This window comes from Sphingomonas sp. BRN-1R (assembly GCF_057748035.1).
Genome location: NZ_CM173236.1, coordinates 116,850 through 173,294, shown reverse-complemented (window position 1 = coordinate 173,294; position 56,445 = coordinate 116,850). Strand labels below are relative to the sequence as shown.

Below are 56,445 nucleotides of genomic sequence, written 5' to 3'. Positions count from 1 at the left end.
AGCCGTCAGCTGCGCCAAGCTCGCGCGGTGGGTCGGTCCAGAGCGAGGTAGCTCGGCCGAGTACGGAAGAAGCGGGAAGCGGCCCGAAATAGCGCCCATCTAGGCTGTCGGGCGCGGCCATGTTCATGAGGAAAAGCTCGCCTGCGGCGATCGTCCGGCATCCCGTCCAGACCGGCAGCGGACGGCCGCGTCGGTCGTGCTGGCGGGCCTGTCCGACCAGTTTGCCGTCGATCAAAATCGCGCCGCCGGCTCGGCAGATGCGCTGTCCCGGCATCGCCGCGACGTGCTTCAGAAGCGGCACGCCTCTTGGCAGATAGCCGCCTGCCGCGAGATAGCTGGCAAGCGGTTCGGGCGGCGTGACAGCGACCAGTTCACCCGGCCGTCGCGAACCGCCCGGATGCAGGGCATAGAGGCCGGTGGGCACGCTGGCCGTGGCATTCCACATGAACCTCGGCAGCGGGTCGATCATCGATGAGATCGCGATGAGCCCGACTCCGGCGACGCCCCACTGGAAGAGTCTGCGGCGGGTCATGCCGTCACCACGGCGCGGCGGAGCATCCAGGCACGGTGACGCGCGAGCCCATAGGCGCGCGGCGGTTCGCCGACGAGCAGGCGGGCGTGGACGTGACGCCAATAGTCTGGCGCGGCGTCGGCAGGATCGATCCCGGCCGCCTCGATGGCGTCTATCGCCAGCAGCACGCGCTGGACCTTCGGCCAGCCGTGAAGATGCAGCAGGACGTCGGCGCCAGGGTTCACGAAGGGCACCGTCGCGTAGGCTTCGCCTGGTGCGACGGCCTGCAGAATGTCGATGCGCGACAGCGCCGTTCCGTAGTCGTTGGCAGCCCAGCGCACGAAGCCGAATATCGCGCCAGGCCTGAAAGCGACGTGGCGGCGGCGGCGATCGACAATTCGCTCGCCTGCCCAGTGCCCGAAGCGTAGCCAGCGTTCGATCTGACCTTCCTGCCAGAGTAGTTCGACACGGGTCGTGCCGGCCGGGAGGCGGGTGGGTTCGCTCATAAGGCGTCCTCGTTGGACGTGGAGAACTCGCGCTCGAAGAGCGCTCTCAGCATGTCGGCGACCGTTTCACCGCGCTGGAGCGCCGCGAACTTGAGACGTCGGCGAAGCTCGGGTGTGACGTCGATGGTCAGGCGCGCGCTGAACTGGTCGGCCGACGGACGCCGCTCGCTCTCTGGCGCCTTCACCCAGCGGTCGGCGTTCCCGGGACGGGCGGCGAACCCGCGCCTGCCATCGGGCGGGCTCATCGCATCACCTCATCGATCTCCGCGGCCAGTGCGGCGATCTCGGCCGCCGCCGGGCCTTCGGGCGTGCATTCGAACGCAAGGCGTCCCGTGAGAGCAGCGCCGGCGAACACCACACGCTGTCCGACGCGCGTGGCGAGAAGCGGTGGATCATGCGCAACCAGCGCAGCGCCGGTGTCTCGCGCGATCACGGTCCGAGGCGTGCAGCGGTTGAGCACGAAGCGCGCCGCGAGGCCCGGTCGAAACAGGCGCGCCTCGCCCAACAGCGACAGCATCTCAGCCGATGCCCAGCCATCCAACGGAGAAGGTTGGACCGGAATCACCACTAGGTCGGCGGCAAGCAGGGCCGAGCGCATGAGGCCGGCGACGCGGGGCGGCCCGTCGATCACGACCATGCTGGCATCCTGCGCCAGCTCGGGCGCCTCGCGGTGGAGCGTGTCGCGCGCGAGGCCGACGACGCCGAACAGCCGTGGCAGGCCTTCCTGCGAGCGGACCTGCGACCAGTCGAGCGCCGAGCCTTGCGGGTCGGCGTCGATCAGCAGCGTCTTGCCGCCGTGTCGCGCCCATTCACCCGCCAGGTGGAGCGCGAGTGTCGTCTTGCCGACGCCGCCCTTCTGATTGAGGAGAGCGACGATCATGGTCGTCCGTCCACAATCGCGGCGGCCGTTAGCAAGAGTCCGAAGGACTCTTTGTTAGCACAGTTAGAGTCAGGCCGGATCCCGCTTTGATTCCAATGGCCTATGACCGATCCGGGTTTTCGATAGTCCGAATACCGGGTCAACGATCGTCCGAATCCGGCGGTCAACGATAGTCCGAGCGCGGGCATCAGTTATCCACAGGCAGGCCGAAGCGGCGCCAGGCGGCTTCGAGCGGGTCGAGGGGGATGGGGATGAAGCTGAGCCGTTCGCGGCCGTAGGCCGTTTCCAGCGCCAGCGTGTAACCGGGCAGCGGTTGCTTCGCGACGATGGCGCGAAGATCAAAAGCGAACTGCTTGAGCGGCGACAGCACGCCCGATTTCAGATGGAGGTGGGAGACGTCGAAGGACCAGCCGCCAGCCTGCTTGCCGCCATGCTTGCGGACGATGCGGTAGAGCCACCGCTCCAGTCCGCCGGTGAGCGAGAAATACTGCCGATCGATGGTCAACACGAGCGCCTGATCGAGGACACCGGCATAGAACCAGTCGGGCACGATCATCTCGATGCCGAGCGGCCGACCCTTGTCGTCGAGCCGCTCCTTCCACTCGTTGATCCAGGAGAATCGGTGGCGGCGGCGCTGGTTGGTCTGCCGGATCGATGTCGCGATCGTCGTCGACTGGAGACGATCGAGACCGGCCTTAAGCCGATCGTAGGAGGCTTTACCGGTGCCCCGCTCGGTGAACGCGAGGATTTCGTGCGGCGTCGCTGCGATCAGCCGGGAGGTCGGCCGGCCGGCGTCACGCGCCTCGACGATCTGGCTCGCCGCCCAGATCAGCACGTCGGCGTCCCAGATGGTCGCCATGCCATGCTCGATCGTTGCCTCGACCAGGATCCACGTCGCGCCCATCTTGAAGTCGATCGGCGCGATGCGCTTCGATTTGGCGAGGCTGAAGAACGGCCAGGCCATGAGATCCTGCGCGTCGCGGGGCGCGATATCGCCGGGGATCGACCGGAAAAGGTCGAGCTGGGCGCGAAGGTTCGGGCTCGCCGGCATGGCGCGGTCAGCGCCGGACGACGTCGGTGGCGCGGCGCCTGGCGGGGTGGACCACGCCATGCCCCGGATCGCTCGTCGAATTGCGGGTGCCGAGCGCCGCCCAGGCATCGAGATCCTCGATGGCGTAGACGATGCGCCCGCCGAGCTTGCGGAAGACCGGGCCCGTTCCGAAGCAGCGATGCTTCTCCAGGGTGCGGGCGGACAGGCCGAGATGCACCGCCGCATCGGGCGTCTTGAGGAAGCGCGGCGTAACCGCCGCGACGGCGTGCTGCATGATCGTTCTCCTGCGCGGGGCCGGACCGTCTGGCGGTGCGGCGGAAGTTCAGGGGTGATGCTGGCGGAGAACTGGCGGGCGGCCGGAGCGGCTGAATCAGGCCGGTGAGAAATGTCCCCCCTCATCGGGAGCGCCGCAGCTGGTGTTGGGCTCACTTGCCGGCGAGCAGCCGACGATAGCCGGCGGCCACCATCGCCTTCGCTTCGTCGCACAGACGCTGCGTGCGGCGACGTTCGGCCGATCCCTTCCATTCGGCGGCGGACGCGGCCTCGTGTCCTGGATAGATGATGTCGCGCGCGATCTCGCGCTTGCTGCCGCCGGCGAGCAGGCGGTCGAAGATCGCGAGAAGAAGCGCCAGACGGGCGCGCTGGAACGGGGTGACGTGCAGCCGCGAAGGCAATGCCGCGGGCGGTTCGCCGCGGAGGCTTTGGAAGAAGCGCAGAGCCGCGCCGAGCCTGAGGTCAAACGCGTCGTCGATGGGCAGGACAACGGCCAACGCCGTGCCCGGGCGGGTGCGCACCCAAAGCCGGTGGTCGCCTTCGGGCGCGGCGATGATCAGATGGCGACCGTCATCGGCATCCCCTGCGCGGCGGATCAGGCCGGATGCCTCTATGTCGACCGGGTGGAGGTCGTCATAAGCCGGCGGCACGGCGTCGAGCGCGAGCGTCGCGGGAGCAAGGTCGGGGCGCCAGATGGCGGGCGCCTGGATCGGCGAGAGATCAGGATCGCAAGCGAAAGACCAACCCCCATTTGCGAACGGCCTGCGAGGCGCCGCTTTCGCTCATCCGCCCGGCGGCGACCCAACGGGCGATACGGCGATAGTCGCGTCGGTAATCGGCATTTCGGCGCAGGAATTCCTGCGCGAAGTCGGGATAATCGTGTTGCGTGAAATCCTGCACGGCCGCAGGCGACCGCCAGCTACTACCTCTCGACATGGGTTTCTCCAGACACTTCGGATGCCCCAGCGGACCACCATCGCAAGTGAAGGGAGATGCGGAAGCCCTGCTGACAGTCTGAGGTTATTCGCGCGCAGGTAGAAGCTCCGGGAAGTAAGCTTCTGGTTTATGGCCTTTAACTCTGTTGCCGACCTCTTGCGGCAAGTTGGCGATAGCCGTGCTCGGTCATCCAGCGAGCGCGGGCCAAGTGGCTCTCGTAAACCTCGCGCGAATGAGCTTCCTGAGCTGCCGAGTTCAGGCCGAATACCACTGAGGCAACTTCGCGCCAGTCGGCACCCTCGGCGGCCGCATCCAGCAAGCGAAGATATGTAACGAGATGCTCCTCGTCGTAAGCGGTGATGGTGTCCGCGGTCGGCGGCGCCTCGAGAAAGGCAGGTTGCGTCACGAGACGAAGATCCTCCACGCGCACGAGGCCGGCTTCCGATCGCACGGCCTGGATGCCTTTCGCCCGGCGGTGATCCCCCTCAGCGGCATGCCTTGTCCCCCAACGGGGAGAGCCGTGAAGCGGGCCCGGCCGTGCTGACGGCTGCCGCGACCGGAGGTCGGCCAGTGAGCTGCACCAACACCGATCCAAATACATCCGAATCGGCGCGATCGCCGTTAACTATGTTGGCGGAAGAACTCCACTGGATCGACCTCCAACGCCCTCGCCAGTTTCTCGAGCACGTCGACGCTCGCGGCGTAGCGTTCGTTCTCGAGCAGGCTTGGATAGTTGCGGTTAAGGCCGGCACGGTCCGCCAACTCCTCCTGCGTCACCTTCTTTTCGGCGCGCAGTCGACGTAGGTTGTTCGCAACGATCCCCCGCAAGCTCATCCACGAGGAGTCGACGCGACCCCAGTATACGACCACCTAGGATACTAGGGAATCGTATTTACGCGTTCTCGTGGGTCCGAATGAGCGCCCCGCCCGGTCTCCGGGCGGGGCGTCGAAGCGATCAGTCGTCGCGGCGCTTGGCCGGGCGGCTCCAGACGAGGTCGAAGGCGCCATCGTCGCGCTCGACCAGGGTCGCGTAAATCGGGGCGGTGAAGCTCGGATCGTCGAGCTTGACCTTGTAGCTGGGGCGCTTGTCGCCGTTGCCGGGGTTCTTCCAGGCGGCGCCGATCTCGGCGTCGCCGGCGCTCAGGCGGTGGGACGGCGCCTTGTCGGAGGTGCTGGTCGTCTCCGGGATCATGCGCACGGACTTGGCCTGAACGCTGAGGGTGATGATGGAGCCCTTGAACTCGTCGCCGGTCTTGGTGAAGTGGCCGATGGTCGCCATGATGCAGTTCCTTGTCTGTCGGACCGCGCCCATCGCGGCCTCGATGGCGATCGCGAGGCCGGGGCGACCGACGCCGCAGCGTCAGCCCGCAGCGAAGCGGAGGACGGCGCGCGGGCGACTTTCTTGGCTCGCGAGGAATGATCGAAGATCAGGGGAAGAAAGTCGCCCGCGCGCCGTTGCGGCTAGTCGGTCGAGCCGCAGGCGACCCCGGCCAGATCAGCCATGGGAGAGGCCGTGCGGGGCGCGGTCGGAGCGGAACGGCCTGTCAGCGACCCTCACTTCATCGGATCGACCGGATCTCAGGCTTCGACGTCCGCAACCGTCCGGCCAGCCTCAGCCGATTGTCGGAGACGATTGCTCGATCCGGCGCACCACCGCGCCGCCGCTCGCGATGCGAAGCCAAGCCGCGCCCCCGATGAACAGCGCGCCCACGGTGCCGAGCGCCTGACGCCAGCCCTCGGACTCGACACCCATCCCGGTGATGCCGTGAACGGCGTGGTAGCCGGCGAATGCAGCGGGGATGGCAAAGACAAGACCGATCCCGAGCCGAGCGAGCGGCGATCGCGCCAGGGCAAACGACAACTGCCCGAGGATCAAGGTGAGCACGCCAACCGCAAGACCGACAACAAGGGAGCTGAGCGGCCCGGCGCCTGTGCTGTAGGCCCACATCCCGGCGGAGACGGCCGCCAACACCGGCAAGGCCAGGGTTGCGAGGGTATAGAGAAGCCAGCAGGCGAAACCCACGGCCAAGGCGGCGAAGATCAGGGCGAGCGTCACGGCATGCTCCGTCATCAACGGATTTCGGGCCGCGCTCTCCACCACCACCACAGCGCAAATGCAGGCAAATCATAGACGATCGGCGCGACGGGCGAAAGTCGACGATGCCGATCCGCAAATACGGAAGGCCGCAAAGACGTATCTCCACATGGGCGTGGGTCCACAAATGCGCCGCCGCCCGTGGGCGGCGGCGCCCAAAAATCCGGGGCGGTCGCAGACCGCCCCGCATCGCTCACGCGGCCAGTTGCTGATCGGTTTCCGGATGAGGGGCCGGAAGGGCGAGAATGACGGCACCCCGCTTATCCTCGTCCAACGCCGCCCGCGCCGCTTCGACCTTGCTCGCGGCGCGCACCGTTCCGACGCCGCCACGGTCGGTGTAGGCCGAAGGGGCGAACCGCATCCAGCGCGGCACCCACCGCTCCACCTTCTGCCGTCCATCCGCGCCATCGAGGTGCGCGCGGACGATCGCCTTGAGCGTCTTGGTCTTCTCGCCAGCGTTGGCGTCGGCGACCCGTTCGCCCGCGATCTCGCCGACCATGCGGGTCAGCACCTCGCGATCCCGGATCAGGTCGAAGAAGGCGGTATCCGTCTCCCACCAATCCGCCATGTCGATACCGAGCGTCGTGCCGACCGCCTCCACGGCGGCGGTGCCCGCCATCAAGGTTTCGCCCATGACGATCGGGACCAGATCGAGCACGGCCTCGTCGGACAGGCTGAGCAGGCGCAGGAAAAGCCCGGCGACTCCGTAATCATCGCCATTGCCACCGGTCACAGTCGGCTCCTCGGGCGAGAAGTCGAGCAAGGCGAGTGCCTCGCGCCGGGCGGCGTCGAACACCGCCTCGGCGCGGCCTCCCTCGGCACTTTCGGCCGTATCGGCGTGGCGCGTGCTGCGCGGATCGGGCCGCACCGTCCAGAGCGGAGAGCCGACGATGGCATGGGCGACCATCAGCCGCAGGGCGAGCATCGGGCGGCCCAGCATTTCGGTGCGGGCGGCCGAATGGCGGTGCAGGTCGATATAGGTCTGCATCCCGCTGGTGATCTCCGGCCGGACGATCTTGGTGCCGGTGTCCTCCTGCCGCTCGGCGCGACGCGCTTCCTTGCGGGAGAGATAGCCTTCGTGGAGGGTCATCTCGCCGGTCGAGCGGACGTCGATATAGACCCGGCCGCCCTTGCGCTTCGCGGCTTTCTCATACTCCCACGAGTGGAAATGCTCGCTCGGGGGCACGACGATCGCATCGGTCCACCCTGCTTCGAGATAGGCGGTGCGGCGTTCCTCGACCGCCGCCATCTGCGCCGCCCAGAATTGGTCGGGATCGGCGAAATAGGCTTCGTCACCGAATAGGGTGGCGACGGTCTGGCCCGGATACGAAGCCAGGTCGAACAGCGCGACATTGGTGGCGATCGATGCGCCGCCGAACAGCCATGCTTTCAATTGGTGCCCGCTCGGCGCGCGCTGGTCGGGATCGTCGAACAGGGCCAGCCAGTCGCGCTGCCGCTGCTTGGTCGCCATCGTGAGGTGCCGTACCGTGGCCGCGTCGATCTTCTCGCGGCGGTAGAGGTCACGGATGCGGGGCAGCAGATTGCCGAGCGCCAGCACTCGCCGCACCATCGGCTCGGGCAGGCCGAAGGTGGCAGCGATATCCTCGACCTTGCGGCCCTCGCGGACCAGCCGGACGAACGTCTCCCACTGCGTCACCTCGTCGGGATCGAGCCGGGCGATGTTTTCGAGCAGCGAGGCTTCCAGCGCGGCGGCATCGTCACCGGGATCGATGATCGCGGCGGGCAGCGGTTCGGCAACGCCGTTCTCCTCCGCAATCGCAGCGGCGGCGGCATGGCGGCGGCGGCCGGCGACGATCTCGTACCGGTCGCCCTCGGCTTCGGGGCGAACGATCAGCGGCACGAGCACGCCACGCGCGCGGATCGAAGGCAGGATGTCGGCGATGTCGGGCGCCTTGCGGCCCGCACGCATGTTGGTCTTGCTGATGGTGAGCTTGTCGAGCGGGACAAATTCGAGTTTCATGGCACTGCTCCTTCGGAGTGCCGGTCCCGTTGATCTTGCAGGATGGGCGGGACCGGCTTGGTTTGCGGCGAGAACGCGCCGCGCGTCAGCCGTCGTCGGACGGAAGCTCGGGCGATGAACCGGCGCGCAGCACGCGCTCGGCATCGAGAATGGAACCGTGAACGCGGGCAAGATCAGCCCAGCGTGACAACGGCGCGAGGCCGGCGAACCCCTCGTCGCGCTCGATGGAGAGGCCGAAGGGAAGCCGGACGCTGGCGATCTCGGACAGCGAGAAGGAGCCAAGCTCGGGACAGCCGAAGCCAAGGTCGGCAAGGCCGAACAGCACGTCGCCATCCTCGTCCAGTTCGATCGCGAGCCATGTCGCAGCGCCTAAGGGATTGAACAGCTTGAGCACCGGCACCGGATCGGGCTCGGCCATGCCCCGCGCCGCTGCGGCCCGACGGGACACGTCGTTGGCGCGCAGGGCAAAGCGAATCCTGGGAGGCAGGAGGATCATGCCGCGATTCTCCCTTCCGCCACCGGGTCATGATGGAAGGCCAGCAGATAGTCGGCGGCCTTGCTGGCGGCGCTCGCCGCGCGGAAAATCGCTCGATTGTCCTCGCGCAACACCTCCAGCCAGCTTGCCAGATAGTCGGCATGGCGGACGGTTGGCACGATGCCGAGAGCGGCGCAGAGGAAGGCCGAACCCATCTCGGCGACCAGTTCCTCGCGGGCATAGAGCTTGGTCCCGAACCCGCCTGAAAAGTCGCGTGCCAGCCGGGAGGCGTGGCCGGTCCAGTGGGTCAGTTCGTGGAGACAGGTCCGGTAATAATTGATCTGCTCGAAGAAGGCCGGCTGCGGCGGTACAGTTACGAAGTCGGCGGACGGCACATAGAAGGCCTTGTTTCCGCCGATACGGAAATCCGCCTTTGAGGATTTGATGAGCGCCTCGGCGACGGGCACGATCTCGCATTCGGGAAGCGGCTCGGGATCGGGAGCCAGCCCCGGCCTCAGTCCCTCGCACTGCGCCACGTTGAACACCGTGAAGCGCTTGAGGAACGGGACCGCCCGGGCGCTCTCGTCCTCGCGCGCGGCCCGCTCAGCCTCACCCTTGGGTATGAAGCGATCGGCATAGACCACGGTCACGCCACGCTCGCCCTTGCGAACGCAGCCGCCCGCCTCCTGCGCCTGCCGGAAGGTCAGCCAGCTTTGCGACGGATGCCCATGCTCGATGACGGCGCCCCACAAGAGGAGCACATTGACGCCGCTATAGGTGCGCCCGGTCAGCGCATTGCGCGGAAGTCCTGCCGCGGCGGCACCGGACGTGCCCCAAGGCTGGACCCACGGGATGCGCCCCGCCTCCAGCTCCGCCACGATCCTGGCGGTCACCTCGTCATAGAGATTGGCGCGCGGCGCCTCGGCCGGAACCTGCCGAACCTCTCCACGGGCACGGCGACGATGGGTTGAACGCATGTCCTCACCTCCTCACCACCCAAAATCCAACAGGCTCCCCCGGAAGCGGGGGTGGGCGGCGAGAGCGACCGGAAAGGCCCGCTTCGAGCGGCGGCCAGCACCCAAGCGGCACGCGCAGGGGCGGAACGGAGTGGAGCAGCCGGCAGGCTTGCGGGCCGCCGTGGCGGGCCTAGGAGGAAGCGACGCCCGCACCCGCTCTACGGGAGACCAACAGAGACGCCGTCGCGCGTGCGCGGCGTCCGCAGCATGGGGCGCTGCGGGGTGTCCCCGCAGAAGGGGTAGGGCGAGACTACAGGCTCGCCGTCAGGGGAAGGCTTTCCCCTCCTGGTTCATGAACTGAATTTCCGACCTTTGCCCAACTCATCCAGCCACGCCGGGCTCAAACGGTGCCACGCAGGATCGTCGACATCGGCCTACCTTTGGCGAGTTCGTCGATCAGTTTGTCGAGATAGCGGATCTCGCGCATCGTCGGCTCCTCGACGGCCTCGACCCGGACCCCGCAGACCACGCCCGTGATGAGAGTGCGATCAGGGTTCATGCGCGGCGCGGTCGCGAAGAAATCTTCGAAACTGGTCTTGTCCATCAACGCGGCATCAAGGCTTTCCTGGCTGTGCCCGGTCAGCCAGCAGATGATCTGGTCGACCTCGCTCTTGGAGCGGCCCTTTCTTTCCGCTTTGGCGACATAGGCAGGATACACGCTGGCGACGCTCGTCGCGTAGATGCGGTGGCCGGCCATTCGTCTCTCCCTCTCTGCACGCCGCTATCGCAGAATGCCGCGCGAGCGGGATCGTGAACAGCGCTAGCGTTCACCCTCCTCAAGGCCGGCATACCATTGGGCATAGGGACCGGTGCGCGCGAGATGGCGGTTGAGATCGGGCGCGCCGTCGTTCCACCAGACCGGGCCGCGCTCCCCCAGCGCGACCTTCGCCCGGTCGACCGCGTCATGCGCCGCGGCCTCTGCGGTGGGATCGCCGGATCGTCGCGCGGTGGCAACGCTGCGGCGCGCTGTCATCAATTCATGAACCAGGCGATCCCGGGCATCCGCGTCGAGGGCCGGATTGCTCGTTCGCCAGAGCCGTCCCCGCACCACGAAATAGCGCCCGTCCGGCGTGGTCGGATAAGAGCGCGCGCTCACGCGGGCAGATAGGGGATTGCGCCCGCCGCGACCGTTAGCGCTCCGCTGGCCGGGTCGGGCACGAGGATCGGGATCGCCGGATAGAGCGCCGGCCAGGCCGAGTAGCGCGCGATCCAGCCGGCGGCCGAGGGCGACAGCCATCCCGTCAGCGTCGTGATGTCGGCGTAGCGCTGCGCCAGCGGCAGCGCGATGATCGGCTCGTAATGGGCGATGCGATTGCGCAGCAGGCGGAGCTCGCGCAGGTTCTGCGCGACGGCGCCGCGCTGGATGCCGCGCGCCTGGAAGATCGGTCGCAAGGTCTGCCAGAGGTGGTGCGACTGGCGCCCGAACAGCGAGGACCAGAAGCCGAAATTGAGCTCGGCGATCACCTGTGATCGCGTCCCCGCCTTTCCGGCAAGCTGAAGAGACTGAACGGCCTTTGCGACATTGTCGCGTTGGTAGCGATCGATCAGCACCGCTGGATCAAGATGCCAAGCCGGCCCGTAGCGCTGTGCCAGCGCCTGATCCGCCATGTTGCGGAGCGAGACCTCCTGCATGTGGAGCGGCCCATAGAGGGCAGCGGACAGCTGCACGTTATAGGTGTAAAGGCGCTCCGCGAGCGCCTGATCACCCGAGGCCCATTGCAGGTAAGTCGCGAAGCGATCGGCCGATAGAGCAGTGGTCAGGGTCGGCACGGGCACTCGTCTCTTGATTTTCCGCGCCCAATGGGCCACATAAATCCGGTATCCCCCGGTGGTCCCTGCCAGCATACCACCGGGGCACAGATATCCCAGACAGATTACTCGCGAGCATGGCGCACGCATAGCGATGCGCTTCGGTGCGCGCGAATGCCCCGCAAAACGACGGGCCCCATGCCGTTGGTCTCGCTCCAGGCGGCTAAGCCTGCCCATCCCATTTGATTAAAGCGACTGGCGAACGGCGTGACGTATTCTTGGCCATTCACGTGGCCTGCCATCGTCGGTTCCCAAAACCAGTCAGTCGTTAACGTGAGCGGCCCGACCGTTTCAGTAGCTCCAGCAACGTGCTTGGGGCAGCCTATGGGACAAAACTGCCGGTCCAACGCGATAGGTTGACCGGCAGCTCATGTCAGGAGCCGACTTTCCGAGGTCCACGGTCACCGTCGTAAGCAGACGCACGTCTCGGCCAGTCGAAGTCGGAGACCGGACATCCGAACATTGAAGGTGGTTTCACCAGAGTGCGCGCAGCCGCTGCAACTCAGTATGTTCAATCCGTGTGCGGGCTAGGTTACCGATCGCCGTATCGAAGGCGGTCCGGTCCCGCCGCGCGAGCGCCAGCCTCACTAGGACAACCTGGACCGGCACGTTATGAACCAGCATTATCGAGATGGGGACCGCCGCCGCCTGCGCGATGAGCGCGTCGCGCTCGGCCAGCGTCTCGGCCCTTTCGGCTCCCCTCAGGAGCGCGTCGATGAGGAGTGCGCCGATTCCCTCGTCCTCCTCGAGATGATTGCGCAGAAGCTCCGCCGCCCCGAGCCAATCGTCCTTCGCCGACATCACTTCGGCGGTCGCCATGATCGCAAAAATCTTCAGTCCGCCCCTCGCTTTCCTGGACGCCGCCTTCGCAACCTTGGCTGCCTCGTTGGCCGCATCGGTCCTGAGAAGGATTCTGACCAGCGACAGTGCCGCGCGGGCGTTGCCGGCGTCGTCCGAGACCAAGCCGCGCAGCAGCGGGACTGCCTCGTCATCCCTTTTCGCACGTTCGAGATTGTTGCCGAGGGACGTCCTGATAGCGACGTTGTCCGGGAAGTCAGTGATGCCCTTCTCCAGCACCTCGATGGCAAGATCTAGGTCGCCGAATTGCTGCAACGCCCTCGCCATATAGGTCACGACGAACGGATCGTCCGGCGTCTTCTCCCGAAGCGCGCGGAATATATCAATAGCGCTGCCGTAGTTGTGCAGGCCGAGCTCCGTCCTGCCCCACTGCAGCGCGTGCCAGTTATTCTGTTCCGGCAGTAGCCCATGCTCCTGGAGCATGGTGCGGGCCAGCTTGAACTCCCGACGGTAGAGGAGCGCGTCGACGTGCGATCTTCGCATGCCCACGTTGTTGGGGAAGTCCGCGATCAGCCGGCGATACTCGGTGTTGCCACTTTTAACGTTGCCGGTGCGGACCAGACAGGAGGCGCGCCGCATGAGCGAACTCTCATCCAGCGTCCCCAAGGTCGCGGCCGCATCGTAGAGGCTCAGCGCGATCTCGTAATCGCTCCGCTTCTCGAAACAATAGTTGGCCGAAGCGACGAGCTCGGTGAGGTAGTAGCTCCCGGCGAACTCAGTGAGGCTCAGCCCCTCCGTTTGGCCCGACAGCATCCGGTGGTAGTAGCTCTCCCGTATCCACTTCGGATCGTCGTCCTCGCGATACAGCTGCTCAAGTGCATCGGCGATGCGAGCGTGGCTGACGCCGCCGCTCTCGGAGACGTCGTGCTCGGAGGCAGGCATCAGATCGTTGCCGGCGCGCTTGCGAAACAGGCCGAGAGAGGTCAGCAGCTCCGACCAGCGGCGGTCGGGCACGGCGTATATCACCTCATTGGTGCGGGCATGGTGGACACTCTCGCGACCAGCCAGAAACTCAAGCGTCTGCGCCGGCACGGGGGTGCGTAATTCGGCCGCCACCTCCATCGCTGCTTCCGATGGCTCATCGACCAGCCGAGCCACCAGGTCGTCGCGGAGGCGCTTGCGGAGCTGCTCGAAGAACCGTTGGTCAAGCAGCACGTCCTGCCCATCCTGCTCGAGGATGCGACCTGCGAGCTCCGCGACGAGCGGGTGCCGGTCGATCGCGTCGATGAGCGACGCAGGGTAGTCGGCCAGACCCGCGCGCCCACGATCGAAATAGTCGTCGAGCACGTTCGCCACGGTCGCCGACGTCGCGTAGCGACCCATCGCGATCGACGGTGCAAGCTGATTGCCCGCCGCACGCTGGATCGTTGCCGGTAGAAACTCTCGCTTCGAAGACAGGATGACCTTGATGCCCTCCTTGGCGATGAACTGCGTCAGGAAGGACTCGATCTGCGGGTCAATGAACCTCTGATTCGAGTCCAGCACCTCGTCGATATTCTCGAAGACCACGACCAGCCTAGAAGAGAAGCGGTTCAAAAGCCGTCCTACCGAAGGCGCGATCTGCCCATATGTCAGATGCTCCATCACGCTGATCACGTCCGCCGCCAGATTCACGCCCAGCTGGGACATGAGCTGCTCCAGCATCGGCCAGACGCCTCGCGCCGCGCGGGCGTCGATCACAACCAGCGTCTTGTCGTAAAGGCGGTTGGCGAGCAGCTGTTCTATAAAGGTAGTCTTGCCCGTTCCTTTGCCTCCGTGGACGACCGCGAGCCGCGATCCCGAACGCAGGAAATCCTCCGCGATGGTCAATTGAGCGCCCCTCTCGCGAAAGTGCGCGGGAGCGACGAGTGTGGATCCGACCAAACCGTCAAGATCGGCGAGCCCCTCGATCCGCTTAACGATCTCGTTCGCGCGGATGGTCCGCTCGACCTCGGGATCGAGCTTGAGGTCCAGTCCGCCGGCGCTTCGGAGCTCGCGTGTGAGCGAAGCGAGCTGCAGCGCCATGTCGATGGCCTCGATCAGCTCGCCCCGCGCTGGCAGAGTACTTCCCGCCGTCTCCACCGCCGACCAGATCAGCCATTGCGCCTTCCGCGCCTCGAACAAAGCGGCGTATATCCGCTCAACGGAAGGCGGGTTGCCCGTGAACCGCTTCGCGGTGAGGTTGAACCACGCATTTCCTGACTTGGTCCCTTGGCTCAGCTCGGTGACGCTAGAGAATCCTATCGATTCTAGCGCCTGCGCCAGCTGGTCGGCCGTCCAACAATGGTTATTACGCTCACCCTCGGGGAACCTGAGCAAATCCTGCACAAAGAAGAGATCATCTGGACCAAAAAGGCGGCAGACTGAATGGACAAGCTGGGCTGCCTCGCCGAGTTTCAACTCATGAAAGACATTGCGGCAGAAGAATATCTTTAGGTCCGCATCGGCCGCCTCCGACCCGAACTCCTCGATTGTCAGCGGCTCCATCCGTTTCAGCAGCTTCAGCTTGCGGGCGAGCTTGCCGACCTCGTCGATCTTGTCCTCGAAGTCGACGGGCGCATACCTCCAATCGGGATTGTTCACGAACGCGGGGACCGTCGCGAGGCGCGCGAGCAATGACCCGTGACCGCAACCCAGATCAAACAGGCGTCCACCCGGATGATCCGCCAGGCGCTCGTTGAGCATAATGACGGCGGTTGCGAGCTGGGGATCAACGTCGGCCCCTTCAACTCCTTGGATCAGCTCACGCTGGAGGTAGCCGTTGACGTATTTCAGCACTGCAGCATCGAGCCGTTCCTGGCCACCTGACATGATCACCCCCCATTTCGTTAGATATGGCCAATGCTGGAGGGCAAGGAGCGTCACCACCCCTCCCTGCAGACAATGCGCGCCATCACTGCGATGGAACTGCAATCGCTGACGATAGAAGCGCGCGACTCTGCACGTCCAGCATCGAAAGCACTTCATCCGCCAAGTTTATACCGGCCATTGTCCGAATGCCGGAGTTCGGGCGCGCTGCTGCCGGTCTGCTCAAGGAAGCGGGATGGCGGTTTACGGCAAGAGCTGCCGTTCTAGCGCGAGTCTTGGAACGGCGAGAGTTGGTCGAGTGTCGCCGGAAGCGGAACGCCGCGTCGTGGGACTTTGCTGCCGTTCGTAGGCGACATGTCGGACGGCAGCTCCTGCCGGGAACGGACATCCGGCATTTTTTCAACTGGGATCGCAGAACGACGCGAGCTGGGCCGCAACCGGAATTGCAGCTTCCGGATGCGTTACTAATAAATCAGCCGCCGCAACCACTCACGCCGCGAGCAGCTCATCCTCCCTTGCTAGGAGTTTCGGATCATAGACCGTGTCGGTGCGGAAGGAGAAGAGGGCGTTGATCGCCTGTCCGTTCCACATATACTTGAAGTGCTCGCCCTGGATAGGTCGTCCAAGGCACTCCGCCTTCAGGACGACGACGCAGCGCGCGCTCCTCCGCTCATCTGGTCGGTAGAGTATCCCGTCCAGCTTCTCATCAACCGCGAACTTGCCGAGTTCCAATCGGCGCGTCTTATCCTCCATTCCGTCCCAACCGGTCGCGTCGAGATAGGTGCCGCGGACGGGGCGGATGATCTGCCGCATCTCCAGGTAGGTGGATGGCTCGGAAGTCCGCCGCAGGAAGGCCGTCCGCCTACCGATTGAAATCGCGAGCGCCGTCTGTAGCTCGTCCGAGAGCTCCGCGACGTTGCGGTCTGCGGTGTAGAACCGGCTGCCCTCCGGGTTCGGGTAAACGAAGGGAGCATGATTCCAGTTCTTGAATCTCGGTTGGTCCTGGTCAACGGGCGCCAGCCCTCGGGTCAGCCGCTCCTTCTCGCGGACGCGCGGGTTCGTCATCTCCTCAATGGCGGTGAACAGCTCGTCCCGCCCCTCGGCGATGCGCTCGTAGACCGCCACGGGGGGGAACCGTGACGGGATGAGATTGTGGAAAGGCTGGTCGAGCTCGACCAGCGGAAGGTCACCCGCCTCGCTGTGCATCGAGATACTGCCTCACCCGCGCGATGTCGAAGAAGTTGCCGTCCGACAGCATCGTTTCGAGGGCTGAGACGCCCCCGAAGAAGTCATTGGGACGCCTAAGCCAACCTTCGGACCGGGCGGGGTCGGTGAACAGGATTTCCAGGGATTTCCATATGGCCAGCAGGTTCGACACCCGTTCGGCTGTGTCGCGCGGCAGGGCGCCGCCGTCCTTCTTCCACTTAAAGTAGGTCGATCGCGGCGGGGAGCCCAGCAGACGCATCTGCTCATCAGTCGTTAGGCCCCAGGCCTCCGCCATCGGCGTGAAGACGTCCAGTTTCACGGGAATCGCTGCCCTCCCACCGCCCTCAGGAGCGACGGCCGTCACAGACATAAATTTCTCCTCGTCCCGATATGGACTTGATAGGCGATATAGTCTCGATGTAGACAGTCCACAGCGAGACTCGGTTGTCACTTTAGTCCAACGCCGATTCGCCCGCAAGAGTCCCCGGGAGCGGACGCAGGAGATTGCTGATGTCCAAGATTGAATATGAGGTCGACGGCGCGGTCTTCGCGACGCACGACGACCAGCTCGACGGCCGCCAGCTGCGCGACAGCGCCGGCCTCAGCCCCGCCAGCGACTACGTGCTGGTCCGGATCGACGAAGGCTTCGCGAGCTCGATCGCGTTGGAGGAGGCCGTGGAGCTGCCGCGCGACCGCAAGGCAGTCTTCCGCTCCTTCGAGATTGACCACGTCAACACCCTCACCGTCAACGAGCGCGGGTGGGAGTGGGGCGCTGACGAGATCGCGGAGGCCGACGTCCGCCGCATCGGCCACGTCCCTGAGGACCACGAGCTCTTCATCGACTCCGACCACGACGTCGTCATCGAGCATGGCGCCACGATCCCGCTCGCCGGCCACGGCGTCGAGCGCATCCGCTCCCGTAAGAGGAAGCCGCCGCGCGTCACCATCCTGGTGAACGCCCGCCCGCGCGAGGTCGAGCCGGGTCTCATCAGCTTTGAGCGCCTGATCGCCCTCGCGTTCGCCGAGCCGCCGACCGGCCCGCAGGTCTCATTTACGGTGAGCTACCGCAAGGGGCCCGCCGACCGTCCTGAGGGCTCGCTGCTGCCGGGCCAGTCCGTCACCGTCGTGCAGGGGATGACCTTCAATGTCACAGCAACTGATAAGTCGTAATGCTGACCTCCTGCGGCTGCAGGAGGAAGGTTACGAGGTGGAGGTGGTCTCGAACCACCTCCACGTTCACAACGTGCCCTATGTTACCGCCGAGCGCACCGTGGCCCGCGGCACCTTGGTCTCGACGCTAAATCTCGCCGGAGACCTCACCCAGCAGCCTGACACGCACGTCGCCATGTTCATCGGTGCCCTTCCGCACGACGCGGCCGGCGTGCCGATGCACCGGATCATCAACTTTAGCAGCGAGCAGCCCATTGGCGGCGGCCTCACGGCGAACCACTCGTTCTCGAGCAAGCCAAGGGTCGGCTACTACGTCGACTATCACGAGAAGATGACCACCTATGCCGCGATCCTCTCCAACGAGGCGGCGGCGATCGATCCAGAGGCCACGGCCCGCACGCGCCGCGTCGTCGCCAACGACGACGAAGACTCGCCCTTCCACTATCTCGACACCGCCACTTCGCGCGCCGGCATCGGCGAGGTCTCGGAAAAGCTGATGGGCGAGCGCCTCGCGATCGTCGGCCTCGGTGGCACGGGCTCCTACGTACTCGACCAGGCCGCGAAGTGCCCTGTCGCGCGCATCGACACGTTCGATGACGACGACATGCTCCAGCACAACAGCTTCCGCTCGCCGGGGGCGGCGTCGCTGGAAGACCTGCGCGCCCGTCCCAAGAAGGTCGACTACCTCGCACGGATCTACTCGCGAATGCACCGCAACATCGTGCCGCACGCGGTTCGCCTCGGGCCGTCGAACTTGGAGCTCATCGCCGACGCCACCTTCGTTTTCCTCTGCATGGACGCGGGCGACGACAAGGCGGCGATCATCACAGAACTCGAACGCCTTGACATCCCGTTCGTCGATGTCGGTATGGGACTACACCTGGTCGATGGTTCGCTCGTCGGCCAGCTCCGCGTGACGACCAGCACACCCGGCATGCGCGAGCAGGTCCGCGCCAAGGGCCGCATCCCGCTCAAGGGCGCCGGGCTGGACGACGTCTACGCCCGCAACATCCAGGTGGCGGACCTCAACATGGTCAACGCTGGCCTCGCCGTCATGCGCTGGAAGCGATACCGCAGCTTCTACAAGGACCTCGAGCACGAGCACTTCTCGCTGCTGACGCTCGACGGCAACCATCTGCTCAACGAGGACCGTCCGGGAGAGGCCGCGTGAAGGTGAGCCACATCGCGCCGCGGTTCGTCGAGCACGTGCCGGACATCCTCGAGCCGGGCCTGCTCTACGTCTCCCTCGAGCACGGCGCGATGGTGCACCTGTGCGCCTGCGGCTGCGGACACGAGGTATCGCTGCCGCTCTCGCCGATCGACTGGAAGCTCTCCTACGACGGCCAGAACATCTCGCTCAGGCCGTCGGTCGGCAACTGGAGCTTCCCGTGCAGATCGCACTACGTGATCGAAGGCGGCCGCGTGAACTGGGCAGACGACTGGAGCGAGGAGGCGGTGGCGGCCGGCCGGCGGCGCGACAAGCGTCGGCGCGACGCGCGGCTCGGCATCTCGATGCCGGAGGATGCGCCGGCCGACCAGCCTACCGAGGTCGAGGTCTTGGCGCCCGTTCCGGCTCAGCCGTGCGAACCCGAGCACGCGCCGCCGCCGCGTCGCCGCGGGTTCGCCGGCTTCCTTGCCTGGATCACCGGCCGGTGATCGCGCTTCGAGGGCAGGCCTCTTCGCGTTAGGATGAACTGGATGCGCGTATCCGGGGGCCACGGGGCCGCGCATCCGAAAGGGAGGACATGATGCAGCAACGGGATGGCGCGACGCTCTTCTCAGCGAGCGATCTGGTGAACTTCATGGGATGCACGCACGCGACCATGCTCGACATCCGGCAACTTACCGATCCGGTTAAGCTACCTGGCGACGACGAGCACACGCGCCTTCTGCAGGAGAAAGGGCTGGAGCACGAGTACTTCTATCTCGAGCAGCTCCGTGCAGAAGGGCGCTCGATCAGCGAGATCGTCGGCAATGACGACATCCACACCAAGTCAGAGCGGACCAGGGCGGCGCTGCGCGAGGGGGCGGACGTCATCTATCAGGGCGCCTTCCTCGAAGGCCCGTGGCAGGGCTATTCCGACTTCCTGCTCAAGGTCGACCGCCCGTCGGCGCTCGGCGCGTTCTCGTACGAGGTCGCGGACACCAAGCTGTCGCGCTCGGCGAAGCCCAAACACCTCATCCAGATGTGCATCTACTCCGACATCCTCTCGCGTGAGCAGGGCGTGGCGCCTGAGAAGATGCACGTCGTGCTTGGTAACGGCACCATCGCCACCGTCCGCGTCGACGCCGTGATCCACTACTTCCAGTTCGCGCGGGAGCGGTTCCTAGCCTTCACCGGGCTGCCACCCGTGGCTTCGGCCGGATCCCCCTGTGGTCACTGCACCTTCTGCCGGTGGTCCAACGAGTGCGGCGAGGATTGGGAGGCGGCCGACCATCTCAGCCTCGTAGCCGGCCTGACGCGCGGCCAGGCCGAGGCGCTGCGCGCGGCCGGCGTGCCCGATCTCGTCGCGCTCGGGGCGCTGCCTGCGGACGCGCCTGTCGCCGGCATCCAGCCCGAAGCGCTCGAGCGGCTGCGAAATCAGGCGCGCCTGCAGGCGCAGCAGCGCCAGACGGGCGAGCGCTTCTTCGAGACGCTGCCGGCTGCGCCCGGCCGAGGGCTCGCGCGCCTCCCGCGGCCCGACGATGGCGACATGTTCTTCGACATGGAGGGCGACCCACTTTTCGAGGGGGGTCTCGAATACCTCTTCGGCATCGTCACCGTAGACGACGGGGAAGAGCACTTCCACGCCTTCTGGGCGCACAATCGCGACGAGGAGCGCGCAGCGTTTCAGGCGGCGATCGACTTCATGACCGACCGCATCGCGCGCCACCCCGACGCGCACATCTACCACTATGCCTCCTACGAGGAGCATGCGCTCAAGCGGCTGGCGATGCTGCACGGGACGCGCGAGCGCGAGGTGGACGACTTCCTGCGGCAGCACCGTCTGGTCGACCTGTACCGCGTGCTGCGCGAGGCGATCCGCACTTCGGAGCCCGCCTATTCGATCAAGAACATGGAGAAGTTCTACCTCGCGGAGAAGCGCGCGGGCGACGTTACCACCGCCGGCGACAGCATCGTGATGTACGAGCGGTGGCGCCGCATAGGCGAGCGCCATCTGCTCGAGGAAATCGCCGACTACAATCGGATGGACTGCAGCTCGACGCTGGCCTGCCGCGACTGGCTCGCTGACATGCGGGCGCCGGGGTCTGCCTGGGCGAAGCTGGTTGAGGAGGAGGAAAAGGCGGCACGCGGTGACGCCGACGAGCGCAACGAGGCCGAGCGTCGCGTCGCCGAGTTGGCGGCAGCGCTGCTGACCGGCGAAAATGGCAGCGAGCCGTGGCGCCAGCTGCTGGTGGATCTGCTGGAGTTCCACCGCCGGGAGAGCAAGCCCGCGTGGTGGGCGGTGTTCTCGCGACAGGACCTGCAGCACGTCGAGCTGCTGGAGGACGCGGATTGCCTCGCCGGCCTCACACCGCACCCCGACCACCCTCCACGGCCGGAGAAGCGGTCGATGGTGCATACCTTCAAGTTCCCCGCGCAAGACTTCAAGCTCAAGGTCGGCGACACGCCGCGACGGGCCGGCACCCTTGAACCAGCCGGCGACGTCTTCGCGATCGACGAGGACGCGCTCACGATCGAACTGAAACTCGGCCCGAAGCGCACGCCACTCGAGGCCGGAGATTCGCTCATCCCCTCGGGACCCGTCGGCGACCGCGAACTCCGGGCTGCGGTATACCGCTTCGCCGAGGCCGTTCGCGACGGCAACGAGGGCCGGTATTCCGCCGTCGCTTCCGTGCTGCGGCGCGAACTGCCGGAGATCGCGGGACGCGAGCTGGGCGAACCGGTCGTGCCGGAGGGCGCCGACCAGCTCACCGCTACCATCGAGGCCCTCCTCGCGCTGGAGGACAGCCACCTGCTGGTGCAGGGGCCGCCCGGCGCCGGCAAGACGTACACGGCATCGCAGTCCATCGTTGCGCTCCTGGCAGCCGGCAAGCGCGTCGGCATCGCTTCCAACGGCCACAAGGCAATTAACCAGCTGCTCCGCGAGGTCGAGGCCCTAGCCGAGGCGCAGGGCCTCCGCTGCCGCGGCGTCAAGAAGAGCAGCCGCGAGGACCAGATGCTCGGCACCGGGCGCTGGATTGAGGAGACGCTCGACAACAAGATGGTTTCGCGGGATCACCAGCTCGTCGCCGGCACGGCGTGGCTGTTCGCGCGGGAGGAGCACGACCAAGGGTTCGACTACTTATTCATAGACGAGGCCGGCCAAGTCGGCCTCGCCAACGTCGTCGCGATGGGCGTCGCGGCCAGGAACATCGTGCTCGTTGGCGACCAGATGCAGCTCGCCCAGCCGATCCAGGGAACGCATCCGCGCGGCAGCGGCACCTCGGCGCTCCTTCACCTGCTGGGCGACGCCGCGACGGTGCCGCCGGAGCGTGGTGTCTTCCTTGCCGAGACGCGACGCATGCATTCCGACCTGTGCGGGTTCATCTCCGCCGCAGTCTACGACCGGCGACTGGTGTCCGCCGACGGCACCGACGTGCAACAGGTGCTGGCCGACCCAGCGCTCGACCCAGAGGCGATCGCGCCCGCAGGCCTGCGTTTCGTGTTCGTCGAAAGCCTGGGGTGCACGCAGCGGTCGCGGCCTGAGGCCGTGCGCCTCGACCGGACCTACCGGGCGCTGATCGGCCAGCGCTGGCGCGACAGGCACGGCGAAGAGCGGGTTATCAGCCTCGACGACATCCTCGTGGTCAGCCCGTACAACATGCAGGTCGAGCTGCTGAAAAGCATCCTTCCAGACGGCGCGCGGGTCGGCACCGTCGACAAGTTCCAGGGCCAGGAGGCCGCGATCGTGCTGGTCTCGATGGCGACGTCCAGCGGCGACGACCTGCCGCGCAACATCGAGTTCCTCTATAGCCGCAACAGACTCAACGTGGCGATCAGCCGCGCCCGCTGCCTTGCCGTAATCTTCGCCAACCCCCGGCTGCTTGAGATCCCATGCTCCACGATCGCGCAGATGGAGCTGGTCAACGGCCTGTGCTGGGCCAGGAGGTACGCCGTGCAGCAGGCGGCGGGGGCGCCCGACCCAACGGCGTAAAGGCGATGTCCACCACGGGGTAGGAACGGTCGATGCGGCGGCGAACCATTCCCCTGCATGCCGGGTTGGCCACATCGTGACGCTGGGGTATCGATCTGGCTCCCTCAGCGGCACCGGGATGACGACATGGAATGGGAAAAGCTGCTTTGCAGCAAGCGCCTCGGCGACAACAATTATGAGGAAAAGCCCGACCGGTCGATATTCGTCCAGGACCATGACCGCATCGTCTTCTCTGCTCCGTTCCGCCGCCTCGCCAACAAGACGCAGGTCCAGCCGCTCTACGAGCACGATCACGTCCACCACCGGCTGATCCACTCCGTCGAAGTCAGCAGCGTCGGCCGCTCGCTGGCGATGCGGATCGGCGCGTGGCTCGAGGAAACCGGGCAGATCGGCCCGGGCGAGGCGAGCATCCTCGCCAGCATCGTCCAAGCTGCCTGCGCGGCGCACGACATTGGCAATCCGCCGTTCGGCCATTCGGGCGAGAGTGCAATGGGCGACTGGTTCGCCGAGCGCTTCGTCGATCCCAAGGGCATCCTCGCCGACATCGAGATACCGGACCGGACCGAGTTCATCGACTTCGAGGGGAACGCGCAGGGCTTCCGCATCATCACGCGGCTGGAGATGTATCGCAACAAGGGCGGGATGCGGCTCTCCAAGGCGACGCTGGGCGCGTTCACGAAGTACCCGGTGTCCGCGGCCGTCCGAAAAGACATCGTCGGCGAGGGGAAGGCACCCTATGTCGGCCTGAAAAAATTCGGCCTCTTTCGATCGGAGGCCGATCTGTTTTATGACGCGGCCGCCACACTCGGTCTCCCACGCGAGGAAACCGGTTCCGGCAGCTGGTGGAAGCGGCACCCGCTCGTGTTCATCGTCGAGGCGGCCGACGACATCTGCTACAACATCGTCGACCTCGAGGACGCGTTCACCACCGGCGAGCTCCCCTTCGAGACCGTAAAGCTGCTGCTTCACAAGGCGACGGGCAGCTCCAACAAAGACGCCTCCGGCCTAAATCAAGCGGAGCACATCGCCATGCTGCGGGCCATCAGCATCGGCAAGGCAGTCGATGCCTGCCTCGAGGCTTTCAAGACCCACTACGACGCGATCATGTCCGGCGATTTCTCCGGCTCTCTGTGCGGCAATGGCCCGATGGGCAAGATCTTCGACGAGATGGAGGATCTGGCGAGAGCCCAGGTGTTCACAGCCCGGCGGAAGACCGAGCTGGAAGTTTCCGGCCGCCGCGTGATAGAGAACGTGATGTCCGGCGTACTGCCGGTCTTCGAGGACCTGGCCGGCGCAGGCTGGGACGGAAAGAAGCTCAAGCCTCATAATCGCCAGCTGATCCGCGCGCTCGATCTGGACATCCGCCACGTCGGCGACGCCAACCAAGCCCTGCACGCGCTAGCTGACTTCACATCCGGGATGACCGACAGGTATGCAGTGCGAATTGCTAGAATGTTGTCCGGCGTTTAGGATTGGCAGCTACCTGACAACCTCGTTCGTTTGAACGAGCGGCGGCTTTTAGGATTGAGCGCGCTTCCGGGATGACCGATGTCAGGGCGCACTGCTGCCAAACGGCTTCGTGCTGGGCTACGGCTGATTCTGGCGAAAGATGCCGTTCGAAGCCCGATCGTCAAACGACATATTCTGGTCGACTGCCGCCGCAAGCGAACGCCGGACAGTGGAGACGAAGCCGTCACTTTCGGTGCCCCTCGATGCACGCAACGGATTGGGGCACTGCATTCCTGGCGCCTGCCGACCGGTGCCAGGGCGTAGATCTCGACTCAGTGACATGGCTTATGCATGATCAGCTCGTTCTGAAGCATGCGCCACCACACCGGTCACGCAACTCACGTCGAAGGTCCGCTTGACCAGTTTCGCTTTCAATCAGCTTCTCACGGCCGACCTGCAAGTCGACGCCACGTATCTTGGCGGCGTCCAGGGTCACGCCGGTGACGAGCCGCTCGTCCCCCTGTTGCGCGTCAGCAACAACGGCGGCTTCCGCTATCGCGGCACGATGAAGCGGCTGGAGATGCTTGTGCTCACGACGAGCATGTCGAGCCCGGACTGGCCCGACAACATCGACCGCGAGACCGGCATCCTGACCTACTACGGCGATAACAGGAAGCCAGGGCAGGCTCTCCACGCAACTCCCCGGCGGGGTAACGAGATACTCAGGCGCATCTTCGCCGATGCCCATTGCGGTCCCGAAGGACGCCGCCGCGTGCCCCCGGTCTTCGCCTTTTCGACACGCCGTCCGGGTCGGAACACGGAGTTTCTGGGCTTGGTCGTTCCGGGCACATCCGGACATGCCACGATGGAGGACCTCGTCGCCGTGTGGCACAGCAGCGCCGACAAGCGCTTCCAGAACTACCGCGCCCGTTTCACGGTGCTCGATGCCGGGACGGTCAGCCGCTTATGGCTAGACGACATCATCGAGGGCCGCGACGTCCTGACGAACGCCCCTCCCGTATGGCATCTCTGGCGGGAGACGGGGCAGTATAGAGCGCTGCGCAGCCACCGCTCCCTTCCCTGGCGCAAGCGGGCCGAGCAGCAGCCCGAGGACGACGAGGGTCGCGCGATCATCGAGCTGATCCACGGGCATTTCGCCGAGCACCCGCAACGGTTCGAACACTTCGCGGCGAGGCTGGCGGAGCTGCTGCTTCCGGGCGCGCACGACCTGGATGTCACGCGGCCGTCCAGAGACGGCGGCCGCGACGCCGTTGGCCTCCTGCGGGTGGGTGATGGGCCAAGCTCGATTTCTGTGGAGTTCGCGCTCGAGGCGAAGTGCTACGGCCCGACGAACTCGGTTGGCGTGCGGGAGATGTCACGTCTGATCTCGCGCCTGCGTCACCGGCAGTTTGGGATCCTGGTTACGACCAGTCATATCGACCAACAGGCCTATCAGGAGATCAAGGAGGATCAGCACCCGATCCTGGTGGTGGCCGCTCGCGACATTGTGCGAATCCTCCGCGCGAACGGACGCGCGGATCGTAGGGCGGTGGCCGATCTGCTGGCGCTGGAGTTCGGAACTGCAGCTCAGGCTGCGGCATGACCGACGAGGATCGAGTTGAGGTTGAGGATGGGCTTGGTGGCCGTCATGCTGGGCGCCGGAATCGAAGTTCGGACCGGAGGGGTGACGAGGCGGTGAGCGGGACGCAGGGATGAAGTTTCTGATTCTGAGGGTGCTCACTCACAGCGAGCTGGGCATGTTCCACGAGTATCGGCGGCAGGGCAGAGAGGGCTCCAAGCAACGGGCGATCAACTTCGATGGGGATGTGGTCGACCGCGTGTTCCCCACCGCGGCCGATAGCGAGCGGATCGCGCTGCAGCTTGGATACGACACCGACGCCGGAGTCGTGTCCGCGCCGCACTGGTTGACTAGGCAGGCGAAGAACTGGCGTCTGGAAGGTAATTGCCCGCGTGACGCGATCTACGCCTTTGTCGAACCGGGGTGCCTGTTCGCGATGGACGTGGATGCGGGGCGGGATCCCGCCGCGGGGAATTGGGTCGTGTTCGCGTCCGACGATCCGGTCACTCTGGCTGTCCTGGCGGATGGCGCGACGGCGGGTCTGGCGCGCGCCGGAATGATCGCGCTGCACGCGGAGGAGGGATCGAAGGTTCGCTCGGTGCTGAGTGCGGCGAGGCCGGACATGTTTGAGGCGGACGAGAAAGGGGAGCAGGGGATGGGAGCAGGGGTCGAGCAGCCGGCCGGAGGTCGACGCCTTCCGCCCCGTCCCGCGCGGATGGCGGAGATCATCGCGCAGACGGGGCACACGCTTGCCAGCGCCGTCGCTGATATCGTCGACAACTCGATAAGCGCGGATGCGACGGAGATCGACATCCGCTTCTCGGAGCCGAACGGCGGCCACGGGCGCTGGATGACCATCCGGGATAACGGTCACGGGATGGATGCGGCCGAGCTCGACGAGGCCATGACGCTGGGCAGCGAGGTCGACTACGAGAGCAACAGCCTGGGCAAGTTCGGCTACGGACTGAAGGGCGCGTCCTGGTCGCAGGCGCCGGTCTTCACCGTCGTCAGCCGCCGTCGTGGCGGAGCGATGGTGCATCTCAGCTGGGATCGTCGCAATCTCGCCGACTGGGTCGCGAGCTCAGCGCCGCTGGAGGAGTGGGAGGCCGAGGTCGCGACGCCGGGTGATCAGGGCACCGTCGTGCTCTGGAAGGAGATGAAGCCGCCCGCGGCCGCGCTGAATGTCCCGGGTGTGACGCCCTGGACGGCCGAGATCTCGCAGCTGACCCGCGAACTGGCGCTCGTCTTTCATCGCTTCCTCGAGGGAGAGGCGACGAACCGGAAGAAGGTCACGATCAGGATCAACGACAAGGCTGTGGCGCCGAACAATCCCGTCGGTCATGCGCTCGTGACGCCATACGATCAGAAGACCATCGGCATCCCGGTCGAGGGCGGGAACGAGCCGGTCAAGGTGCAGGCCTTCGTCCTGCCCTCCGAAGAAGAGGTTCGGCAGCACCACAAGCCCGAAGGTCCCGCCGTGGTGAACGAGGAACTCAACCGGCTTGGGCTCTACGGGCGCCGTAACGAGAGCCAGGGGCTGTTCGTCTACCGCAACGACCGTTTGATCAAGTGGGGCGGCTGGCACGAGATCTGGACCACCAGCGACGAGAAGACCAAGCTCGCCCGCGTGGTCGTGTCGTTCGGGACCAAACTGGACGGCCCCTTCGCGATCAACATCACAAAGCGGTCTGTCAGCCTGCCGGGATCGCTCCAGGAGAAGATCAAGGCCCAGGCGACGCCCGCGCGTAACGCCAGCAAGGCAAAATACAGCAAGACCGGCCAGAAGCCCGCACCGATACCGACGCCAGCACCTGTGCCGACGCCGACCCCACCGATCACGGGTGGCGGACCTGCCCCTCAGCCCCCGGCGCCGGGCGAACCGATCGGAGGGCCGGGCGACATGGGGACGCCGCCGACGCCCGCACCGGTGCCGGAGGAGGTGCCCGTCACGCTGCGCATGGTCACCAGCCCGCGCTTCGGTTGGAAAATCGGTCCGAACCTGACCGGCGGGCGCGACCTCCAGGTCAGCAATCGGCTCGGTCCGCTTCGCGCCCTGGCCGCCCGTCTCGACAAGGATCCGGAGGGCGTCCGCGAGCTGGCGGCGTTCCTGGCCCTGCTCGACGCGAAGGATCTGCAGGCCGACCTGCTCGGCGACGAGGACGCCGCGTGATGTCATTGCGCATCCTGTCGACGCCGCCGGCCACCCCGGTCTGGACCGACAGGCTGGGTCCGGGATCCTGGCGCAACTGGGACAGGCTGGAGCGGCTGTTGCTGGATGGTGGCCGCTGGGAGCAGCCGCAGATCGACTCGCTGGAAGCCGAATCGTTCAGGGTCCTCCGCCACCTGCACGACCCGCTGTCCAACGGCGACTTCAGCGGACGCGGTTTGGTCGTGGGTTACGTCCAGAGTGGCAAGACCGCGAACTATACCGCGGTCGCCGCGCGCGCCGCCGATGCTGGCTACCGCCTCTTCATCGTGCTGTCCGGCATCCACGATGCCCTGCGCAACCAGACGCAGGTCCGGCTCGAGCGCGAGCTGGTCGGAGTTGGCGATGATGGGCGGGTCCCGTCGGGCTGGACGCTGCTGACGTCGCGGACCTCCGACTTCAGCGCCGCCGATCCGGAGGTCCTGCGCGGGCCGGGCGCGTTCCTGGTCGTTCTGAAGAAGAACACCCGGATCCTCGACCGGCTGAATGCCTTCCTTCAGGGAGCCGGCGCGGACCTTGCCGGTCTGCCGGCCCTCGTGATCGACGACGAGGCCGATCAGGCGTCGATCAACACGGGTTCGAACCGATCGCGGGACCCCGCCATCGACGATGGCGACGATACTGAGGATCAGGAGAGCGCGCCCTCGCGCACAAACGCCAAGATCCGGACGATGCTCGGTCTGCTGCCCCGGGCCTGCTACGTCGCCTACACCGCCACTCCGTTCGCGAACATCTTCATCGACCCGGACGGGGTGGACCGCGAGGTCGGTGAAGACCTTTTTCCTCGAGACTTCGCGATCCAGCTGCCCCGGCCTGACGGCTACACGGGCACCGAGGAGCTGTTCGGCGTCTCCGCACAGGGTCGCGACGTGCTGCGCGACGTCCCGGACGATGATGTCGCGGCGCTGCGGCGAAACCGGGGCAAGCGCAACACCGGAGTGGTGATCGGTCCGGAGGGCGCCTCAGTTCCGAAGTCGCTTTCCGAGGCCTTCCTGACCTTCTGCGTCGCGGGAGCCGTGCGGGAGTTTCGGCCAGATCTGGCAGGTCAGCCGCACACCATGCTCGTGCACGTCAGCGCACGGACCGACGACCAGGCACGTATAGCGGGTCTCATGCGCTCGCAGCGCGACCTGTGGATCGAGGCGATCCGTCAGGGGCAGAGCCTGGATGCACTGTTCGGTGGTGTGATCACTCGCCACCTCCAGGGCACGGACCTGTCCGCGCCCATGGAGACGGTGCTGGCCCGTGCGGCCGAGATCCTGGCGGGGCTCGAGATCCTGGAGCTGAACAGCGTTTCAGGGGAGGACCTGAGCTACGGATCGAGGATCGCCCGTCACATCGTGGCGATCGGTGGGAACCGGCTTTCGCGCGGGCTGACGCTCGAGGGGCTGACCATCTCCTACTTCCTGCGCACCACCAGCATGGCAGACACGTTGCTGCAGATGGCCCGGTGGTATGGCTTCCGCACCGGCTACGAGGACCTGATCCGCATCTGGACGACCCAGGGCATCGCACACTGGTTCACGGAACTTGCGCTGGTCGAGCAGTCGCTGCGCGATGCGCTCCAGACGCTCGCGCGTGCGGGCAGGCGACCCGACGAGATGGCCATTCGGCTGCGGGCCCACAGCGGCCTGCTGCTGACGTCCCGCAACAAGGCGGGGATGTCCTCCGAAGTGCCGGACTCCTGGTCGGGCGAGCACCCGCAGACGGTCATGCTGCCTTTGTCGGAGGGGGACAAGCTCAGTGACAACCGGCTCCTTGCCGAGCGCCTCGTGGCAGGCGCCGGGCCCGGCCGCGCCGTTTCGGGCGGCTTCCTCTTCCAGGACCTCGCACCTGAGATCGTCTGCGAGTTCCTGCGGCTCTACCGCACCCACAACGACGTCGTCGCCTTCCGCGGCCCCGAACTGGCCGATTGGATCGAGGGTCGTGCGCGCGTCGGCGAACTCATCGATTGGTCGGTGTTCGTCGCCGGCTCGGCGAAGGGCGCGGACATAAGGCTCGGCGGCCACACGCTGGGTGTGGTCACGCGCTCTCCGATCAGCTCCGAAGGCATCGGCATCCTGATCGACCCGCGTCACGAAGGTGTCGACCTGCCCGGCGGGCCGGATGCCTACCGGCGTCGGAACGGCGATTTTGACGCGGGCGCGATGCGCGCTGCCCGGCCTGTTTCACAGGGCTTGCTACTGCTCTACCCTCTCGACCCGGGGCCGTTCGGGATCACGGGCGTCGACAGCGTTATCGCCGTGGCGGTGAGCCTGCCAAGAACGTCCGATGGTTCGGGCACTTCCGTCGTCAACCTCGGCGTTGCCCGTGGAGACTGATCTCACCGAGTCCGGGTGGGCGATACTCCGCGCGGAGCGCCCGCTGAGCGACGGCAGTCTCGCGACGCGCAGCGTAGTGTGGGACGAACAGGTCAGCGGCATCCTTGCAGGCATGGACGCGGCCGGAGCACTCCACTTGCTCATTCCCGTCCCGGACGCGGAGGTCCTACGCACCATCGCCGACCTGAACGGGCTCCGGGTGCGATCCAGGATGACCGACGCCGGCCCCTACCTGAGCGTCACCGCCGAGCCGCAGCACGAGCGCGTGTTCACACCGATCTGCCGCGAGATCGTGCAGGCGGTCTTCAGCGAGGGGCGCGAGCCCTGGGCGGCGGTGGACTCGATCGTGCGGCGGTGGCTTGCCGCGTTCCGCGCGATCCGGCCCGCCATGTCGAGGTCGGTGCAGATCGGGCTCGTCGGGGAGCTGATCATCCTCGCCCGCGTGATGATCCCCGCTCTCGGCGCAGCTGCGATCCTCTCCTGGAGCGGCGCGGAAAGCGAGCGCCACGACTTCATCGCCGGACTGCTCCACATCGAGGTGAAGACGACCACCCGCGCACGGCACGAGCACGAGATCTCGCGTCTCGATCAGCTCTGGATCGGTGGAGACGCCACCCTGGTGCTCGCCTCAGTCAGGCTGGAGTCGACGATCGGTGGAAAAACGACGGTCGCGACGATGGTCGACGAGGTGCTGCACCTGATTCGGGACGAACCCGGACTGGCGGACGCCTTTTTGCTGAAGCTCTTCAGGCTGGACTGGAGCGACGGAATGCGCCGTTCCGGAGAGCTGCTGACCTTCAACCTCAGCGAGGCCGCGTTCTACGAGGTGGACGACCAGTTCCCGCGACTGACGGAGGATTTCGACCCGCCGACTGGCGTCGTTGCGGTGAGATACACGATCAGTCTGGCGAACCTCCCGACGCTCGATTTGGACGAGGTGGCCGTTCTGCTCGAAGCGTCCGTGGCGGCGCGCTAGCCTGCCGCCGCGCGAAGGGTCGGCTGCTCGTTCGCCGCGACGGCGGCCTGCACGAGGTCGGCACGGATGATCTCGGCCAGTGCGAACGCCATCAGCGGCGGCACCGCGTTCCCGATCTGCCGGAACGCCGGGTTCATCGTCCCCGAGAAGCGGAAGCCATCGGGGAACGACTGCAGCCGCGCCGCCTCGCGCACCGAGATGGTGCGCGCTTGGTCGCCGTCGTAATGGATGTGCGAGTAGGTATCCTTGCCGATGTGGGCCATAAGCGTCCGGACCGGGAAGTCGGGCCGCAGCTTCCACCAGCGGTTCGGGAACTTCGTGACGTCGTAGGGCGGCACGATGGACGCGTGCAGCGCCTTGAAGGCCGCCGTGCCGCGCCGCAGTCCGCGCTCGCCGGCTAGACGTTCCGCGATCTGCTCTGCCGTCCTGCGCGCCTCAGGATATTCGGCGCCCGGCCGCATCTCCGAGAAGGTGGCCGTGTCGCGCGGCAGCGCCCGGATGACGTGATCCCAGACGCCGTGCTCGGACGAGAACCCGGGCCAGCTCCTCATGTCGCGGGCGTATGCGGAAGGCGGCGTCTCGCGGTAGCCTGCCAGCGTGTCGAAGCGCCGGGCGCCGCGCTTCACGCCGCGACCGCTTACCGGCGGCAGGTCGCCGATCGCGTCGGTCGCGCTGATGGCCGCGGGCAGGTCCTCCTGCCCGAGGTCGGGCTGGACGAAGCCACGGCCTCCGAGCCGGTCGACGTAGCGCAGGGCGACCGCTCGCGTCCCGGCGTAGCCGGGTGGGAGCGTGAGGTGATGGGTCGCGCTCGGGAAACGCACCCGCAGGCCGAGCTCGCACCGGTAGGCGACGAGGAAGACGCGGTCGCGCATCTGCGGAACGCCGTGGAACGCCGAGTTGATAAGCGAGTAGCCGGCGACGTAGCCGAGCGCCTCGAGCGCCTCGACGATCTCCTCGGCGACGTTGTGGTGCCCGTAGTGCAGGATGTCCGGGACGTTCTCGATCAGCACGGCGAGCGGCTGGAAGGCCCGGACGTATTCGAGGTAGCGGAGGTAGAGGTTGCCGCGCGGGTCGACGCGGAAGGCCTCCGGGTGGTCGGCGACCTCGCGCAGCTTGGCCCGGCCCACGCGGGCGTAGGCCTGACAGGGCGGCCCTCCGACCAGCACGTCGATCGCACCGGCGACGTTGCCCAGTCCGAGTTCCGCGACGATGTCGTCGGGTTCCGTCGTGGTGATGTCCCGCGCCTTCGCATGCGCGGCGAAGCGGTTGGAACCCGGGTGGAAGTTGCTCGCGTGGGTCAGGGCTGCGAGCGGATCCATCTCCACTGCGCCTTCGATGCTGAAGCCGGCTCGGTGGAAGCCGAGGCTGATGCCGCCGGCCCCGGCGAAGAGGTCGAGAACCCTAGGGCGGCCGCCCGCCCTCAGCCGCGTCAGCTTTTCGGCGATGATGACGTCTGCATTGTCGTCTGCGGCCTTCATGTCCGTCCCGTGGTGTTCCGACACTCCGGGCACGCCCGCGAGTTCTCCCTCTTCAGCCTGTTCCTAGCACATCGGGCTCCGCAGGCGAGCACGAACCCCGCAGCTCGGCCTCGAGGCGCGCCAGGAGCGCAGCCTCGTCCCTCAGCTCGCACTCCCAGACGACCACCGTCCTCCATCCGAGGTCGTCCAGGTCATGCTGGTTCCGGCTGTCCCGTTCGACGTTGCGGTTCAGCTTGGCCTGCCACCAGTCGGCGCGCGTTCGCGGCAGCACCGACCTGCTGCAGCCGTGCCGATGCCAGAAGCACCCGTGGACAACGATCACGACCCGTCGACCGGGGAGCACGATGTCGGGCTTGCCCGGAAGGTCAGTCCTGTGCAGCCGGAAGCGATAGCCGGCGCGGTGGAGCAGGCTCCGGACGCGTATTTCGGGCTTGGTGTTCTTGCTCCGGATCGCCGCCATGTTGCGGCGGCGTGCCGGAGCGACGTCCTCGAAGGAGGGTCGTGCGATGAGCTTTCCTCCTTCGGTCGACTGGTCCGTCTGCTTCGCTGGTCGCCTGTCACCCAGCATTGAGCACGTGCCGGCACGAGTAGAACGGCTCGGTGCACAGGATCAATCGAGTCGGGGCATCGGCGGCCTATTCCTGACGCGTACTCGTCAGCGGGAGCGTGCTTCGCCGAAGCTGCAACCGGCGCTGAACCGCGCCGGCCATACGCCACAATTCCCTTCGATTTGCTTCCGTGGTGCTTCCGCAGCCTGCGCGCGGGGATTTCGGATCCCCGAAGGGAGAAATTAAGCTAAGCTTTTCAATGAGATGCTGGTGCTGCCGGTGAGGATTGAACTCACGACCTCAGCCTTACCAAGGATGCGCTCTACCACTGAGCTACGGCAGCATTTCCGGTTATCGCGGAGCGCGCGTAAGAGACGAGGCGGACCCGATTGTCAAGGCGTTATGCGAATGAGCGACAAGGAAACCCGTGAAGACCGGCTGGCGGCGGCGCTGCGTGAGAACCTGCGACGGCGCAAAGCCCGCGCGCGCGGCGAGGCGGATGCCGACGGTGCCGCCGACTCTCCACCCCGCGCAGGCGACCGCGAGGGGTGAACAGGCGCGCGCGCGCTCAGGCGATCGGCGCGCATTTGGCGGCGAGCCACATCCGCTCGGCATCGTCCATCTGCGGGCCGAGCACCGCCAGCACCTGGGCATGATAGGCGTCGAGCCATGCGCGCTCGGCGGCGCTCAGCATCTCGGCGACGATCAACGAGCGTTCGATCGGCACGAAGGTGAGCGTCTCGAATCCGAGCATCGCCTGCTCGGCGCCTGCGATCTCGCGCGGTTCGACCAGAATCAGGTTCTCGATGCGGATGCCGTACTCGCCCGCCTTGTAATAGCCGGGCTCGTTCGAGAGGATCATGCCCGCGCGCAGCGGCTCGGACGGGCCGCCGCCGGGGTAGAACGGCTGCGCGATGCGCTGCGGCCCCTCGTGCACCGCGAGATACGCGCCGACGCCGTGGCCGGTGCCATGCGCATAGTCGAGCCCCGCCTCCCACAGCGGCCGGCGCGCGAACCCGTCGAGCTGGCCGCCGGTGGTGCCGGGCGGAAAGATCGCGGTGGCGAGCGCGATATGGCCGCGCAGCACGCGGGTGAAGCGGTCGCGCATCTCCTCGCTCGGCGTTCCAACCGGGATCACGCGCGTCACGTCGGTGGTGCCGTCGCGGTACTGACCACCCGAATCGACGAGGTAGAGCTGGCCCGGTTCGATCGCCGCGTTCGACTCCTCCGTCACTTTGTAATGCGGGCTCGCCCCGTGCGCGCCGGTCGCGGAGATCGTGTCGAACGAACTGTCGAGCCACACGCCGGTCGCTTCGCGGAACGCCTGTAGCTTCGCCGCCGCCGACAGTTCGGTCTCGCCGCCTGCCGGCAATGCCGTCTCGGCCCAGCGCAGGAACCGCGCGAGCGCGGCGCCGTCGCGCGCGGAGGCCGCACGGTGTCCCGCGATCTCGGCCGGGTTCTTGGTCGCCTTGGCGAGCACCGCAGGGTCGCGCAAGGGAAGCACGGTCGCGCCGCCCGCCTCGAGCGACTCGAAGATCGCCGCGACCGCGCGCTCGGGATCGGCGGCGACGCGCTTGCCCGCGAAGCCCGCCAGCGCGCCCGCGAAGTCGGCGCGATCGCGCAGGCGAATCGCATTACCGAGATGCTGGCGCACCGCATCGTCGATCTTGTCAGGGGAGACGAACAGGTCGGCGGTGCCGTCGGCAGCGACGATCGCATAGGACAGGGCGACCGGCGTGTGCGCGACGTCGCGACCCCGCACGTTGAGCGCCCATGCGATCGAATCGAGCGCGGTCAGCACCACCGCATCGGCTTTGCGCTCGGCCAGCCAGTCGGCGATCAGCGCGCGCTTTTCGGCCGAGGAGGCACCGGCGATCGCATCGTCCTGCACCACCAGCCGCGCGTCGGAGGGCGCTGGCCGGTCGGGCCACACCGCGTCGACCGGATTGGTATCGACCGCCACCAGCGCCGCGCCGCGCTCGGCGAGTGCGCGGGTCGCCTCGGCCACCCAGGCGCGGGTGTGCAGCCACGGGTCATAGCCGATACGCGCGCCTTGCCCGGCATGCGCGCCGAGCCAGCCCGCGACGCTGGTCGCGGGCACCGCGACATAGTGCCAGTCGTCGGCCGACACCTGCTCGCGCACTTGCAGGGTGTAGCGCCCGTCGGTGAAGATCGCCGCCGCCTCGGGCAGCACCACCGCCGTTCCGGCCGAGCCCTGGAACCCGGTCAGCCAGGCGAGCCGCTGCGCATAATCGCCGACATATTCGCTCATATGCTCGTCGGTGAGCGGTACGACGAACCCATCGAGCGACGCGCGGGCAAGCTGTTCGCGCAAGGCGGCGAGGCGGGCTGAGTAGGTCGACATGGCAGCGGTCCCGGTGGTGCAGCGTGGAAAGAGCGCCGGTCTGCCAGAAACCCGCAGCGCTGCACAGGCCGGCTATACGCGGCCGGGCATCCCGGTCGTGGTGGAAGAGTGAGCGCGCGGTGCGGGCGAAGGCGGCGGCTCTGGACGGGCGCGGCACGGTCTGCGATAGCCACCCGCATCTGCTGCACTGCGGCACGCTGCGACGCGGCCATCCGCGCGCCGGGGCCGATACCGCGAATGGATTTACGGAGACCGCTATGCGTCGATATCGCTGGATCATCGTCGCCGTGATCGTGCTGGTTGTGGCGGCGCTTGCGGCGTGGTGGTATATCTCCGACGACGGCCGCGCACCTTTCGCCGACAAGCAGGCGTTCAGCCGCGGCCAGTACATGGCCTTCGCGCAGCCATGGGGCGGTGACGCGACCGCCAAGGGCGGGGCCGCCGCCGGCAGCGACCAGATCCGGGTCGATCTCGCCAAATTCCCCGACAACACCGGCATTTCGTGGCGCTGGCCGCTCCACCGCCCGGCCGGGGTGGCGGTCGGCGTATGGGGGTATAATATGGTCGCGTTCGGTGCCTATGACGGCGGCGAAACCGATGTCGCCGTGCCGCCCCGCCAGGTCAAGGCGATCAAGGCGCTGAAGCAGGCGTTCGACTGGAGCTATTCCGCGCCGGCGGGCGAGGCCAACCTGCTGACCGAGTTCTACCTCCGGTCCGATCCCGCGAACAGCGAATCGAAGCTGATCGAGATCGGCTGGTTCCTCCACACGCCCAAGCCCAGCGCCCAGTTCGCGGCGCGTGCCAAGCCGGTCGGCAGCTATACCGATCCCCAGGGACGGCGCTGGAACGTGACCATGGACGAGCGCTACTGCATGTTCGTCCCCGCCGACGGAGCGGATATCGGGCGCGGCGAGATCGACATGCTCGCGGCGCTCGGCTGGTTGCGCACCAAGCGACTCGTCACCGGCGAGGAATGGTTCAGCGGCGTCGCGATCGGCGCGGAGCCGTTATGGGGGATCGGCCATGTCGAGATCCGCCACTGGGCGGTCAGCTATTCCTGAACGCGGGCGCGCTCGACAAGCCGCCGTCGCGCGTTAAGGGTCTGGGGATGACCGACACGCCGCAAGACCGCCCGACACCGCCCGTCGCCGAGCGCCGCCCGCACAGCTTCACCTGCCACGGCATCACCGTCACGGACGATTATGCCTGGCTGAAGGACGCGGGCTATCCCGAGGTGACCGACAAGGACGTGCTCGCCTATCTCGAGGCCGAGAACGCCTATTTCGAGGCGCTGATGGCACCGCGCAAGCCGCTGGTCGATCGGCTCTATGCGGAGATGAAGGCGCGCATCAAGGAAGACGAGTCCTCGGTGCCGCAGAAGGACGGCGACTGGCTGTACTGGACCGCGTTCGAGACCGGTGGCGAATATCGCAAATGGTGGCGCAAGCCCGTCGCGGGCGGCGAAGACCAGCTCATGCTCGACGAGCCGGCGCTGGCAGAGGGCAAGGAATATTTCCGGCTCGGCACCCTGTCGGTCAGCAACGACGGCACGCTGCTCGCCTATGCGATCGACGACAATGGCTCTGAACGGTTCGAGCTGCGCGTCAAGAACCTGGAAACCGGCGAGCATCTCGCCGACGTGATCCCCGGCACGCTGTCCGAGATCGTGTGGACCGCCGACGACAAGGGCTTCCTGTACGGGCTCGCCAACGAACAATGGCGTACCGACAATGCGCGGCTGCACTGGCTCGGCACCGATCCCAAGGACGATATCGAACTGTTCCGCGAGGCGGACGAGGGCTACCGCGTCGGCGTTTCGGAGACGAGCGCGCGCAACTGGATCATCATCGCGACCGGCGATCACGTCACCAGCGAAGTGTATCTGCTCCCCGCCAACGATCCGCTCGCCAAGCCGCTGTTGGTCTCGGCGCGGGTGCCCGGGCGCGAATATGACGTGGACGAGCATGACGGCACGTTGTTCATCCACACCAACGACATCGACCCGATGTGGCGGCTGTGCACCGCGAGCCTCGACGCGCCGGGCGACTGGTCCGAAGTGATCGCGCCCTCGCCCCACTTCTACATGACCGGCGTGTCGTGCTTCCGCGACTTCTTCATCGTCGACGGGCGCGAGGACGGGCTCGATCAGGTCGAGATCCACCGCTATGACGGCGGCGCGCCAAAGCGCATCGCCTTCCCCGAGGCGAGCTACGACGCAGGCCTCGGCGACAATCCCGAATATGCGATGGACGTGCTGCGGCTCGGCTACGAATCGATGGTTACGCCCGGCACCGCCTATGATTACGACGTCGCCACCGGCGAGATGACCGTGCTGAAGGTGCAGGAGATCCCCTCCGGCTACGATGCGGACGGCTATCGCACCGAACGGCTCAAGATCACCGCGCGCGACGGCACGCACGTGCCGGTGTCGATCGTGTACCCGAAGGATTTCGTGAAGGACGGTTCGGCGCCGCTCTATCTCTACTCCTACGGTGCCTATGGCCACGCGATCCCGCCGGGCTTCTCGACCGGGCGGCTGTCGCTGCTCGATCGCGGCTTCGCTTATGCGATCGCGCATATTCGTGGCGGCGACGATCTCGGCCAGCAATGGTATCACGACGGTAAGCTCGAAAAGCGCACCAACACGTTCAACGATTTCGTCGACGTGGCGAAGGGGCTGATCGAACAGGGCTGGACCAGCGCAGGGAAGATCGCGATCGCGGGGCGCTCGGCGGGCGGTGAGCTGATGGGCGCGGTGGTCAATTCCGATCCCGAACTATGGGGCGCGGTGATCGCGGACGTGCCGTTCGTCGATGTGCTCAACACCATGCTCGACGCCGAGCTGCCGCTGACGCCGGGCGAATGGCCCGAATGGGGCAACCCGATCGAGGACAAGGCGGCGTTCGAGCTGATCCGGTCGTACTCGCCCTACGATCAGGTCAAGCCGCAAGCCTATCCGCCGCTGTTCATCTCGGGCGGGCTCAACGATCCGCGCGTGACCTATTGGGAGCCCGCCAAATGGGCCGCCAAGCTGCGCGCGACCAAGACCGACGACAATGTGCTGTTCCTCAAGACCAACATGGGCGCGGGCCACGGCGGCAAGTCGGGCCGGTTCGAGTCGCTGCGCGAGGCGGCAGAGGAACACGCCTTCGTGCTGTGGCAGTTGGGGATCGAGGACTAGGCCCGAATCGTTCGTGTCGAGCGTAGTCGAGACACCTGTGTACGGGTGGCCCCTCGACTTCGCTCGGAACGAACGGCGTAAGAGCAAAATTCGCCGCGCGACTCGGCTGTGGGGCTTGCGCGACGGGCGCACTCGTGGCTTGGCGCGCGGATGGCAAAATCCGCAACCGACCTGATGCAGGACATCCTCGTCGCCGCGACGCTCGATGCGTTCATGGCGCTCAAGAAGGCGTCGGGCGGGCTGCCCAACGCGCTGGTACGTGACCTGAACGCGATCCACGCCAACACCACGCTGGCCGATCTGCCCGCCGAGGTGCAGGCCGCGATCACCGCCAGCGTGCGCGATGCCTTCTCGCGGCTGCTGAAGGAAGGCTACACCGTCGCGCCGAGTCGCGGCACGCCGCCGCCCCCGGCCCCGCGCGGACCCACGCCGCCGCCCCGCCCACGCGGCAAGTCCGGCCCGCCCACGGTCGAGACGCGCCGCCCGCGCCCGCCGGTCAAGCCGAAGGCGCGCTGAGCCTCACTTGCCGGCCATGACGTTGGCGAGGATGGCGAGATCGTTGCCGTCCACATCGCTGCCGGTCGCATCCGTCAGCGGATCGGCCGCGTTCGCCGTGACCGGCTGCTTGGCGGGCGCCACGCCGACGACGTCCACCGCCGTCCACAGGATACCGCCCGCCCACAACACGGCGGCCCAGCGGCTGCGGAAGAGTTTGGCGTAGGGCATGCGATTACGTGTAGCGCATGACGGTCAACCGATCCTTTGCGAGGCTGGTTAATACAGGCCAGGTCGAATGGTTCGCGCAAAGCGCCGCAGTCTCTTCCCTTTCTCTGCGTCCCCTGCGCCTCTGCGCGAATTCAATCGCCCTCCGCCGGAACAGATTTTGCACGCGGAGGCGCGGAGCGCGAAGATAAGAAAAGAGTGAAAGCTGGCCGCGTGCTTGGTGAACCGCCTGCCCCATGCGCAACCGCTCCGCGTCTCCGCGCCCCCGCGTGAACCAAGTCTCCGCTCGGAAGGTGCGACACCGCAACCCAAGCCGAGCGCTTACGTGACGCAAAAGCCACACGCTCGCCCCCACCCATTCTAAGCCTTTGTGCTGTCCGCCACGCTGGGCTATTCCGCGCCCACAATGCCACATCTCTATCTTGTCGACGGCTCGGGCTATATCTTCCGCGCCTATCACCGCCTCCCGCCGCTCACCAACAAGCATGGCGAGCCGGTCGGGGCGGTCTATGGCTATACCACCATGTTGTGGCGGCTGGTCGACGAGCTGAACACCGCCGACGGCCCCACGCACATGGCGGTGATCCTCGACAAATCCTCCAAGACGTTCCGCAACGAACTGTACGACCAGTACAAGGCGCATCGCCCGCCCCCCCCTGAGGATCTCGTACCCCAGTTCCCGATGATCCGCGATGCCACGCGCGCCTTCTCGCTGCCCTGCATCGAGGAGGAGGGGCTCGAGGCGGACGATATCATCGCCTGCTACACCAACGCCGCATTGGCGCAGGGCTGGCAGGTGACGATCGTGTCCTCGGACAAGGATCTGATGCAGCTCATGACCGATCCGTCGGTCGATATGTACGACACGATGAACAACCGGCGGCTTGGCGCGGATCACGTCGTCGAGAAGTTCGGCGTCGGCCCCGACAAGCTCGGCGACGTGCTCGCGCTGATGGGCGACAGCGTCGACAACGTGCCCGGCGTCACCGGTGTCGGCCCCAAGACCGCCGCCAAGCTGATCCTCGAACATGGCGACCTCGAAGGCGTACTCGCCGCCGCCGAGGGCATGAAGAAGGGCAAGCTGCGCGACAATCTGATCGAGCAGGCAGCCAATGCGCGGTTGTCGAAAGTGCTGGTGACGCTCAAATGCGACCAGAACCTGCCCGAGCCGCTCGACGATCTTGCGTTGCAGGGCATCCCCGATGCACCGTTGCGGGCGTTCCTCGAACATCACGGTTTCAAGTCGCTGCTGACCAAATTGTCGGCAGTGGCGGACGCGCCGGTCGAGACACCGAAAAGCGTGCTGACGCCCGAGGAGGAACCGGCCTGCGACCACGACGGCTATGAGACGGTCGTGGACGAAGCCGCACTCGACACGTGGATCGCCGCTACGCGCCATCAGGGCTGGGTCGCGATCGACACCGAAACCACCGGCATCGACGCGACTCGCGCCGAACTGGTCGGCATCAGCATGGCACTGCAAGCCAACCGCGCGTGCTACATCCCACTCGCGCACGGCGGGACCGGGCTGTTCGCGGAGCGGCCGGCGCAGATCGCCACGGTGGTCGCGCTCGACAAATTGAAGGCGCTGTTGGAGGACGCCTCGGTCCTCAAGATCGGCCACAATCTCAAATACGACATGATCGTGCTGGGGCGCCTCGGCATCGACGTGGCGCCGTTCGACGACACGATCCTGATGAGCTTCGATCTCGACGCCGGCCTGCACGGCCACGGCATGGACGAGCTGGCCGCCACGCACCTGTCGCATAGCTGCATCGCGTTCAAGGACGTGATCGGTGTCGGCAAGACGCAGCGCCAGTTCAACGAGGTCGATCTCGTCGCCGCGACGCGCTACGCCGCCGAGGATGCCGACGTGACGCTCAGGCTGTGGCGGCGCTTCAAGCCCCGCCTCGCCGCCGAGGGCGCGACGCGCGTGTACGAGATGGTCGACCGCCCGCTCGCTCCCGTCATCGCGCGGATGGAGCGCCACGGCATCAAGGTCGATCGCGACAAGCTTGCCGGCCTCTCGGGCGAGTTCTCGACGCAGATCGCCGCACTTGAGGTCGAGATCCACGAGATCGCCGGCGGCCCCTTCACGATCGGCAGCCCCAAGCAGTTGGGCGACGTGCTGTTCGAGCGCATGGGCATCAAAGGCGGGCGCAAGGGCAAGTCGGGCGTCTATTCGACCGATGTCAACGAGCTTGAGCGGATCGCCGCCGACAAGGACTCAGTGGGCGCGGGCATCGCCGCCAAGGTGCTTGAGTGGCGGCAGCTCACCAAGCTCAAGAACACCTATACCGATGCGCTTCAGGCACAGATCAACCCCGAGACGGGCCGCGTCCACACCAGCTACAGCCTGACCGGCGCGCAGACCGGGCGGCTATCCTCGACCGACCCGAATTTGCAGAACATCCCGATCCGCACCGAGATCGGCCGTCAGATCCGCGACGCGTTCGTGGCGGAGGACGGCAATGTCATCCTCGCCGCCGACTATTCGCAGATCGAGCTGCGCCTCGCCGCGCACATGGCCGACGTGCCGCAACTGCGCGAGGCGTTCGCCAGCGGCGCGGACATCCACTCGCTCACGGCGCAGGAGCTGTTCGGCGAGGTCAACCGCGACACGCGCGGGCGCGCCAAGACGATCAACTTCGCGATCCTCTACGGCATCTCGCGCTGGGGTCTGGCGGGTCGGCTCGACGTCACCGCCGACGAGGCGCAGGCGATGATCGACCGCTATTTCGAGCGCTTCCCCGGCATCCGCAACTATATCGCCGCAACCACCGAGTTCGTGCGCGAGCGTGGGCACACCGAGACGCTGTTCGGGCGGAAAACCCACTTCCCGCGCATCAAATCCAAGGTCCAGCACGAGCGGCAGGGTGCGGAGCGCGCCGCGATCAACGCGCCGATCCAGGGCACCTGCGCCGACATCATCAAGCGCGCGATGGTGCGGATGGAGCCGGCGCTGGCCGAAGCGGGCCTCGGCCATGTCCGCATGCTGCTTCAGGTGCATGACGAACTGGTGTTCGAACTGCCCGAAGCCGATGTCGAAGCGGCCAAGCCGGTGATCGAGCGCGTCATGGCCTCCGCCGCCGAGCCCGCGCTGACGCTGTCGGTGCCGCTCGGCGTCGAGATCGGCGTAGGCGCAAGCTGGGGCGCGGCGCATTGAGCGACGCGGCCACAGGCGCGGGGGCGCCTGACGATATCGACGCGCTCGCCAAGGGCGGGCGAACCAACATCTTTGGTTTCCTGCTGCGGCTTGCCGCGCGGCTGCCGTTCCTGTTCATCGCCGGGCGCAGCTATGGCCCCGATCTGGTCGGGCGGTTCGCGCTCGCGGTGGTGGTGGTCGAGTTCGCCGCACAGCTCGCCACCTTGGGCCTGAAGCGCGGCCTCGCGCAGGCGTTCGCCGATTCGGGCGAGCGGAGCCACACGCATGTGGCGTGGGATGCGCTGGCGGTGGCGTTCATCGCCTCGGCGATCGCGAGCGTGGTGCTGTTCGCCGTCCCCGAGATCATGTTTCCAAGCGGGCTGACCGGCGAACTCGAACGCTATCTGCCGGTCGTGGTGGTGGCATGGGCGTGGACCGAGATCAGCCTGGCCGCGCTCGCCTATCGCCGCAACGTCGGCGCATCGGTCACGGCGCGCGCGATCGTCGAGCCGTGGACGATCAGCATCGCCGCCCTCGTCTTCTCATTCTTCACCAAGCAGGACGGGCTGGTCCTGTCGTACATGCTGTCGATGCTGGCGGCGCTGACCGCGGCGTTCGTGCCGTTCCTCAAAAGCTACGGCCTGCCCTATGGCTGGCGGCCCGATCCCGGCCGCCTCGTCGCACTGGCGCGGCATAATGTGCCGCTGGCGGGTGCGGATGCGATCGAATGGGGATCACGCAACGTCGATCGCGCGATCCTCGGCTATCTGTTCGAGCCCAAGATCGTCGGCATCTACTACATGGCGGTGCAGATCGCCTCTTTGCCGGGCAAGCTCAAGACCAGTTTCGACCCGATCCTCGGCCCGGTCATCACGTCCAGCCTCGCGCAGAACGATCGGAAGGCGGTGGCGCAGCAGGTGCGGCAGGTCGGCTTCTGGATCATGGCGGCGCAGGCGGGGCTCGCGCTGATGGGGTCGATCCCGGGCGAAGCGGTGATGGGCGTGGTCGGGCCGCAGTTCGTCGCGGGCACGGCGGCGATGGCGTTCCTGCTCTGCGCCGAGGTCGCCGCGTCGACCGGCGCGGTGTGCGAGAGCGCGCTCGTCTATATTGCGCGGCATCTGAACCTGATGCTGTCGATCGGTGCGCTGACCTTGCAGGTGGTGCTGAGCTTCGCGCTGATCTTCGCGATGCGTGCGCTCGGCTGGCCGGACAATTACCAGGCGGCGGGGCCGGCGGTGGCGCTGCTGCTGGCGATGGGCACGTCGTCGCTGGTCAAATCGAGCGTGCTCGCGAAGATGCTCGGCGCGCCGGTGCGCGGCTGGCGCTGGCAGATGCTGCTGGCGATTGCGGCGGCGATCGCGGTGGGGACGATCTTCACTTCGCTGCCGCACCGGCTCGAATGGGCGGAACTGACCTTCGGCGAACCCGCCATCGCGGCGAGCTATCTGTTCGTACTGTGGACCTTCGCGTTCGGCCCGGAGGATCGCGCACTGTTGCGGCGGACACCCAAGGCCACCGCCGCACCCAACGCCGCGACCTGATCCGCCGCCATCGCGCCTAGGGCGCGAGCCGGCTCGGCTGCGCTTCGGCGAGGATCACCGCGAACTTGCCCTCGTCATCGGTCCACTCGGCGATCGGCGTCCAGCCGCCCGCGCGCAGCAGGACGCGCGCATCACGCGCGCCATATTTGTGGCTGTTCTCGGTGTGGATCGTCTCGCCCTTGGCGATCGCGAACGGCCGGCCCTCGATGGTGAAATCGAGATCCTCCAGCGCTTCGAGATGCATCTCGATCCGCGCGCGATCGTCGTTCCACCGCGCGACGTGGCGGAAGCGATCCACCGGAAGCGTGCCGCCGAGTTCGCGGTTGATGCGTTCGAGCAGGTTGAGGTTGAACGCCGCCGTCACCCCGGCGGCATCGTCATAGGCGGCGGTGAGCACGGCTTCGTCCTTGATCCGGTCCATGCCGATCAGCAGCATCGCGCCTTCTCCAAGCGACGCCTTCATCGCGCGCAGCAGATCGACCGAGGAATGCGGCACCATGTTGCCGATCGTCGAGCCCGGGAAGAAGCCGAGCTTGGACGCGTCCGCGATTTGGCCGGGCAGCGCGATCGGCTTCATGAAATCGCCCTCGACCGGCAGCACCGCGAGGCCCGGAAACGCGCTGGCGAGCGTTGCGGAGGAATCGCGCAGGAAATCGCCCGAAATGTCGATCGGCACATAGGCCGACGGGCTCACCGCGCCGAGCACGATCGGCGTCTTGGTCGACGAGCCCGATCCGAATTCGACCAACGCGCGACCCGGCCCGGCGATCCGCGCCACTTCGGGCGCGATGGTGCGCAGGATCGCGGTTTCGGTGCGGGTCGGGTAATATTCGGGCAAATCGGTGATCGCTTCGAACAGTTCGGAACCCCGCCGGTCGTAGAACCAGCGCGCGGGGATCGCGCGCGGGCGCATCTCGAATCCGCGCAGCACGTCGGCACGGAAGGCGGGGTCGGCGAGGCTGGCCTGACCATCTTCGATTTCGGGCTTGAGCATCAGAGATCCTTTGCCAGCCGCACGCCGGTGAACTGCCAGCGCTGGTGCGGATAGAAGAAATTGCGGTAGCTCGCGCGCGCATGCCCACGCGGCGTGGCGCACGATCCGCCGCGCAGCACGAACTGCCCGCTCATGAACTTGCCGTTATACTCGCCGACCGCGCCCTCGACCGGGCGGAACCCCGGATAGGGGCGGAACGCGCTGCCGGTCCATTCCCATACGTCGCCGTAGAAGGCCGGACCGCCCGCCGACGGGCGCGGCTCGACCGGGCCGGCGACGTCGAACTGGTTGCCGCTGTCAGCATCGTACCCGGCCGCCGCCGCTTCCCACTCGAACTCGGTCGGCAGCCGCGCGCCCGCCCAGCTCGCATAGGCGTCGGCTTCGTAGAGGCTGACGTGCGTGACCGGCGCGGCCGGGTCGATCGGGCGACGCCCGTCGAGCCCGAAGCGCGTCCACACGCCTTCGCGCCGTTCCCAATAGAGCGGCGCGTCGATCGCATTCGCCTTGACCCATGCCCAGCCGTCCGACAGCCAGTGGCGCGGATCGGCATAGCCGCCATCGGCGATGAACGCCGCCCATTCGCCGTTGGTGATGGTGCGATCGGCAAGCGCATGCGGGGTGAGCAGCGCGCCGTGGCGTGGCCCCTCGCAATCGAAGGCGAAATGCGGATCGTCATGCCCGATCTCGGCGATGCCGCCGGCGCGCTCGATCCAGCCGATCGGCCCCGGCATCTCGACCGGCACCTTCCGCGCGCCCGGCCAGATCGCCGGTTCGAGCGGGTTTTCGGACATGAGGTGGAGAATGTCGGTGAGGAGCAACTCCTGATGCTGCTCCTCGTGATGGCACCCCAGCCGGATTAGCTCGCGTGCGTCGTGCGCGAGACCGGGCAACGCCGCGTCGATCGCAGCATCGACATGCGCGCGGTAACCCAGCACCTCATCAAGCGTCGGCCGCGTCACCATGCCGCGTCGTGCGCGGCTGTGGCGGCGGCCTTCCGCCTCGTAATAGCTGTTGAACAGGAACGGATACCGCTCATCATACCGCTGGTAGCCGGCGACGAAATCGCGCAGCACGAACGTCTCGAAGAACCATGTCGTATGCGCGAGGTGCCATTTGGCGGGGGACGCATCCTCCATCGACTGCACCGTCGCGTCCGCATCCGACAGCGGCGCGACCAGCGCGACGCTCAGCCGACGGACGGCGTCGAAGCGTGCGGAAAGCGCCTCGGGAGAGGGGGACAGGCCGAGACGCGTTCTCATGATGTTCTCCTTATCAGCCGCGACACCATGCGTGTCAACGGCTGACCGGGGCGGCTATGCGCGCGAGTGGCCCGGCACCCACAAAACGTCGCCACCTGCCGTTTTGTTCACGTAACGACTGGCGACGAACAGGAAATCGGATAAGCGGTTGAGATAGCTGAGCGCCTGGGGGTTGAGCGCGACATGCTCGCCGGCTGCGACCGCCGTCCGTTCGGCGCGGCGCACGATCGCACGGGCGAGATGCAGCGCCCCGCCGCCCGCGCTGCCGCCGGGCAGGATGAAGCTGGTGAGCGGCGAAAGATCGGCGTTCAGCGCGTCGATCTGCTCCTCCAGCCATGTCACCTGCGCGGGCACGATGCGCAGCGTCATGTCGGACGGCGCGAAATCCTCGCCCGGGGTGGCGAGATCGGCGCCGAGATCGAACAGGTCGTTCTGGATGCGCAACAGCGCCGCCGACGGTTCGGCTCCGCCGAGCGAGACGACGGCGAGCCCGATCGCGCTGTTCGCCTCATCGACGTCGCCGATCGCGGCCATGCGCGAATCGGCCTTGGACACGCGCGACCCGTCGACCAGCCCGGTCGTGCCGCCGTCGCCGGTGCGCGTGTAGATCTTGTTGAGCTTGACCAACGTCAGCTCTTGCTGCCGCCGATGACGAGGATCAGCACGATGATGAAGATCGCGATCGCCTGAAAGAAGATGCGGTATTGCATCATCTTGTTCGACTTGATCGACGACTCGCTCGGCCCGGTTTCGCCGCTGCGCGCCTCGGCGCTGGCGTTGAGCAGGAACACCGCGAGCCCCCGCACGAGCACGACCACCACCGCGATCATCGCGGCGATCAGAAGCAGGAACAGGAATGTGCTCATTCCGCTAATCTAGGCGCTCGCGGCGGCAATGCCAATGGGGAGCCGTCGCCCCGGCGCAGGCCGGGGCCGTTGCGCGTGGTTCGAGCGTTTCGCCCGGTTACACAGCGGCCCCGGCCTCCGCCGGGGCGACGATGCGTGCGGCGCGCAGATCGGCGGCGACACGCGCCCCGTCCATCCCCGCCTCGCGCAAAGCCGCCAGCGTCGGCGCGCCATCGCGCTTGGCGAGGCGCTTGCCGTCAGCGCCTGTGAGCAGCGCGTGGTGGTGATAGCGCGGTGTCGGCAAGGCGAGCAGCGCCTGGAGCAGCCGGTGGACGTCGGTGGCGGCGAACAGGTCCGCGCCGCGCACGATCAGCGTCACCTCCTGCCAAGCATCGTCCACCGTCACCGCCAGGTGGTAGCTCGCCGGGGCATCCTTGCGCGCGAGCACGACGTCGCCATGTGCCTGTGGAGCGGCCTCGACTACGCCGGCGATCTCGTCGTACCAGGCGAGCCGCCCGGCGCGCGCCACCGCCGCCGCCATGTCGAGCCGCCAGCAATGCGGCTCCGCGATCCGCGCCGCGACCTCGGCAGCGGAAAGCCGCCGGCAGGTGCCCGGGTAGAGCGCGCCCTCCGGCCCGCCATGCGGCGCCGACACGCTCGCGGCGATCTCCGCGCGCGTGCAGAAGCATGGGTAGAGCAGCCCCATCCCGCGTAACCCGTCGAGCGCCTGCGCATAGGCGTCGAGCCGGGCCGACTGCCGCACCACCGGACCATCCCACCCGAGCCCGAGCCAGCGCAGATCGTCCTCGATCGCGGCGATGAACGCGGGCCGGCTGCGCGTGCCGTCGATATCCTCGATCCGCAGCAAAAACCGCCCGCCGTCCTCCCGCGCGCGGTCGTGCGCGCGGATCGCGGAACAGGCGTGGCCGAGGTGGAGCAGCCCGGTCGGGCTGGGGGCGAAGCGGGTGACGGTCATCAAATCCGTGCCGGCCCTTGACCGCGAGTCGCGCGCTGTGCTGTCATCACCCCGTCATCCTAGTGGGCGATTGCCGCACAAGGAAGCGAGGGGAACGCGCAAGTGTATCATCCCGACTTGATCCGCCACCCGGACAGTTGCCCGGCGCTGGTGCTGAACGCTGACTATACGCCGCTCAGCTATTATCCCTTGAGCATCTGGCCGTGGCAGACCGCGATCAAGGCGGTGTTCCTCGACCGCGTCGATATCGTCGCCGAATACGAGCGCGAGGTGCGCAGCCCGACCGCGAAGGTGAAACTGCCCTCGGTCATAGCGCTCAAGCAATATGTGCGGCCGAGCGCGTTTCCGGCGTTCACGCGGTTCAACCTGTTCCTGCGCGACAAGTTCGAATGCCAATATTGCGGCACCGGGCGCGACCTCACCTTCGACCATATCATCCCGCGCGCGCAGGGCGGCCGCACGACGTGGGAGAACGTCGCCACCGCCTGCGCGCCGTGCAACCTCAAAAAGGGCGGGCGCACCCCCAAACAGGCGGGCATGCCGCTCCACATTGAGGCGATCCGCCCGACGAGCTGGCAGTTGCAGGAGCATGGCCGGCGCTTTCCACCCAACTTCCTCCACGCGACCTGGCGCGACTGGCTGTATTGGGACGTCGAGCTGGAGGCTTGACCGTCGCCCCGGCGAAGGCCGGGGCCGTTGCGTTGCTGGGTGAGCCCGGTACCCCACGTGAAGCGGCCCCGGCCTGTGCCGGGGCGACGATCCGGTCAGAACGGCACCTTGAGCGTCACCTTGGCCTGAAGGTCGCCGAACCGGCCCTGATCGGCATGCGGGGTGATCTCGCTGCCGCCGGGCAGCTTGAGCCGGAACTGGCGATCCTCGGCATAGCGCTCCGGCGTCGAGCGCAGCCGATACGCCTCCTGCGCGTCGCGGCGGCCGCACACCACGATGTCTTCGCTCGGCTGCGCGGGACAGGGCGCGGGCACGACGCTGGTGCGCGCGGGGGGCGCGGCCGGCGGCACGTCGGGCAAGGTTGCCGCTTGCAGGAACATCGCCGTCCAATCGAGCATCGCCGCCGCTCTCCCGCTCCCCGACACGCGCGAGCGTCGGCCACGAACGTGGCGGCAAGATGGTCGATCAGCATTGACCCTGCTCCTTCCGCGTTGCAGCATCGCGGGCATGGCTGACCTCCCCTCGATTGCGAACAATCCCGACGTGCGTTTCCTGGGCAAGATGCTCGGCGACGTGATCCGCGCTTATGGCGGCGAATTGCTGTTCAAGCGCACCGAGTATATCCGCGCCGCCTCGGTCGACCGGCATCGCGGCGTGGCCGGCGGCGAGGTCGATCTCGGGCTCGGCAGTCTCAGCCTCGACGAGACGCTCGATTTCGTGCGTGGCTTCATGCTGTTCTCGATGCTCGCCAACCTCGCCGAGGATCGCCACGGCGTCACCGCCGAGAAGGGCGCGGACGTCGCCTCCGCGCTCGCCCGGCTGGAGGCGGAGGGGATCGACAAGCCGCAGGTGATGGCGCTGCTCGGCCACGCGCTGATCGTACCGGTGCTGACCGCGCACCCGACCGAGGTGCGCCGCAAGTCGATGATCGACCACCGCAACCGCATCGCCGAACTCATGGCGTTGAAGGACGCCGGACTCGCCGAGACGCCCGATGGGGATGACGTCGATGAGGCGATCTACCGCCAGATTGCGTTGCTGTGGCAGACGCGCGTGCTGCGGCGCGAGCGGCTCTACGTCACCGACGAGGTCGAGACCGCCCTCAGCTATCTGCGCGACGTGTTCCTCCCCACGCTGCCCGCGCTGTACCAGCGCTGGGACCGGGCGCTGGGCGAACGCGCGCCGAGCTTCCTGCGCCCCGGTAGCTGGATCGGCGGCGACCGCGACGGCAATCCGTTCGTCACCGCCGACTCGCTGCGCACCGCGCTCGGCACATCGTGCGCGGCGGTGATCGGCTATTATCTGGAGGCGCTGAGCGGGCTCGGCGCCGAACTGTCGATTTCGAGCGACCTTGCCAGTGTCGCCGATTCGGTACAGGCGCTGGCGGAGGCGAGCGGCGACGCCGCGCTCAGCCGCAGCGACGAGCCGTATCGCCGCGCGATCACCGGCGTCTATGCGCGGCTGGCGGCGACGCACCTCACGCTCACCGGCAAGCCCGCGCCGCGCCCGGCGTCGGTCAAGGGCGAGCCCTATGCCGATCCGCAGGCGTTCCGCGCCGATCTGGTCGCGATCGCGCGGGCGTTGCGCGACGGCGGCTCGGGCGCGCTGTCGAGCGGAGGCGCGCTCGGCCGGCTGATCCGCGCGGTCGAGACGTTCGGCTTCCACCTCGCCACGCTCGACATGCGCCAGAACAGCGCGGTGCACGAACGTGTGGTGGCGGAACTGCTCAAGGTGGCGGGGGTCGAGGCGGATTACCTCGCGCTCGACGAATCGCAGCGCGTGTCGCTGCTGCGCCACGAGCTATCGAACGCGCGCCCGCTCACCAGCCCATTCGCTGCCTATTCGGACGAGACGCAAAGCGAACTGGCCATCGTGCGCGCGGCGGCCGAGGCGCATGCCAAATACGGGCCGGCGTGCATCACCAACTATATCGTTTCGATGGCGCAATCGGTGTCGGACCTGCTCGAAATCAACGTGCTGTTGAAGGAGGTCGGGCTCTACCGCCCCGGCGACACGCCGACCGCCGCGATCATGGCGGTGCCGCTGTTCGAGACGATCGGCGATCTCGAGGCCGCGCCAGCGATCATGGCCGAATGGTTCGCGCTGCCCGAAGCCGGCGCGATCACACGGGCGCGCGGCTATCAGGAAGTGATGATCGGCTATTCGGATTCGAACAAGGACGGTGGCTATCTCACCTCGACATGGTCGCTGTCCAAGGCGTCGACCGCGCTGAAGGCGGTGTTTGAACAGGCCGGCGTCGGCATGCAATTGTTCCACGGGCGCGGCGGCGCGGTCGGGCGCGGTGGCGGTTCGTCGTTCGCGGCGATCCGCGCGCAGCCGACCGGCACCGTGCAGGGCCGCATCCGCATCACCGAACAGGGCGAGGTGATCGCGGGCAAATACGGCACGCGCGAGAGTGCGATGATCAACCTCGAGGCGATGACGTCGGCGACGTTGCTCGCGACGCTCGAACCCGATCCGATCTCGCCCGCCGATCAGGCGCGCTTCTCGGCCGCGATGGACCGCATCTCGGACGCGGCGTTCACCGCCTACCGCGATCTCGTCTATGGCACGGAAGGGTTCCGCACCTTCTTCCGCCAGATGACGCCGCTGACCGAGATCGCCGGGCTGAACATCGGCTCGCGGCCCGCCAGCCGCACCAAATCCGACCGGATCGAGGATCTGCGCGCGATCCCCTGGGTGTTCAGCTGGGCGCAGGCGCGCGTGATGCTGCCGGGCTGGTACGGCGTCGGCAACGCGCTCAGCGGCTTCGAAGACAAGGGGCTGCTGGTCGAGATGGCGCAGAGCTGGCCGTTCTTCGCGGCGATGCTCGGCAATATGGAGCAGGTGATGGCCAAGTCCGACATGGGGCTGGCCGAGCGCTACGCCGAGCTGGTCGAGGACCGTGCGATGGCGCAGGCAATCTTCCCGCGCATCCGCGACGGCTGGCAGATGACGTATGACTCGCTGCTCGCGGCGACCGGGCAATCGCACCTGCTGGAGAAACACCCCGCGCTGGATGCGTCGATCCGGCTGCGCCTGCCGTATATCGAGCCGCTCAACATGCTCCAGATCGAACTCATCAAGCGCCGCCGCGCGGGTGAGGAGGACGAGCGGGTCGGACAGGGAATTTTGCTGTCGATCAACGCGATCGCGACGGCGTTGAGGAACTCAGGCTAGGCACGCCGCGCGAAAGATTAGCGTAGCTAATCACAAGCCCGGCGGCAGCCGGAGGCGTGCCCGGCCGGCGGCGCTACAGCGCCGACCGACGACGCGGCTTTGCCGCGGCGGGGCCTGTGTGGTGGCAAAGCGCGCGCATGTCCCTCGACTACGCTCGGGATGAACGGAGGTCAGTGGGCGCGGCGACGGCTTTGCGCTTGCCGACGGCCTTTTTGCGCGCGGAGCTTTCCCTTTCGACTTCGCTCAGGGCGAGTGTCGGAGCGTAGCCCCCAGCCAAACTCAACTCGCCGCAAACACCCCGCACGCCACACGCCCGCCGCTGTTCCCCGACGGATCGGTCATCAGATCGTCGGGCTTGGCATGCACCACCAGCGCCGAGCCGTCGGCATCGAGCAGCCCCGCCATCGTCGCGCCCGGCACCGTCACGCCGATCGTGCCGCGCCCGTCCGCGCCGATCACGAGGTTGGGGAGGTCGCCCTCGTGCGGCCCCTGCGGGTTCATCGAACCATGCTTCTGCGCGGTCGGGTTCCAGTGGCCGCCTGCGCTCGCGAAGTCGGGGCCGGTGCATTGGCCGGTGGTGTGGATGTGCGCGCCGTGCGTGCCCAGCGGCAGCCCCTTCGCGTCGACGGTGATGCGCAGGCCGCCCGATACTTCGGTGGCGCTGGCGCGGCCGACCTCGGCACCGTCGGCGGTGTGCAGCATCGCGACCGCGCGCGCGCCGCCCGGCGTCGGCGTGCCGAGTTCGGTCTTGCTCTTGTCGCACGCCGCCAGCGCGAGCGTGGCGGCGAGGCCGGCCGTGACGATACCGATCCGCATGCGAAAGTCTCCCTGTTGCACGGCAGACTAGCCGCGATCACGCCACGCGCACAAGGGAACGTCTTGCGGTCAGCGCGTCTCGAACGCGCGCACGCCCTTGCCGAGCGTGTTGTTGCCGATCGCGAGCCGCTCGTGGCTGTAATCCGCCACGAACGCGGGGCTGCGCGTCTCGCCCGGCGCGAGGCTGGCGGTGTTGCCCTCGACGCGCAGCCCGGCGGCGCTCTGTTCGCGCACCTCGGCGGCGACGACGATGAAGCCGGTCCAATTCTCCTTGTCGTGGCCCTGCACGAAAGTGTTGCCGGCGATCAGCCCGGTCGAACCATTGGGCAGGTCGATCATGTAGTTGGTCTTGTGCCCGGCGGTATCGTCGAAGCTGTTGTTGGTGATCGAAACCCGCGGGCCCCGCACCTTGATGTAATGCCCGCCGCGCCCACGCTCGAACCGCGAGTTGGTGACGGTGACGAGCCCCTTGGTCTCCAGATAGATCGAATGCGCGCAGCTTGGGGATTCATCGCACTGGCCGAGGCCCGCGAAGGTGGTGTGGTCGATCGTGATCGGCATGGCCTCGCCCGAGCCGCCGAGGATGCCCTCCTGACTGTCGAGGAACATGGAATTCCGCACGGTTAGCGCACCGGTCTCGATGCGAATGCCGGCACCATTGCCGTCCCCGACACGGAAGCCCCGGAAGACGATGCCGTCGACGGTCGAGCCCGCCCCGCGCAGCACCAGCGCCGCCTTGCCCTCGCACGCGGTCTGCTCGAAGATCACCTGCCCCGGCACCGCCGCCTTGAAGGTGATGTGCCCGGCCTGCTGGATCGCGCATTCGTGGTACGTGCCAGGCGCGATCACGATGGTGGCATCCTGCCCGCGGATCGCCATCAGCGCCTCGTCGAGCCGGCCGAAGCTCTGGCCGCCCTGCACGGTGAACGGCGCACCGCTGGATTGGGCGGCAACGGGCGCGGCGAGCGCGAGCAGGCTGAGGGCGAGGATGGTGCGCATCGAGACGGACTCCCTTTGGGCGGGAGATGCGCGTGCGCGCGCGGCTTGTGAAGGCGAATAGAGGGTTAACCGCGTGGCCGGCCTTTCGCCCTCCACCGTTCGTGGCGAACGAAGTCAAAGCACGCATTCCGAGTGCAGCGTTCAGGGCGAACGGCCCGGGCTTTGCCCCCTCCGTTCGTGCCGAGTAGCCACCGAGTAGGACCGCAGCTCCGTATCGAGGCGGCGTATCGAGGCACAGGCCCAGCGCGGAACCTGTCCTTCGATACGCTGTCTCGATACGCCCTTCGGGCTACTCGACAGCTACTCGGGACGAACGGCGAGGTTGCGCAGGGTGGGTGCGGGGCAAAACGCCCCTACTTCTCCGCCGACGTATCCCCGCCCCGCCACGCGCGCTCGAACGGCAACCGCCACGCATGCGGCGCGATAAGCTGGTGGATCGACTTCGGCCCCCACGAGCCCGGCTCGTACAGCCGCACCGGCGGCGGGTTCTCCAGCAGCGGGGTCGAGGCCTGCCACAGGCTCTCGATACCCTCGGCGGTGGTGAACAGCGTACGGTCGCCGCGCATCGCATCGAGGATCAGCCGCTCGTACGCCTCCAGCACCTCGCCGATTCGCCCGGTCTCCTGAAGCGCGAACTGCATCGACAGCTTGTCGAGCCGCATCCCCGGCCCGGGCCGCTTGCCGTAGAAGGACAGCGACACGCGCGACGCGTCGGCAAGATCGAAGGTGAGGTGATCCGGCCCCTGCGAACCGACGCCCGATCCGGCCGGGAACATGCTCTTGGGCGGCTCGCGGAATGCGATCGAGATGATGCGTTGCCCCTCCGCCAGCTTCTTGCCGGTGCGCAGGTAGAAGGGCACCCCCGCCCAGCGCCAGTTGTCGATCTGGCACTTCAGCGCGATGAAGGTCTCGGTATCGGACTCGGGATCGACGCCCTCCTCGCTGCGATAGCCGACGTACTGGCCACGCACGACATCGCGCGGGTCGAGCGGCAGCATCGAGCGGAACACCTTGTTCTTCTCTTCGCTGATCGGGCCGGGTTCGAGCGCGGTCGGCGGCTCCATCGCCATGAAGCCGAGGATCTGGAACAGGTGCGTCACCACCATGTCACGGAACGCGCCGGTGCTTTCGTAGAAGCCGATGCGCTTGCCCAGACCCAGCGTCTCGGGAACGTCGATCTGCACATGATCGATGAAGTTGCGGTTCCAGATCGGCTCGAACAGGCCGTTGGCGAAGCGGAAGGCGAGGATGTTCTGCGCCGGCTCCTTGCCGAGGAAATGGTCGATGCGGAAGATCTGCTCCTCCGCGAAGATCTCGTGCAGCTTGGCGTTCAAGTCGACCGCGCTGGCGAGATCGACGCCGAACGGCTTCTCCATCACCACGCGCGACCGCTCGATCAATCCGGCCTGCCCCAGCATCCGCGCGCTCGACAGCGCGGCATTGGGCGGCACGCTCAGATAATGCAGGCGGCGGCTTTCGGTGCCGAGGCTCTGCTCGGCGGCAAGCACCACTTCGCGCAATTTCTCCGGCCCGGCGGCGATCGGCAGATAATCGAGCAGCCCCGCGAACGCACCCCATTCGGCATCGTTGACCGGGCGTGTGCCGAACTCGTCCAAAGCGGCACGCGCGAAGCTGCGGAACGCATCAGCGTCCATCTCGTCGAGCGACATGCCGATGATGCGACAGTCGGGGATGAACCCCTCGGCGATGAGGTGGAACAGCCCGGGCAGCAGCTTCCTGCGCGACAGATCGCCGGTCGCGCCGATCAACACCACCACCTGCGGGAATTTTGGACCAACCGAGAGAGACGCTTTCGACATCGCCAGAACCTCCATGCGCAGTGCGGGGCCAATGGGCGAGTGCACGACGGCGGGTCAACCGGTTTCGGGAGCGGTGGTTCCGTGTGTGGTGCGAAGGATTGCCGGTGAATCCGCCACATACGTCATCGCAGCGGAAGCTGGGATCTCTCCGGGCTGGCACGCCGCGTTTCACCGGGAGACCCCAGCTTTCGCTGGGGTGACGATTGGGGGGCGTTCGTGCGGTCAGCGCTAGGCACTTGGGACAGGTGCTTCGACAGGCTCAGCACGAACGGCTTGTGTGTTGATGACCTCCAACCCAAACGTCCGTTCGCACTGAGCGTGTCGAAGTGCGTGCCCCACGCACCCGCCAAGCCTCAATCGAGATTTGGCCGCAGCCAGCGCTTCGCCGTATCGAGATCGACTCCACGCCGCGCGGCGTAATCCACCACCTGATCCTCGCCGATCCGCGCGACGCCGAAATATTCCGCCTGCGGATGGCCGAAGTAGAAGCCCGACACCGCCGCGGTCGGCAGCATCGCGAAGCTCTCGGTCAGCGTCGCGCCGGTGGCGTGGTGCGCGTCGAGCATCTTGAACAGCATCGTCTTGAGGCTGTGCTCGGGGCAGGCCGGATAACCCGGCGCCGGGCGGATGCCGCGATATTGCTCGCGGATCAGCGCTTCGTTGGTGAGCTGCTCGTCGGGCGC

52 protein-coding genes and 1 tRNA gene (2 of these 53 running past the window's edge) are annotated in these 56,445 nt (G+C 66.9%); 17 read left to right on the top strand and 36 right to left on the bottom strand.

Translation table 11 applies throughout. From position 1 onward, the window contains the following. From AC3ANX_RS00810 to AC3ANX_RS00710, 21 genes are all read right to left on the bottom strand, one after another. On the bottom strand, positions 1-532 hold the 5' portion of the coding sequence (locus tag AC3ANX_RS00810; RefSeq protein ID WP_488335162.1) for a S26 family signal peptidase. It extends 2 nt beyond the left edge of the window; 532 of the gene's 534 nt are visible here — the first part of the coding sequence; its start codon is at positions 530-532; only part of the stop codon is in view: it crosses the left edge, with 1 base visible at position 1. After that, complete coding sequence (locus tag AC3ANX_RS00805; RefSeq protein ID WP_488335161.1) at positions 529-1,017, bottom strand: DUF2840 domain-containing protein; 489 nt, start codon at positions 1,015-1,017, stop codon at positions 529-531. The genes AC3ANX_RS00810 and AC3ANX_RS00805 overlap by 4 nt, the downstream gene beginning before the upstream one ends. Then, entirely contained in the window at positions 1,014-1,262 is a 249-nt protein-coding gene (locus tag AC3ANX_RS00800) for a ribbon-helix-helix protein (protein WP_488335160.1), read from the bottom strand. The genes AC3ANX_RS00805 and AC3ANX_RS00800 overlap by 4 nt, the downstream gene beginning before the upstream one ends. Next, positions 1,259-1,897, bottom strand: coding sequence for a ParA family partition ATPase (gene parA, locus AC3ANX_RS00795; RefSeq protein ID WP_488335159.1), 639 nt, complete (start codon positions 1,895-1,897; stop codon positions 1,259-1,261). The genes AC3ANX_RS00800 and parA overlap by 4 nt, the downstream gene beginning before the upstream one ends. A 187-nt stretch (positions 1,898-2,084) precedes the next feature. Beyond that, positions 2,085-2,948 carry a replication initiator protein A gene (locus tag AC3ANX_RS00790; RefSeq protein ID WP_488335158.1) on the bottom strand — a complete coding sequence of 288 codons (864 nt, stop codon included), beginning with the start codon at positions 2,946-2,948 and terminating at the stop codon, positions 2,085-2,087. A 7-nt stretch (positions 2,949-2,955) separates the two neighbouring features. Then, the gene (locus AC3ANX_RS00785; RefSeq protein WP_488335157.1) at positions 2,956-3,222 is read right to left on the bottom strand and encodes a helix-turn-helix transcriptional regulator; all 267 of its coding nucleotides are present in this window, start codon (positions 3,220-3,222) and stop codon (positions 2,956-2,958) included. A 151-nt stretch (positions 3,223-3,373) separates the two neighbouring features. Continuing rightward, positions 3,374-3,871, bottom strand: a complete 498-nt coding sequence (locus AC3ANX_RS00780) for a DUF2285 domain-containing protein (RefSeq protein ID WP_488335156.1) — start codon at positions 3,869-3,871, stop codon at positions 3,374-3,376. A gap of 70 nt (positions 3,872-3,941) precedes the next feature. Continuing rightward, positions 3,942-4,157: a transcriptional regulator domain-containing protein gene (locus AC3ANX_RS00775; protein WP_488335155.1), complete on the bottom strand. Its 216-nt coding sequence runs from the start codon at positions 4,155-4,157 to the stop codon at positions 3,942-3,944. A 136-nt stretch (positions 4,158-4,293) separates the two neighbouring features. Further along, positions 4,294-4,608 carry a DNA -binding domain-containing protein gene (locus tag AC3ANX_RS00770; protein ID WP_488335154.1) on the bottom strand — a complete coding sequence of 105 codons (315 nt, stop codon included), beginning with the start codon at positions 4,606-4,608 and terminating at the stop codon, positions 4,294-4,296. 170 nt (positions 4,609-4,778) lie between these two features. After that, positions 4,779-4,991 carry a helix-turn-helix domain-containing protein gene (locus AC3ANX_RS00765; RefSeq protein ID WP_488335153.1) on the bottom strand — a complete coding sequence of 71 codons (213 nt, stop codon included), beginning with the start codon at positions 4,989-4,991 and terminating at the stop codon, positions 4,779-4,781. Between the two features lie 121 nt (positions 4,992-5,112). Next, the gene (locus AC3ANX_RS00760; RefSeq protein ID WP_488335152.1) at positions 5,113-5,436 is read right to left on the bottom strand and encodes a DUF736 domain-containing protein; all 324 of its coding nucleotides are present in this window, start codon (positions 5,434-5,436) and stop codon (positions 5,113-5,115) included. 333 nt (positions 5,437-5,769) lie between these two features. Next, the gene (locus tag AC3ANX_RS00755) at positions 5,770-6,213 is read right to left on the bottom strand and encodes a hypothetical protein (protein WP_488335151.1); all 444 of its coding nucleotides are present in this window, start codon (positions 6,211-6,213) and stop codon (positions 5,770-5,772) included. Positions 6,214-6,445: 232 nt separating this feature from the next. Next, positions 6,446-8,233 carry a ParB/RepB/Spo0J family partition protein gene (locus tag AC3ANX_RS00750; RefSeq protein ID WP_488335150.1) on the bottom strand — a complete coding sequence of 596 codons (1,788 nt, stop codon included), beginning with the start codon at positions 8,231-8,233 and terminating at the stop codon, positions 6,446-6,448. A gap of 85 nt (positions 8,234-8,318) precedes the next feature. Further along, a complete protein-coding gene (locus AC3ANX_RS00745) occupies positions 8,319-8,729 on the bottom strand; it encodes a DUF2958 domain-containing protein (RefSeq protein WP_488335149.1) in 411 nt (136 codons plus the stop codon). Continuing rightward, complete coding sequence (locus tag AC3ANX_RS00740; RefSeq protein ID WP_488335148.1) at positions 8,726-9,685, bottom strand: ArdC family protein; 960 nt, start codon at positions 9,683-9,685, stop codon at positions 8,726-8,728. The genes AC3ANX_RS00745 and AC3ANX_RS00740 overlap by 4 nt, the downstream gene beginning before the upstream one ends. Before the next feature lie 379 nt (positions 9,686-10,064). Beyond that, positions 10,065-10,421 carry a DUF2200 domain-containing protein gene (locus AC3ANX_RS00735; RefSeq protein WP_488335147.1) on the bottom strand — a complete coding sequence of 119 codons (357 nt, stop codon included), beginning with the start codon at positions 10,419-10,421 and terminating at the stop codon, positions 10,065-10,067. A 63-nt stretch (positions 10,422-10,484) separates the two neighbouring features. Further along, positions 10,485-10,697, bottom strand: a complete 213-nt coding sequence (locus AC3ANX_RS00730; protein ID WP_488335146.1) for a hypothetical protein — start codon at positions 10,695-10,697, stop codon at positions 10,485-10,487. A gap of 119 nt (positions 10,698-10,816) precedes the next feature. Then, complete coding sequence (locus AC3ANX_RS00725) at positions 10,817-11,569, bottom strand: hypothetical protein (RefSeq protein ID WP_488335145.1); 753 nt, start codon at positions 11,567-11,569, stop codon at positions 10,817-10,819. A gap of 438 nt (positions 11,570-12,007) precedes the next feature. Beyond that, entirely contained in the window at positions 12,008-15,235 is a 3,228-nt protein-coding gene (locus tag AC3ANX_RS00720) for a tetratricopeptide repeat protein (protein WP_488335144.1), read from the bottom strand. Between the two features lie 432 nt (positions 15,236-15,667). Further along, positions 15,668-16,384, bottom strand: a complete 717-nt coding sequence (locus tag AC3ANX_RS00715) for an RES family NAD+ phosphorylase (RefSeq protein ID WP_488335143.1) — start codon at positions 16,382-16,384, stop codon at positions 15,668-15,670. Next, positions 16,365-16,754 (bottom strand): antitoxin Xre/MbcA/ParS toxin-binding domain-containing protein, encoded by a 390-nt coding sequence (locus tag AC3ANX_RS00710; protein WP_488335142.1) that lies wholly within the window; start codon positions 16,752-16,754, stop codon positions 16,365-16,367. The genes AC3ANX_RS00715 and AC3ANX_RS00710 overlap by 20 nt, the downstream gene beginning before the upstream one ends. Before the next feature lie 140 nt (positions 16,755-16,894). Between AC3ANX_RS00710 and AC3ANX_RS00705 the strand changes: the two genes are divergently transcribed. The 9 genes from AC3ANX_RS00705 (at position 16,895) to AC3ANX_RS00665 (ending at position 31,223) form a co-directional block, all read left to right on the top strand. Further along, positions 16,895-17,554 carry a multiubiquitin domain-containing protein gene (locus AC3ANX_RS00705; protein WP_488335141.1) on the top strand — a complete coding sequence of 220 codons (660 nt, stop codon included), beginning with the start codon at positions 16,895-16,897 and terminating at the stop codon, positions 17,552-17,554. Continuing rightward, entirely contained in the window at positions 17,529-18,725 is a 1,197-nt protein-coding gene (locus AC3ANX_RS00700; RefSeq protein ID WP_488335140.1) for a ThiF family adenylyltransferase, read from the top strand. Before AC3ANX_RS00705 ends, AC3ANX_RS00700 begins: the two co-directional genes overlap by 26 nt. Continuing rightward, entirely contained in the window at positions 18,722-19,210 is a 489-nt protein-coding gene (locus AC3ANX_RS00695; RefSeq protein WP_488335139.1) for a ubiquitination-like system serine protease family protein, read from the top strand. Before AC3ANX_RS00700 ends, AC3ANX_RS00695 begins: the two co-directional genes overlap by 4 nt. A gap of 89 nt (positions 19,211-19,299) precedes the next feature. Next, positions 19,300-22,692, top strand: coding sequence for a TM0106 family RecB-like putative nuclease (locus AC3ANX_RS00690; RefSeq protein WP_488335138.1), 3,393 nt, complete (start codon positions 19,300-19,302; stop codon positions 22,690-22,692). A 126-nt stretch (positions 22,693-22,818) separates the two neighbouring features. Next, positions 22,819-24,162 carry a dGTP triphosphohydrolase gene (dgt, locus tag AC3ANX_RS00685; RefSeq protein ID WP_488335137.1) on the top strand — a complete coding sequence of 448 codons (1,344 nt, stop codon included), beginning with the start codon at positions 22,819-22,821 and terminating at the stop codon, positions 24,160-24,162. 394 nt (positions 24,163-24,556) lie between these two features. Then, on the top strand, positions 24,557-25,744 hold the full coding sequence (locus tag AC3ANX_RS00680) for a restriction endonuclease (RefSeq protein ID WP_488335136.1): 1,188 nt from the start codon (positions 24,557-24,559) through the stop codon (positions 25,742-25,744). Between the two features lie 109 nt (positions 25,745-25,853). Then, positions 25,854-27,890, top strand: coding sequence for an ATP-binding protein (locus tag AC3ANX_RS00675; protein ID WP_488335135.1), 2,037 nt, complete (start codon positions 25,854-25,856; stop codon positions 27,888-27,890). Continuing rightward, positions 27,890-30,247: a Z1 domain-containing protein gene (locus AC3ANX_RS00670; protein WP_488335134.1), complete on the top strand. Its 2,358-nt coding sequence runs from the start codon at positions 27,890-27,892 to the stop codon at positions 30,245-30,247. The genes AC3ANX_RS00675 and AC3ANX_RS00670 overlap by 1 nt, the downstream gene beginning before the upstream one ends. Beyond that, a complete protein-coding gene (locus tag AC3ANX_RS00665) occupies positions 30,237-31,223 on the top strand; it encodes a PD-(D/E)XK motif protein (RefSeq protein ID WP_488335133.1) in 987 nt (328 codons plus the stop codon). The genes AC3ANX_RS00670 and AC3ANX_RS00665 overlap by 11 nt, the downstream gene beginning before the upstream one ends. Here the strand turns inward: AC3ANX_RS00665 and AC3ANX_RS00660 are convergent. From AC3ANX_RS00660 to AC3ANX_RS00650, 3 genes are all read right to left on the bottom strand, one after another. Continuing rightward, positions 31,220-32,701: a DNA cytosine methyltransferase gene (locus tag AC3ANX_RS00660; RefSeq protein WP_488335132.1), complete on the bottom strand. Its 1,482-nt coding sequence runs from the start codon at positions 32,699-32,701 to the stop codon at positions 31,220-31,222. The genes AC3ANX_RS00665 and AC3ANX_RS00660 overlap by 4 nt on opposite strands. Positions 32,702-32,753: 52 nt before the next feature. Next, positions 32,754-33,161 (bottom strand): very short patch repair endonuclease, encoded by a 408-nt coding sequence (locus AC3ANX_RS00655; RefSeq protein WP_488335131.1) that lies wholly within the window; start codon positions 33,159-33,161, stop codon positions 32,754-32,756. 356 nt (positions 33,162-33,517) lie between these two features. After that, positions 33,518-33,592: transfer RNA gene (locus AC3ANX_RS00650), tRNA-Thr, on the bottom strand. A gap of 65 nt (positions 33,593-33,657) precedes the next feature. On the opposite strand from AC3ANX_RS00650, the gene AC3ANX_RS00645 reads away from it, so the two are divergent. After that, on the top strand, positions 33,658-33,801 hold the full coding sequence (locus AC3ANX_RS00645; RefSeq protein ID WP_488335130.1) for a hypothetical protein: 144 nt from the start codon (positions 33,658-33,660) through the stop codon (positions 33,799-33,801). 16 nt (positions 33,802-33,817) lie between these two features. On the opposite strand, the gene AC3ANX_RS00640 is transcribed toward AC3ANX_RS00645, so the two are convergent. After that, positions 33,818-35,614 carry an aminopeptidase P family protein gene (locus AC3ANX_RS00640; protein WP_488335129.1) on the bottom strand — a complete coding sequence of 599 codons (1,797 nt, stop codon included), beginning with the start codon at positions 35,612-35,614 and terminating at the stop codon, positions 33,818-33,820. A gap of 257 nt (positions 35,615-35,871) precedes the next feature. Here AC3ANX_RS00640 and AC3ANX_RS00635 point away from each other — a divergent pair, with 257 nt between their 5' ends. The 3 genes from AC3ANX_RS00635 (at position 35,872) to AC3ANX_RS00625 (ending at position 39,311) form a co-directional block, all read left to right on the top strand. Further along, positions 35,872-36,675: a hypothetical protein gene (locus AC3ANX_RS00635; RefSeq protein WP_488335128.1), complete on the top strand. Its 804-nt coding sequence runs from the start codon at positions 35,872-35,874 to the stop codon at positions 36,673-36,675. Between the two features lie 47 nt (positions 36,676-36,722). Beyond that, the gene (locus AC3ANX_RS00630) at positions 36,723-38,795 is read left to right on the top strand and encodes a S9 family peptidase (protein WP_488335127.1); all 2,073 of its coding nucleotides are present in this window, start codon (positions 36,723-36,725) and stop codon (positions 38,793-38,795) included. Between the two features lie 150 nt (positions 38,796-38,945). After that, the gene (locus tag AC3ANX_RS00625) at positions 38,946-39,311 is read left to right on the top strand and encodes a hypothetical protein (protein ID WP_488335126.1); all 366 of its coding nucleotides are present in this window, start codon (positions 38,946-38,948) and stop codon (positions 39,309-39,311) included. Between the two features lie 3 nt (positions 39,312-39,314). Here the strand turns inward: AC3ANX_RS00625 and AC3ANX_RS00620 are convergent, their stop codons facing one another. Then, positions 39,315-39,521: a hypothetical protein gene (locus AC3ANX_RS00620; RefSeq protein WP_488335125.1), complete on the bottom strand. Its 207-nt coding sequence runs from the start codon at positions 39,519-39,521 to the stop codon at positions 39,315-39,317. A gap of 403 nt (positions 39,522-39,924) precedes the next feature. Here AC3ANX_RS00620 and polA point away from each other — a divergent pair, with 403 nt between their 5' ends. Both polA and AC3ANX_RS00610 read left to right on the top strand, forming a co-directional pair. After that, on the top strand, positions 39,925-42,684 hold the full coding sequence (gene polA, locus AC3ANX_RS00615) for a DNA polymerase I (RefSeq protein ID WP_488335124.1): 2,760 nt from the start codon (positions 39,925-39,927) through the stop codon (positions 42,682-42,684). After that, on the top strand, positions 42,681-44,204 hold the full coding sequence (locus tag AC3ANX_RS00610) for a lipopolysaccharide biosynthesis protein (protein ID WP_488335123.1): 1,524 nt from the start codon (positions 42,681-42,683) through the stop codon (positions 44,202-44,204). The genes polA and AC3ANX_RS00610 overlap by 4 nt, the downstream gene beginning before the upstream one ends. Positions 44,205-44,220: 16 nt before the next feature. Here the strand turns inward: AC3ANX_RS00610 and egtD are convergent, their stop codons facing one another. The 5 genes from egtD to gluQRS all read right to left on the bottom strand — a co-directional run bounded on the left by egtD (position 44,221) and on the right by gluQRS (position 48,278). Continuing rightward, positions 44,221-45,198, bottom strand: a complete 978-nt coding sequence (gene egtD, locus AC3ANX_RS00605; RefSeq protein ID WP_488335122.1) for an L-histidine N(alpha)-methyltransferase — start codon at positions 45,196-45,198, stop codon at positions 44,221-44,223. Further along, positions 45,198-46,457: an ergothioneine biosynthesis protein EgtB gene (gene egtB / locus AC3ANX_RS00600; protein ID WP_488335121.1), complete on the bottom strand. Its 1,260-nt coding sequence runs from the start codon at positions 46,455-46,457 to the stop codon at positions 45,198-45,200. Before egtB ends, egtD begins: the two co-directional genes overlap by 1 nt. A gap of 54 nt (positions 46,458-46,511) precedes the next feature. Further along, complete coding sequence (locus tag AC3ANX_RS00595; protein WP_488335120.1) at positions 46,512-47,084, bottom strand: cob(I)yrinic acid a,c-diamide adenosyltransferase; 573 nt, start codon at positions 47,082-47,084, stop codon at positions 46,512-46,514. A gap of 2 nt (positions 47,085-47,086) precedes the next feature. Further along, complete coding sequence (locus AC3ANX_RS00590; protein WP_488335119.1) at positions 47,087-47,323, bottom strand: twin transmembrane helix small protein; 237 nt, start codon at positions 47,321-47,323, stop codon at positions 47,087-47,089. Between the two features lie 97 nt (positions 47,324-47,420). Further along, positions 47,421-48,278 (bottom strand): tRNA glutamyl-Q(34) synthetase GluQRS, encoded by an 858-nt coding sequence (gene gluQRS / locus AC3ANX_RS00585; protein ID WP_488335118.1) that lies wholly within the window; start codon positions 48,276-48,278, stop codon positions 47,421-47,423. Between the two features lie 102 nt (positions 48,279-48,380). Between gluQRS and AC3ANX_RS00580 the strand changes: the two genes are divergently transcribed. After that, a complete protein-coding gene (locus AC3ANX_RS00580) occupies positions 48,381-48,947 on the top strand; it encodes an HNH endonuclease (protein ID WP_488335117.1) in 567 nt (188 codons plus the stop codon). 95 nt (positions 48,948-49,042) lie between these two features. Here the strand turns inward: AC3ANX_RS00580 and AC3ANX_RS00575 are convergent, their stop codons facing one another. After that, the gene (locus AC3ANX_RS00575) at positions 49,043-49,345 is read right to left on the bottom strand and encodes a hypothetical protein (RefSeq protein WP_488335116.1); all 303 of its coding nucleotides are present in this window, start codon (positions 49,343-49,345) and stop codon (positions 49,043-49,045) included. A gap of 109 nt (positions 49,346-49,454) precedes the next feature. On the opposite strand from AC3ANX_RS00575, the gene ppc reads away from it, so the two are divergent. Next, positions 49,455-52,127: a phosphoenolpyruvate carboxylase gene (gene ppc / locus AC3ANX_RS00570; protein WP_488335115.1), complete on the top strand. Its 2,673-nt coding sequence runs from the start codon at positions 49,455-49,457 to the stop codon at positions 52,125-52,127. A gap of 279 nt (positions 52,128-52,406) precedes the next feature. On the opposite strand, the gene AC3ANX_RS00565 is transcribed toward ppc, so the two are convergent. The 4 genes from AC3ANX_RS00565 to metH form a co-directional block, all read right to left on the bottom strand. Beyond that, positions 52,407-52,943, bottom strand: a complete 537-nt coding sequence (locus AC3ANX_RS00565; protein WP_488335114.1) for a superoxide dismutase family protein — start codon at positions 52,941-52,943, stop codon at positions 52,407-52,409. Positions 52,944-53,012: 69 nt separating this feature from the next. Continuing rightward, positions 53,013-53,942, bottom strand: a complete 930-nt coding sequence (locus tag AC3ANX_RS00560; RefSeq protein ID WP_488335113.1) for a right-handed parallel beta-helix repeat-containing protein — start codon at positions 53,940-53,942, stop codon at positions 53,013-53,015. 353 nt (positions 53,943-54,295) lie between these two features. Continuing rightward, a complete protein-coding gene (gene zwf, locus AC3ANX_RS00555) occupies positions 54,296-55,762 on the bottom strand; it encodes a glucose-6-phosphate dehydrogenase (protein ID WP_488335112.1) in 1,467 nt (488 codons plus the stop codon). Positions 55,763-56,115: 353 nt separating this feature from the next. After that, positions 56,116-56,445 carry the final stretch of a methionine synthase gene (metH, locus tag AC3ANX_RS00550; protein WP_488335111.1) on the bottom strand. It continues 2,343 nt past the right edge of the window, so 330 of the gene's 2,673 nt are visible here — the last part of the coding sequence; its start codon lies off the right edge, out of view; it ends in the stop codon at positions 56,116-56,118.

What these genes read in the sequence shown, in the direction of transcription:
- AC3ANX_RS00805 (WP_488335161.1), bottom strand. Translation starts at nt 1,017, where the DNA reads ATGAGCGAACCCACCCGCCTCCCGGCCGGCACGACCCGTGTCGAACTA.
- AC3ANX_RS00800 (WP_488335160.1), bottom strand. Translation starts at nt 1,262, where the DNA reads ATGAGCCCGCCCGATGGCAGGCGCGGGTTCGCCGCCCGTCCCGGGAAC.
- parA (WP_488335159.1), bottom strand. Translation starts at nt 1,897, where the DNA reads ATGATCGTCGCTCTCCTCAATCAGAAGGGCGGCGTCGGCAAGACGACA.
- AC3ANX_RS00790 (WP_488335158.1), bottom strand. Translation starts at nt 2,948, where the DNA reads ATGCCGGCGAGCCCGAACCTTCGCGCCCAGCTCGACCTTTTCCGGTCG.
- AC3ANX_RS00785 (WP_488335157.1), bottom strand. Translation starts at nt 3,222, where the DNA reads ATGCAGCACGCCGTCGCGGCGGTTACGCCGCGCTTCCTCAAGACGCCC.
- AC3ANX_RS00775 (WP_488335155.1), bottom strand. Translation starts at nt 4,157, where the DNA reads ATGTCGAGAGGTAGTAGCTGGCGGTCGCCTGCGGCCGTGCAGGATTTC.
- AC3ANX_RS00765 (WP_488335153.1), bottom strand. Translation starts at nt 4,991, where the DNA reads ATGAGCTTGCGGGGGATCGTTGCGAACAACCTACGTCGACTGCGCGCC.
- AC3ANX_RS00760 (WP_488335152.1), bottom strand. Translation starts at nt 5,436, where the DNA reads ATGGCGACCATCGGCCACTTCACCAAGACCGGCGACGAGTTCAAGGGC.
- AC3ANX_RS00750 (WP_488335150.1), bottom strand. Translation starts at nt 8,233, where the DNA reads ATGAAACTCGAATTTGTCCCGCTCGACAAGCTCACCATCAGCAAGACC.
- AC3ANX_RS00745 (WP_488335149.1), bottom strand. Translation starts at nt 8,729, where the DNA reads ATGATCCTCCTGCCTCCCAGGATTCGCTTTGCCCTGCGCGCCAACGAC.
- AC3ANX_RS00740 (WP_488335148.1), bottom strand. Translation starts at nt 9,685, where the DNA reads ATGCGTTCAACCCATCGTCGCCGTGCCCGTGGAGAGGTTCGGCAGGTT.
- AC3ANX_RS00735 (WP_488335147.1), bottom strand. Translation starts at nt 10,421, where the DNA reads ATGGCCGGCCACCGCATCTACGCGACGAGCGTCGCCAGCGTGTATCCT.
- AC3ANX_RS00730 (WP_488335146.1), bottom strand. Translation starts at nt 10,697, where the DNA reads ATGACAGCGCGCCGCAGCGTTGCCACCGCGCGACGATCCGGCGATCCC.
- AC3ANX_RS00725 (WP_488335145.1), bottom strand. Translation starts at nt 11,569, where the DNA reads ATGCTGGCAGGGACCACCGGGGGATACCGGATTTATGTGGCCCATTGG.
- AC3ANX_RS00715 (WP_488335143.1), bottom strand. Translation starts at nt 16,384, where the DNA reads ATGCACAGCGAGGCGGGTGACCTTCCGCTGGTCGAGCTCGACCAGCCT.
- AC3ANX_RS00710 (WP_488335142.1), bottom strand. Translation starts at nt 16,754, where the DNA reads ATGTCTGTGACGGCCGTCGCTCCTGAGGGCGGTGGGAGGGCAGCGATT.
- AC3ANX_RS00705 (WP_488335141.1), top strand. Translation starts at nt 16,895, where the DNA reads ATGTCCAAGATTGAATATGAGGTCGACGGCGCGGTCTTCGCGACGCAC.
- AC3ANX_RS00700 (WP_488335140.1), top strand. Translation starts at nt 17,529, where the DNA reads ATGTCACAGCAACTGATAAGTCGTAATGCTGACCTCCTGCGGCTGCAG.
- AC3ANX_RS00690 (WP_488335138.1), top strand. Translation starts at nt 19,300, where the DNA reads ATGATGCAGCAACGGGATGGCGCGACGCTCTTCTCAGCGAGCGATCTG.
- dgt (WP_488335137.1), top strand. Translation starts at nt 22,819, where the DNA reads ATGGAATGGGAAAAGCTGCTTTGCAGCAAGCGCCTCGGCGACAACAAT.
- AC3ANX_RS00675 (WP_488335135.1), top strand. Translation starts at nt 25,854, where the DNA reads ATGAAGTTTCTGATTCTGAGGGTGCTCACTCACAGCGAGCTGGGCATG.
- AC3ANX_RS00670 (WP_488335134.1), top strand. Translation starts at nt 27,890, where the DNA reads ATGTCATTGCGCATCCTGTCGACGCCGCCGGCCACCCCGGTCTGGACC.
- AC3ANX_RS00660 (WP_488335132.1), bottom strand. Translation starts at nt 32,701, where the DNA reads ATGAAGGCCGCAGACGACAATGCAGACGTCATCATCGCCGAAAAGCTG.
- AC3ANX_RS00655 (WP_488335131.1), bottom strand. Translation starts at nt 33,161, where the DNA reads ATGGCGGCGATCCGGAGCAAGAACACCAAGCCCGAAATACGCGTCCGG.
- AC3ANX_RS00645 (WP_488335130.1), top strand. Translation starts at nt 33,658, where the DNA reads ATGAGCGACAAGGAAACCCGTGAAGACCGGCTGGCGGCGGCGCTGCGT.
- AC3ANX_RS00640 (WP_488335129.1), bottom strand. Translation starts at nt 35,614, where the DNA reads ATGTCGACCTACTCAGCCCGCCTCGCCGCCTTGCGCGAACAGCTTGCC.
- AC3ANX_RS00635 (WP_488335128.1), top strand. Translation starts at nt 35,872, where the DNA reads ATGCGTCGATATCGCTGGATCATCGTCGCCGTGATCGTGCTGGTTGTG.
- AC3ANX_RS00630 (WP_488335127.1), top strand. Translation starts at nt 36,723, where the DNA reads ATGACCGACACGCCGCAAGACCGCCCGACACCGCCCGTCGCCGAGCGC.
- AC3ANX_RS00625 (WP_488335126.1), top strand. Translation starts at nt 38,946, where the DNA reads ATGGCAAAATCCGCAACCGACCTGATGCAGGACATCCTCGTCGCCGCG.
- AC3ANX_RS00620 (WP_488335125.1), bottom strand. Translation starts at nt 39,521, where the DNA reads ATGCCCTACGCCAAACTCTTCCGCAGCCGCTGGGCCGCCGTGTTGTGG.
- polA (WP_488335124.1), top strand. Translation starts at nt 39,925, where the DNA reads ATGCCACATCTCTATCTTGTCGACGGCTCGGGCTATATCTTCCGCGCC.
- egtD (WP_488335122.1), bottom strand. Translation starts at nt 45,198, where the DNA reads ATGCTCAAGCCCGAAATCGAAGATGGTCAGGCCAGCCTCGCCGACCCC.
- egtB (WP_488335121.1), bottom strand. Translation starts at nt 46,457, where the DNA reads ATGAGAACGCGTCTCGGCCTGTCCCCCTCTCCCGAGGCGCTTTCCGCA.
- AC3ANX_RS00590 (WP_488335119.1), bottom strand. Translation starts at nt 47,323, where the DNA reads ATGAGCACATTCCTGTTCCTGCTTCTGATCGCCGCGATGATCGCGGTG.
- gluQRS (WP_488335118.1), bottom strand. Translation starts at nt 48,278, where the DNA reads ATGACCGTCACCCGCTTCGCCCCCAGCCCGACCGGGCTGCTCCACCTC.
- AC3ANX_RS00575 (WP_488335116.1), bottom strand. Translation starts at nt 49,345, where the DNA reads ATGCTCGATTGGACGGCGATGTTCCTGCAAGCGGCAACCTTGCCCGAC.
- ppc (WP_488335115.1), top strand. Translation starts at nt 49,455, where the DNA reads ATGGCTGACCTCCCCTCGATTGCGAACAATCCCGACGTGCGTTTCCTG.
- AC3ANX_RS00565 (WP_488335114.1), bottom strand. Translation starts at nt 52,943, where the DNA reads ATGCGGATCGGTATCGTCACGGCCGGCCTCGCCGCCACGCTCGCGCTG.
- AC3ANX_RS00560 (WP_488335113.1), bottom strand. Translation starts at nt 53,942, where the DNA reads ATGCGCACCATCCTCGCCCTCAGCCTGCTCGCGCTCGCCGCGCCCGTT.
- zwf (WP_488335112.1), bottom strand. Translation starts at nt 55,762, where the DNA reads ATGTCGAAAGCGTCTCTCTCGGTTGGTCCAAAATTCCCGCAGGTGGTG.